Genomic DNA, 54708 nt, shown 5'->3' with positions numbered 1-54708 from the left:
CGCGGAAAAGAATCTCAACCTGTTGCGCCCTTGCCTGGAGGCCTTGTGCAAGGCTTATCCACAACGGCGCATGCGCCTGGTCATCGTGGGTGACGGGCCGCAGCGCGAGCTGCTCGAGCAGCAGTTGCCCGATGCCGTCTTCTGCGGTGCGCAACGCGGCGAAGTGTTGGCCGAACACTACGCCAGCGGCGACCTGTTTCTGTTCCCCAGCCTGACCGAGACCTTCGGCAACGTGGTCCTCGAAGCGCTGGCCTCGGGCCTGGCCGTCGTCGCCTACGACGAGGCCGCGGCCGCCCAGCATATCCGCCACGGCCACAGCGGGGCCCTGGCCATGCCCGGCGACCAAGCGGCGTTCATCGATGCCGCGTGCTGGCTGCTGGAAGAAAGCGAAACCTTGCGCCGGGTCCGCCTCAATGCCCGCCAGCATGCCAGCCGTCAGGGCTGGGCGGCGATCGTCGAACAGTTCGAGGGGCACCTGTACAGCGCCTGTCGGCAGGCGAGCACCCCGGAGCGCCAGGCCACGGCCACGCCTCTGGCGATCAAGCCAGGCTCGACAGCGCCTCGCGGCTGAACGGCAGCACCTCCTGCTCACGGCCGTCGCGGACCTTCTGCGCCCACTGCGGGTCGACCAGCAACGCGCGGCCCACGGCCACCAGGTCGAACTCCTGGTCCTGCAACCGACGCAGCAACCCCTCCAGGCTGGCGGGCTTGGCCACCTTGTCGGTGTCCACCATGAACTGCAGGAACTCGCCCTCCAGGCCGACGCTGCCGACCGTGATCGTGGGCTTGCCGGTGAGTTGGCGGGTCCAGCCGGCCAGGTTCAGCGCCGCCCCTGGGAATTCGGGCTCCCAGAAGCGTCGGGTGGAGCAGTGGAAGATATCCACCCCGGCCTCGGCCAGGGGCGCGAGGAACGCCCCCAGCGCCTCGGGCGTCTCGACCAGGCGGGCACTGTAGTCCTGCTGTTTCCACTGGGAGAAGCGGAAGATGATCGGGAAATCCGGGCCCACTGCCGCACGCACGGCCTGGATCAGCTCGATGGCGAAACGCGAACGACCCGCCAGGTCGCCACCGTATTCGTCACTGCGCTGGTTGCTCGCCGCCCAGAAGAACTGGTCGATCAGGTAGCCATGGGCGCCGTGGATCTCCACGCCGTCCATGCCGATGGCCTGGGCATCGCGGGCGGCCTGGGCGAAGGCGGCGATCACCTCGCGGATATCCTCATGGCTCATCTGCTGGACCAGGACCTTGCCATCCTTGACCTTGCCGCTCGGCCCGTAGCCCGGCACGTTGCCGTCCGGCTCGGTGCCCAGGCGGCGTACGCTGCCGACGTGCCAGAGCTGCGGGACGATGCGCCCACCCTCGGCATGCACCGCGTCGACGACCTTCTTCCAGCCGGCCAGGGCGTCTTCGCCATGAAAGCGCGGGACGTTGGCATAGCCGTTGGCGGCCTTGTGCGCGACCGTGGTGCCTTCGCTGATGATCAGCCCGACACCGGCCGCGGCGCGGCGTCGGTAGTACTCCACCACGCCCTCGTGGGGCACGCCGCCGGGGCAGAAGGTGCGGGTCATCGGGGCCATGACCACACGGGTCGACAATTCGAGGGTGCCGAGGGTGAAGGGCTGGAACAGGGGGTGGGTGGACATGCGGCGCTCCCAGGGATGAAGAAATGCGCCTGAGCTTAGGGCGAGGGGAGTGGCAGGCCCAGCATCATTGATTCGGGTGATTGGCAGGTATGGGCTGGGAACCTGGGGCTGCAAGCAGCCCCAACCTCAATGGCCCGGTGCAAGCCCAAGGCGCCTGCAAGCCACATCATGTGTGATCGCCCCGGTCCCTGTGGGAATCAACCCAGCGCCTTCTCGATCGCCTGCACCACGCTCGGATCGTCTGGTGCGGTGCGCGGTGCGAAGCGGGCCAGGACGCGGCCATCCTTGCCGACCAGAAACTTCTCGAAGTTCCAGGTGATGTCGCCAGGAAACTCCGCCCCCTCGCCCGCCAGCAGGCGGTACAGCGAGTGACGCTGCGGGCCGTTGACCTCCAGCTTGGCGCCCAGGGGGAAGCTCACGCCGTAGTTCAGGCTGCAGAATTCCTGGATCTCCTTCTCGCTGCCCGGCTCCTGGCCGGCAAACTGGTTGCACGGCAGGCCAAGAACGTTGAACCCCCTGTCCTTGAATTTCTGGTACAGGTTCTCCAGGGCCTTGTACTGTGGGGTCAGGCCACACCTGGAGGCGACATTGACCACCAGCACCACCTGGTCCTTGAACGGAGCCAGGGGCAGTTCCCCGCCGTTGAGCGCCTGCAGTGTCAGGTCGTGAAATGCACTCATGATGAACTCCCCTCTCAGGTTCCTGGTTGCCGCAGGGGCGAATCCCGCCCACTAAAAAGGCGCGCGGCCAAACCGTTCACCCTCGTCGAGGGGAGTCCGGCTTGCCCGAGCGCCTGGCGACTTCCTGAGCTTAGCGCAGAAAGATCAGTGGTGATGGCCACCTTCGCCGTGGATGTGGCGGTGGGCGATCTCTTCGTCGCTGGCATCACGCACATCGACCACCTTGACCTTGAAGTTCAGGCGCTGGCCGGCCAGCGGGTGGTTGCCGTCAACGGTGATGTCGTCGCCGTCGATGTCGCGGATGGTGACGATCTGCATCTGGCCGTCCGGCGCCGAGGCGTGGAACTGCATGCCCACTTCCAGTTGGTCGACGCCTTCGAACAGGCTGCGGTTCAGGGTGCTGACCAGTTCGGCCAGGTACTCGCCGTAGGCTTGCTCGGGCTCGACGGTGACGTTCAGCTCATCGCCAGCCTGCTTGCCTTCCAGGGCTTTCTCCAGGCCCGGGATGATGTTGGCGGCACCGTGCAGGTACACCAGCGGCGCACCGCCGGCGGAGCTGTCGATGACCTCCCCGGCGTCGTTGGTCAGGGTATAGTCGATGGAGACAGCCTTGTTGGCGGCGATCAGCATGGGGCAAGACCTTTTGCAAAAGAATGTAGAGCGAACAAGTGTAACCAAGGCACCGCCTGAATGCGAACGCGCGACGGACGAGCAGCGCCCCATCAGTCGGATCATCGGGTTCCACCAGGACGAGGACGGCCACTGGGTGGTCGATCTGTCCTGCGGCCATACCCAGCACCTGCGCCACCAGCCACCGTGGCAGGCACGCCCGTGGGTGCTCGATCGACGCGAACGCGAGCGGCGCATCGGCCAGGCGTTCGCCTGCGGCTGGTGCGCTCAGGGGGCCGATAGCGATACCCTTGGCCGTTGATTCCTTGCACCGCTTATTCCGAGAAGCACGCATGCAGACATTTTTCATCGCGCCGACCGATTTTGGCGTCGGCCTGACTTCCATCAGCCTGGGCCTGGTACGCACCCTTGAACGCGGGGGCCTGAAGGTCGGCTTCTTCAAGCCGATCGCTCAACCTCACCCCGGCGACACCGGCCCGGAGCGCTCCACCGAGCTGGTGGCCCGCACCCACGGCCTCAAGCCGCCCACGCCGCTGAGCCTGGCCTACGTCGAGCGCATGCTCGGCGACGGCCAGCTGGACGAGTTGCTCGAGGAAATCATCCGGCTGTACCAGCAAGCCTGCGTCGGCAACGACGTGGTGGTGGTCGAGGGCATGGTCCCGACTCGCCACGCCAGCTACGCGGCACGGGTCAACCTGCACTTGGCCAAGAGCCTGGACGCCGAGGTGATCCTGGTCTCGGCCCCGGAAAACGAGGTGCTCAGCGAGCTGTCCGGGCGTGTCGAGCTGCAGGCCCAGCTGTTCGGTGGCCCGCGCGACCCGAAGGTGCTGGGGGTGATCCTCAACAAGGTCCGCACCGACGAGAGCATGGCCGACTTCGCCACCCGCCTGCGCGAGCACTCGCCGCTGCTGCGCGGCGACGACTTCCGCCTGCTCGGCTGCATCCCCTACCAGGCCGACCTGAACGCCCCGCGTACCCGTGACGTGGCCGAACTGCTCGGTGCCCAGGTGCTCAATGCCGGTGACTACGAGCAGCGGCGCATGAACACCATCATCATCTGCGCCCGCACCGTGGCCAACACCGTGCCGCTGCTCAAGGCCGGCACCCTGGTGGTGACCCCGGGCGATCGCGACGACATCATCCTTGCCGTGAGCCTGGCGGCGATCAACGGCGTGCCCCTGGCCGGCCTGCTGTTGACCAGCGACAGCAAGCCTGACCCGCGCATCCTCGAGCTGTGCCGAGGCGCCCTGCAGGCCGGCCTGCCGATCCTCTCGGTGAGCACCGGCTCCTATGACACCGCCAACCAGCTCAATTCACTCAACCGCGAGATCCCGGTGGACGACCGCGAGCGTGCCGAGTTCATCACCGACTTCGTCGCCAGCCATCTCGATGCCGCCTGGCTGCACCAGCGCTGCGGCACGCCACGCGAACTGCGCCTGTCACCGGCGGTGTTCCGTTATCAATTGATCCAGCGCGCGCAACAGGCCAACAAGCGCATCGTCCTGCCCGAAGGCGCCGAGCCGCTGCTGGTGCAGGCCGCGGCGATCTGCCAGGCCCGCGGCATCGCCCGCTGCGTGCTGCTGGCCAAGCCCGAGGACGTCGAGGCGGTGGCCCGTGCCCAGGGCATCACCCTGCCGGCCGACCTGGAGGTGCTCGACCCCGAGCTGATCCGTGGACGCTACGTCGAGCCCATGGTCGACCTGCGCAAGAGCAAGAACCTCAACGCCCCCATGGCCGAGCAGCAGCTCGAGGACCCGGTGGTGATCGGCACCATGATGCTGGCCCTGGATGAAGTCGATGGCCTCGTCTCGGGCCTGGTGCATTCCACCGCCAATACCATTCGCCCGGCCCTGCAACTGATCAAGACCGCACCGGGCTGCAGCCTGGTGTCGTCAGTGTTCTTCATGCTGTTCCCCGAGCAGGTGCTGGTGTATGGAGACTGCGTGATGAACCCGCACCCCAGCGCCGCGGAGCTGGCCGAGATCGCCCGGCAGAGCGCCGAGTCGGCCGCCGCCTTCGGCATCGCCCCGCGGGTGGCGATGCTCAGCTATTCCAGCGATTCGGCGGCCAGCGACGAGGAAGTGGAGAAGGTCCGCGAGGCGACCCGCCTGGCCCAGCAGGCCGAGCACGACCTGCTGATCGACGGCCCGCTGCAGTACGACGCCGCGGCCAACCCGCAGATCGCCCGCCAGTTGGCCCCGACAAGCCAGGTGGCCGGGCGTGCGACGGTGTTCGTGTTCCCCGACCTGAACACCGGCAACACCACCCACAAGGCGGTCCAGCGCAGCGCCGACTGCGTCAGCCTCGGGCCGATGCTCCAGGGGCTGCGCAAGCCGGTGAACGACCTGCCGCGCGGGGCGCAGGTGGACGATATCGTGCATACCATCGCCCTGACCGCGATACAGGCCAGCACGGTGCGGTGAAAAAAGGGGCCGCTACGCGCTAATGCTGTTCACTTGAGTCTGATGTGACATCGATTGGGGCTGCCTTGCAGCCCTTCGCGGGCGAGCCCGCTCCCACAGGATCGTGCATTCCTTGAGGTTTGCAGCGTACTTGTGGGAGCGGGCTTGCCCGCGAAGGGCCGCAAGGCGGCCCCAATGGCTTAAGTGAACAGCGTTAGTGCAGGGCCCCCTTTTGCTATCGACGCCTTACGGATACTGCTGAACCTGCCCTTGCTGGTCGTACTGCTGGCCCGGGATCGGCTTGAGGTTGACCTCGACCCGGCGGTTCTGCGCCCGGCCGTTGGCATCGGCGTTGCTGGCGATCGGCTGGTCAGGGCCCATGCCGCGCACCGAGACGCGCGACGGGTCGACGCCCTGGGACGTCAGGTAGGTGCTCACCGCCTGCGCGCGGCGCTGGGACAGGTCCATGTTGTGCTGGCGGCTACCGGTGCTGTCGGTGAAACCGACCACTTCGATGGTGTTCTGGTTGAACTGCTTGAACGAGCTGGCCAGGTTGTTCAACGGTGCATAGAAGCTCGGGGCGATGTTCGCCGAGTCGGTGGCGAAGGTGATGTTGCCCGGCATGATCAGCTTGATCTGGTCACCCTGGCGCTGCACCTCGACGCCGGTGTTGGCCATGCTCTCGCGCAGGGCCGCTTCCTGGCGGTCGGCGTAGTAGCCGTAGCCGGCAGCGGCGGCGCCCACGGCGGCAGCACCGATCAGGGCACCCTTGCCACGGTTGTTGTGGTCGATGGCGGCACCGGCGATGGCGCCGGCCAGCGCGCCCAGGCCGCCGTACTTGGCGGTCTTGCTCATCCCGGTGGAACCCTGCGCCTGCCCCTGGTTGTCGTAGGGGTTCTGGTTGGCGCAACCCGTCATCAGGGCAGCAGCGGTAGCGACGATAATCAGACGACGCATGGTGAACATGGACAAGCTCCTACAGAAATTCGAAAGTGCAGCGGATCGCGGGCGGACCTGTGCCAGCCTTGGATCATGGTCTAACGGAAAAATTCCCTGATCCTCAGGCCCGTACGAATGGATTTTCGCGCATTTCCTCGCCGAGGCGGGTATCCGGGCCATGGCCGGTCACCACGATCGCCTCTTCATCCAGGCGGTACAGCCGCTCCTTGATGGAGCGAACGATAGCCCGCTGGTCGCCACCCCACAAATCGGTACGGCCAACGCCCCGGCGGAACAGGGTGTCGCCGGCGATCAGCAACTTGGCGTCGGCGAACCAGAAACTCATCGAACCCGGCGTGTGCCCAGGCGTATGCAGGGCCACGCCGCAGCCGCAGGCCAACTCCTCGTCATCGTCCAGCCAGCGGTCCGGCGGCGGCACCGGGGTATAGGGCACGCCGAACATCTGGCACTGCATCTGCAGGTTGTCCCACAGCGGCTGGTCGTCCTTGTGCAGGTGCAAGGTCGCGCCGGTCAGCTCCTTGAGCCTGCCCGAGGCGAGGAAGTGATCGAAGTGGGCATGGGTGTGGATGATGCTCACCAGGGTCAGGCCATGGGCCTGCAGGCGCGCGAGGATCTGTTCCGGGTCACCGCCCGGGTCGACGACGATGGCTTTCTTGCTGAGCGGGTCGCCGATCAGGGTGCAATTGCATTGCAGGGGACCGACGGGGAAGGTTTCGCGGATCAGTGGGGTGTCATTGGCAGGCATGGTCAGCTTCGTCAGTCACGCAGTGGGGTTGAACCAACCCCTGTTAATACCCTTGATCGCCTCGGTTGGCCAGCCTGCAATGGCGCTATCGTTGATCGCAGGCAAAACACCCCTGGAAATGACGCCTAGACTCTTATGGTCAACTCGCCACTACAACAATAAGAGGACGTACCTGGATGTTCACTCCCACACTCAAGGCTGTGTGCTGCGCCCTGACGCTCTGCTGCGCCACGCTGGCGCAGGCAGCCGACCCGATCACCATCAAGTTTTCCCATGTCGTCGCCGAGTCCACCCCCAAGGGCCAAGGCGCCTTGGCGTTCAAGAAGTTGGTAGAAGAACGCCTGCCAGGCAAGGTCAAGGTCGACGTCTACCCGAACTCCTCGCTGTTTGGCGACGGCAAGGAGATGGAGGCACTGCTGCTGGGCGACGTGCAGATCATCGCGCCCTCCCTGGCCAAGTTCGAGCAGTACACCAAGCAGGTCCAGCTCTTCGACCTGCCCTTCCTGTTCGACGACATCAATGCCGTCGACCGCTTCCAGATGAGCCCTGCCGGCCAGGGCCTGCTCAAGTCGATGGAGTCGAAGGGCATCACCGGCCTGGCCTACTGGCATAACGGCATGAAGCAACTGTCGGCCAACAAGCCGCTGCACGAACCCAAGGATGCCCGTGGCCTGAAATTCCGCGTCCAGGCTTCCGCAGTGCTCGAGGAACAGTTCAAGGCCGTGCGCGCCAACCCGCGCAAGATGAGCTTCGCCGAGGTCTACCAAGGCTTGCAGACAGGCGTGGTCAATGGCGCGGAGAATCCGTACTCGAATATCTACAGCCAGAAAATGCACGAAGTGCAGAAGTACATCACCGAGTCCAACCACGGCGTACTGGACTACATGCTGATCACCAATACGCAGTTCTGGAATGGATTACCGCCGGATGTGAAACCAGAGCTCGAGAAGATCATCAGCGAAGTCACCGCGCAGGTGAACAAAGAGGCCGAAGCGCTCAACCAGGGCGACAAGCAGCGCATCCTGGACGCCAAGACGACCGAGATCATCACCCTGACGCCGGAGCAACGCGAGGAGTGGCGCCAGGCGATGAGGCCGGTCTGGAAGAAATTCGAAGGTGATATCGGTGCCGACCTGATCGAAGCGGCCCAAGCGGCCAATCAGGCGCAATGAACCCGTTGGCTGGCAGTGCCGAACCCGGCCGCCAGCCATCGTCACGCACCGGAGAGTCCCCCCATGAATGCCTTGAGACGTATCTGGGAGCATTTCGAGGAAGGCTTCATTGTCTTTCTCCTGGCCGCCATGACCTTGGTGACATTCGTCTATGTCATCCTCAACAACCTCTACACCGTGTTCTACAGCCTTGCCGAGCACTGGAGCGCCGGCGCCGACCTGTTCAATGCCGCAGGCGACCATGTCATGGATGCCGCCCAGGCCATGACATGGAGCAATGCGCTGACCAAGGCACTGTTCGCCTGGCTGATCTTCTTCGGGCTGTCCTATGGCGTGCGCACCGCCGGCCACATCGGTGTCGATGCACTGGTGAAGCTGGCCAGCAAACCCCTCCAGCGCTACCTCGGCCTGCTGGCCTGCACGTGCTGCCTGGCCTATGCCGCCTTGCTGAGCATCGCCAGCCTGGAGTGGATCCAGACCCTGCTCAAGGCCAGCATCGGCGCCGAGGACCTGGGGCATTTCGGTGTCATGCAATGGCACATCGGCCTGATCGTGCCAGTGGGGTTCGCCCTGATGTTCATCCGTTTCGCTGAGATCCTGGTGCGAATCTTCAAGGGTCGCCAGACCGGCCTGGGCCTGGCGGACGAGGCAGCGGAGGCAGTGAAGCTGACCGAGCACGAGGACGACAAGCCATGACCATCCTCTTTCTGTTCGTCGCGCTGTTCGCCCTCATGTTCATTGGCGTACCCATCGCCATCTCGCTTGGCCTGGCGGGCTCGCTGACCATCATGCTGTACAGCCAGGACTCGGTGCGCTCGCTGGCGATCAAGCTGTTCGAGACTTCGGAGCACTATACCCTGCTGGCAATCCCGTTCTTCCTGTTGGCGGGTGCCTTCATGACCACCGGTGGCGTGGCCAGGCGCCTGATCGATTTCGCCAACGCGTGCGTGGGCCATGTACGGGGCGGCCTGGCGATCGCCGCGGTGCTGGCCTGTGTGCTGTTCGCCGCGCTCTCCGGCTCGAGCCCCGCCACCGTGGCGGCGGTCGGTTCGATCGCCATCGCGGGTATGGTCCGCTCCGGTTATCCACAAGCCTTCGGTGCAGGGATCATCTGTAACGCCGGTACGCTCGGCATCCTGATCCCGCCCTCGATCGTGATGGTGGTGTACGCCGCCGCCACGGAGACGTCGGTCGGAAAGCTGTTCATGGCAGGGGTGGTGCCTGGCCTGATGCTCGGCCTGATCCTGATGATCGCCATCTACATCATCGCCGTGAAGAAAAACCTCCCCGCCCTGCCGCGCGCTACCCTGCGGGAATGGCTGAGTACGGCGCGCAAGGCGATCTGGGGGTTGCTGCTGATGGTGATCATCCTCGGCGGCATCTATACCGGCATGTTCACCCCTACCGAGGCGGCAGCGGTGGCCGCGGTCTACTCGGCGTTCATCGCCCTGTTCGTCTACCGTGACATGAGCGTGCGAGAAGCCCCGAAGGTGCTGCTCGAGTCCGCCAAGCTGAGCATCATGCTGATGTTCATCATCGCCAACGCCATGCTCTTCGCCCATGTCCTGACCACCGAGCAGCTCCCCCAGCAGATCACCGCCTGGGTTCTCGATGCAGGCCTGACGCCGGTGACCTTCCTGCTGGTGGTGAACCTGGTGCTATTGGTGGCGGGGGCCTTCATGGAACCCTCGGCGATCATCCTGATCCTGGCGCCGATCCTGTTCCCGATCGCCATGCAACTGGGCATCGACCCGATCCACCTGGGCATCATCATGGTGGTCAACCTGGAGATCGGCCTGGTTACCCCACCGGTTGGGCTGAACCTGTTCGTCACCTCAGCGGTGACGGGCATGCCCCTGACGGCGACGGTACGCGCAGCGGCGCCCTGGCTGCTCCTGCTCCTGCTGTTCCTGATCCTGGTCACCTATGTGCCGTGGATCTCGCTGGTGCTGCCCAACGCGCTGGGCATGGGCTGAAGGCTATCGCGTCGGGACGCTATGGCAGGTACAGCCTGAACAACCCACCGCCAAGCGGCCCGCCGTTGGCGATCTCGATCCGCCCCCGCACGCCGTCGCGCTCATGCAGCGCGGCGATGCGTGCGGCGAAGTGCAGCCCCAGGCCGGTGCTGCCTGTGCGCGAGTCGATACCCAGGGCATGCTCCTGCTCAGGCTCGAGCATGCGCGCGGGATACCCTGCGCCGTCATCGTTGATGCTGATCACCAGTTGCTCCCCCTCTTCCTCGATGCTGATCAACAGGGCATGGCTGGCGTAGCGGATGGCATTGGTGAGTACGTTGGACACCGCCGAGGCGACCAGCTCACGGTCGAAGAAGCCCAGCGGGTTATCGCTGTCGACACGCCAGGTGGCAAGGATATCGCGGTGCTCGAGCACCTCCTGGTGGACAGCGAGCTGGGCTTCGATGAAGTCGTCCAACTCGTGGTAGTCCGGGCAGATCGGCAACTGGTTGATCCCCAGCTTGTACAGGCCCAGCAGTTGCACCAGCATGCCGTTCAAATGGCGGAACTCGTGCTCCATCACCCCCTGTTCGCTGCCCCCCCGCAGGGCCTCGGGCAGGCGCGCCAGCCACTGGTCGTGGGCCTGGATCAGGGCCGAGAGCGAGTTTTTCATGTCGTGCACGGTGGAGGCGATCACCGTGGAGAAATCCAGCCCCTGGTCGTTGTGGTTCATGCGCCGAAGACCCGGATATGCAGTTTGCGGTAGCGCTCGTAGCGGCTGTCGCTAGCGGGAATCCCAGCGACACTCTGCAGGCAGTCGCGGCACTCCTGCATGATCGCAGGCGATGGGCTCTGGCCAGCAATGCGCAACAGCGCCTGGGTGGTGTTGAGAGCGATGCTGATGTTCTTCGGTTGCAACGACAATGCCCGGCGGAACATCTCCAGGGCCTCGGTGAGCTGACCGGCCTGGTAGCTGCGCACGCCCTGGCGGTTGAGGTCGACCGCCTCGGTGACGGCACCGAGCACCACCGGGTCGCTGGTAAGCTTGGCGACACTCTGCATGACCTTGGGATCGTCGCCATAGGTTTCCACGCAGCCCTTGAGGATCGTGGTGCCCGCCGACGGCTGGCCGAGCGCCTGCAACTGCTTGGCCACGGTGAGCGCCGCCTCGACGGAGAAGAACTGGTCCATCTTCTCCAGCCGCTGCATGGCCTGGTCGGTAAGCTTGGCGGCCGTCTCCGGGTCACCAGCCTGCTGCAGGCTGGCGGCCTTCATCAAGCGCGCACGGACCTGCAACCCCTGGTCTTCGACATGCTCCTTGGCCACCTCGCTGAGCACCGTGTTGATCTCGACGCGGGTTCGCGCATCCAGGCCATTGCCGATGTTCTTGCTCATCAATGCCTGGACCAGGCCCAGGTTGCTTTCCGGGTTCTTGTAGCGTGAGCTCTGGCCCTGGTTCACCGCGTGGCGATAGGCCTTCGAGGCGCTCTCGAAGTCCTGGTTGTCCAGCGCCAGCTTGCCCAGCGCCGCCTGGCGGCGCACCGCCAGGGGCGAAAGGCGTACCGCCTCTTCGAGCATGTGCTGGGCTCGCCGGGTCTCGCCCTGGGCCACCAGCACTTCGGCCATGCCATCGTACAGCCCCGGCATGATCGGGAATGCCTTGAGCGCCTGTTCGTACACACCCTGGGCCTGAGCATGCTGGCCACGCTTGTGCAGCAGGCTGCCCAGCGCCGAATACGCCCAGGGCTGGGGCCGGCTGGCGAGAATGGCCTTGAGGAACTTCTCCAGCTCGTCGAAACGATTGAGGTTGCGCAAGGCGTCAGCCCGGTAGCGCAGGCACAACGGGGCGAAGCGCGGGTCCTTCCGGCACAGCTCGGCACAGGCCGCCAGCACCTCGGCCGGACGCTCACGGTCCAGGGCCTGCAGGATGGGCTTGAGCAAGGTCTTGCGTTGCACCAGCTTCTCCAGGCGCTGGGCCAGGCCGACGCGGTTGAACGGCTTGGTCAGGTAGGCATCGGGTTCGTGTTCGATGGCGCTGAGGACGATGGACTGGCTGCTCTCGGCAGTGACCATGATGAACACGCACTCATGGCTGACCAGCTTGTCGAGGATCAGGTCCTCGAGCACCTGCTGGCCATTCTTCTTGCCATCGCCCAGGTGAAAGTCCTGGAGGATGAAGTCGTAGCGCTTCTGCGCACACATGCGCAGGGCCTGCTCTCCACTGTCGGCGGTGTCCACATCACGCACGCCCAGCTCACGGAGCATCGAACGGGTCGACGTACGGAAGTCGGTGAAGTCGTCGACGATCAGAAAGCTTTTTTGCCCGTACTGCAGCATCAACACGACCTGTAGTGGAGTGGGTGGAAAATGGCGCGTGGCGATGCGTACCGCCGAACAGCGTATCGGCAGCGGGTGGGGAAAGATGAGCCCGGAATAGACGGCGCCAGCAGCAATGGCTTAATGCCACTATTTTACCGCCCCCACGCTCCGGGAGCTAGGCCAACAGGCCCAGGGACTTGGCCTTGGCCACCGCTTGGGTTCGCCGCTCTACACCGAGCTTGCTGTTGATGTGGCTGGCGTGGGTCTTGACGGTGTGCAAGGAAATGAACAGGCGCTCGCTGATCTGCTGGTTCGAGCATCCTTGGGCAATCAGTTCCAGCACGGCCAGCTCCCGGCCGCTCAGGGCCTCGGCCGCGTCGCTGGCCTGGGGCCGCGGCAGGCGCGCCAGCAGCTCAGCCTGGACCAGGCAGGCCGGGCGCGCGGCCAGTTGTTCGCGCAACCAGTGGGGATGGTCTTCGATCAAGCGCTGGAACGGCTGCAACGCGCCGCCCTGGGCCGCCTCCAGTGCCCTGGGCAGCACGCTGGCGGCTTCTTGCTCGCGCCCCTCGCCCAGCGACAGGGCGGTCCACTGGCACAAGGCACTGACCGCCAGCATCATCCCGCCACTGGCCAGGCCACGCTCGACCAGCGCCTGCAGGCGTTCGGCGGCCGCGTCCGGACGCCCCAGGACACGCTCCAGCAGGGCCTGCTGCAACTCGATGTGCAACGGCAGCAGGGGGTGGAACTCCGGTGCGGCCGCAGGCTGCTCGCCGCCGTAGGTCTGGCCCAGGCGCAACAGCCAGGACTCGGCAAGATCCGTACGCCCCTGGGCCAGCCACAGCTCGCATTTCACCAGGGTGATCATGGCCAGGTAGAAGATCGGCGGCACGTCCCAGATATGCATCAACCGCTCGGCCTCGGCCAGCTCGGCGAAGGCTTCGGCGAAACGGCCTTCACGCCCATCGAGCGAGGCGATCACGCAATGGCCGATCAACACGCTGATGTCGCGACAGGCACGTGCCTCGCTGAGCCCGGCGCGTAGCCGTGCGCGGCCCTGGGCCGGTTGCAGCCGCGCCACCAGCAGGTAGCCCTCGTACAGGGTGAGCCTGGCGCGTACCGCATACAGGCGCTGCGCCGACAGCCCCTGCAAGCGTTGCAGCCCTTGGCGTACCTCGTCCAGGGCACGCAATACCTCGCCCCGGGCATGCAGGACCCGCGCCCGGTCATAGTGGGCCAGGGCTTCGAACAGCGGGTTGCCGACCCGCTGGGCGAGCTCCAGGGCCTCGCGGTTCCAGCCCCGCGCCCGCCAGAAGTCGGCATCGGCGATCGCCAGGTTGGACAGCGTCGACAGGCACACCAGGCGTTGCCCATAGCGCTTGTATGGCAGGCTCTGCAGCGCCTCGCCGCAATAGGCCAGGGTCCGCTGGCGATCGCCACGGCCACGGGCGATGACCCCGCTCAGAGCCAGCCACTGGGCGAGCATGGATTTCTGTGCAGTGGCCGACGGGGCTGGCAGGAAGCGGCTGAGGTAGGCCGCCAGCTCCTCGGCCGCGTCCAGTTGGCAGGCCAACCCCAGTGCCCAGCTGTACAGGACGATCAATCGAGGGGTGCTGATCAGCAGGCTGTCGGGCAGGTCCATCTTCCAGCGCAGCAGCATGCCGACATTCTGCTCGGCCAGCAGTTGCTCCTCCGACAGGCTCTGCACCAGATCGGCCGCCACATCCAGGTGGCCGGCGCGCAATGCCTGCTCCACCGCCTCGTCGAGCAGCCCCTGCACCTGGAACCAGCGGCAGGCGCGCAGGTGCAAGGCCGCCAGGGGTTCGCTGGCCTGCCGGCTGCGCAGCAGGTCGGAGAACAGGTGATGGTAGCGGAACCAGTGGCCATGCTCGTCCAGCGGCACCAGGAACACTTGGTGGGCCTGCAGGTAACGCAGGATGCTGGCGCTGTCCTGGCGCTCGCGCAGGGCGTCGCACAGCTCGGCGCAGAAGCGCTCCTGGCAGGCCGTGTCGTAGAGAAAGGCCTGCACATCCGTGGGCAGGATCTCGATGACTTCCTCGAGCAGGTAGTCACGGATCAGCCCTTCACCGCCGTGCAGGGCCTGGGGCAAGGCATTGTCGTCGCCGGACTCGCTGGCCGCCAGTTGCCAGAAACGCAGCCCGGCGACCCAGCCGTCGCTGCGCTGGATCAGGTTGTCCAGCGCTTGCCCACGCAGGCCGGTGGGCTGGCGGCCGATCACGGCCAGGGCCTCCTCGGGGGTCAGGCGCAGGTCCTGTTCGTTCAGCTCCACCAGTTGACGCGACAGGCGCAACCGCGCCAGGTGCCAGTCCGGCCGCTGGCGGCTGGTGACCAGCAGGACCAGCCCGCCTGGCAGGTGATTGAGGAAGAACTGCAGGCAGCGGTCGAGGACCGGCCCCTGGGCCAGGTGATAGTCATCCAGCACCAGCAAGAGGGGGGTATCGGCTTGCAGGTAGAGGGCGAGCTCGTCGAGCAGGCCATCGAGCCACTCCTCGAAGGCGAACGGCTGGTGGCGTTGGCGCATCTTCAGCAAGCCCATGGCCTGGCCACCCAGGGCCGGACAGAACTGCTGCAGGCCTTCGAGCAGGCGCTCGAGGAAACGGCCGGGGTCGGCATCGCGTTGGCTCAGGCCGAGCCAGAGGCTGCGCCAGTGGCCAGGCAACGCCTGGCAGAACTCGATGGCCAGCGAACTCTTACCGAAACCCGCCGGGGCGTTGACCAGCAGCAGACGGCCACTCAGGCCGGACTGGAGCCGTTGGCACAACCGCGCCCTGGGCACATGGCCATCAGGCAGGGGCGGCCGGAAGAAACGCCCGTCCAGCAGGCCCATGGCCTGACTGGCGAATCCATGCGTACGGGACAGATCTGTCATGGCCGGCTCGTTCTGATTGGAAGAATTTCGGCGGTATGGATGGTTGCGAGACTAGCGGGTAACGCAGCGCATTTGAAGATGATGGGGTGGGTTTGCGCTGAAAAAGACTACGACAAAAAGAAACAGTGCTTACAGTTCTTTGGGATAGGAACTGCTTCGCGTCCCATAGCCGACCAAGGCACATGACGAAAACGCCCCGGCAAGCCGTAATGCTGTTCACTTAAGTCTGATGTGACATCGATTGGGGCTGCCTTGCAGCCCTTCGCGGGCGAGCCCGCTCCCACAGGATCGTGCATTCCTTGAGGTTTGCAGCGTACTTGTGGGAGCGGGCTTGCCCGCGAAGGGCCGCAAGGCGGCCCCAATGGCTTAAGTGAACAGCATTACCGGCAAGCCGGGGCGTTTTCGGGAGATCACACAAGGTTCATCACACCCGCCTCAACGCACCCCCTCCTGGCGCAGCGCAGCTGGCTGGAAGTCGCTCTTGCTGGCACTGAAGCCGAAGTCGTAGGCACGCTTCTCTTCGTTCTTCATGCCCAGCGCCAGGTAGCGCCCCGATTGCAGGTCGTAGATGGCTTCCAGGGTGTACCACGGCACCTGCACGTTGTAGTAGTCCTGCGCATGGGCCTCGGACACGCGCCACAGCTGCCCGCGCCCGTCGTACTGGTCGATCACCGCGGCCTGCCAGGTGTCCTCGTCGATGTAGAAGTCACGCTTGGCATAGATGTGCCGCTGCCCCGGCTTGAGGGTGGCGACCACATGCCACACACGGCGCAGCTCGTAGCGAGACAGGTCCTGGTTGATGTGGCCCGGTTTGAGGATGTCGGCATACTTGAGCTTCGGATCGTCGAGCTTGTAGCTGTTGGAGGCGATGTACATCTCCTTCTTGCCTTCCAGCTTCCAGTCGTAGCGGTCCGGTGCGCCGTTGTACATGTCCAGGTTGTCGGACGTCCGCAGGCCGTCGGCGGCGGTACCTGGCCCGTCGTAGGACACCTGCGGCGCCTGGCGCACGCGGCGCTGGCCGGCGTTGTAGATCCACGCCTTGCGAGGCTCCTTGACCTGGTCCAGGGTCTCGTGGACGAGCAGCACGGTCCCGGCCAGGCGCGCCGGCGCCGTCACCTTCTGCTTGAAGTAGAACAGCACGTTGCCTGGGTTGTTCGGGTCGTAGTCCTTCATCCGGTCGCGGAAGACGAACTGGTCCTGGAAGTACACCAGGCTATAGGAGCCATTCTGCTGCGGCGTGGCCTGGGTCACCAGGCGGGTCACGCTGCCGCCCCGGTAGCGGGTGATGTGGTTCCAGATCACCTCGATGCCGCTCTTGGGAATCGGGAACGGGATGGCGGTACGGAAGTTGTTCAGGCCGTTGCCGCCCTCGACCAGGGTGGTCTTGGTGGCGTTCTCCTTGATGGCGGCGAAGACTTCATCGGGCACCGTCGAGCCGCGATGGGTCTTGTACACCGGGATCTTGTAGGTCTGCGGATAGCGCTTGAACATCGCCACCTGGCCTGGGGACAGCTTGTCCTTGTACTGGTCGACGTTCTGCGCGGTGATGGTGAACAGCGGCTTGTCGCTGGCGTATGGGTCAGACAGGAACCCCTTGGCATCGGCGCTGCCCGCGGTCTTGGACAACGGCTCCCACGGGCCGATGGAACCATCGGCATTGCCCGCCTTCTCCGCCCCCATCGGGGTCAGGGTGGTGCCCAACTTGGCCGCCTCGTCGGCGGAAACCGCAGCCATGACGCTGGTCGCCAGCAGGGACAGGCCCAGCACACCGGCTTGCAGCAGACTTCTGGTCTTGTTCATTCTGTGTCGTCCTGGATCAGTGTTCTTAGAAGTTCACGCCGAAGCTGAGGGCGATGAAATCGCGATCATCCACGGTGGTGTACTTGCCATCGAAGAAGTTGGTGTATGACAGGCTGGCCGTGTAGGTCTGCTGGTACTCGGCATCCAGGCCCAGGCTGATCGCCTTGCGCCCTTCCTCGAAGTTGCCGCCCGGGCCCGGCGAGTAGCCATCGACGTCATGGGACCAGGCCACGCTCGGGCGCAGGTTCACGCCGGCGAAGACATTGTTGTAGTCCCAGATGGCCCGAACGCGGTAACCCCAGGAATCGCTGGTGGTGTAGCCGTCGTTCTCGCAGTAGCGCGACACGTTGTTCTGCGGCCCGGTGCCCACGGTGCTGGCGTTCAACGACTGGCAACGGCCATTGGGCAGCGGCCCTGGGCCGTAGACCGGATCACGCCCGTAGCGAGCCTTGGACGTGCTTTCCAGGCCACCGACGTGGGTCCAGCCGATTTCACCCACCATGGTCAGGCGCTCGGCGCCCATCACCTGGTCGAAGAAGTGCGTGAAGGTGGTTTGCAGCTGGGTGATTTCCTTACGGCGATAGCCCGGCTGGTCCGTGCCCGGCCTACCCTGCAACACCGAAGCGTCAGGGTCGAGCGGCGTCAGGCCCGAATAGAGGATATCGGTCGTGTTCAACTGCACCGGTGCGTTCGGGCGATAGCTGATTTCACCGCTCCACGCCGTGCCGCTGGGCAGCGTGGTGGAGAAGCTCAGACCGTAGAGGCGGATATCTTCCGGGTATTCCACGTAGTAGCTGGAATTGCCCGCGACCACCAGCGGCATCAGCGAAGGCAGTAGCGCACCCAGCGCACCAGCAGGCACGCCCGCACCGATCAAGGCGGCGCCCAGCCTGTTCGGGTCGTAGTACTGGGCATCGGCGCCGCGGCCACTGAAGATCGGCGCACGGCTGTGGTAGTTCATGAAGTAACCGCCGAACTCGGTGTTCAACGGCTCGTACATGTAGCGCAGGGCCACGCCGAACTGGCCGCTGTCCCGTGCATCGCGGTCGGGCCCACGGCGCACGATCACCCCTTCGTCGGGCGAGCCCCAGTTCACGCCCTGCCCCGCCAGCGTGGCCCCCACCGGAGCGGCCAGCGGGCCGAGCCTGCCGGCCAGCGTGGACTGGGTGGCCAGTACCGCCAGGTTGTTGTCGCAACCATCGGCGATCACATCCGGCTGGGAGAAGAAGGTGCCGCAGTTATCGACGACGGTCTGGTCCCATTCCAGTTGGTAGAAGCCCTCGAACGACAGGTTGTCGGAGACGCTCTGGGACAGGTAGAACATGTTGACCGGGATCAGGCCTTCCTTGATCTCGGCACCGGGCCGGCGGAACGCCGAGACGTCGATCGGGTTGACGGCGTTGATGCCGCTGCCGATGAAGGTACTCTCCCCCCAGCTGACCACCTGCTTGCCCAGGCGCACCGTGCCCGGCAGGTCGCCGAGGCTGTAGTTGTGGTAGATGAAGGCATCGAGCAGCTCGGCACCGGAAGACTTGGCGCCTTCCTTGCGGTTGGAGTCGCTGATGTCCTTGAACGGGCGATTTTCGTCCTTGAGCTCGAAGTCGTACCAGTACTTGCCGCGGACGAACACCCCGGTGTCGCCGTACTTGAGTTCGAGGTCGTGGATACCCTTGAAGATCTTCGAGAAGGTTTCACCGCGCTTGAAGTTCAGGTGGCCGTCGTCGGAAGTCTGCGAAAGGCCCCGGCCACCGTTGTTGACCCCGATGAGGTTCTTGTTCGGCTTGGCTGTCGACCAACTGGCCCCGACGGAGAGCGACGAATCGAACTGGCCTTCGATTTCCCCGATGTTGAAGCTGACACCGAATGCGGGACTTGCGAGCGTGGAAGCGAGGCTGACGGCCAAGGGCAGCTTCGCCCGGCGCCAGAACTGGTTTGCAGATGTCATCGACGCTACTCCATGTACTTTTTTTGTTATGGCAGTGAGTCCTTTTCAGAAACGGCCCCGAGACCGGTGCAGCAGGCTTGCGCCCGCGGCGAAGCGGCTTGTGCGCCTCGCCCTCCCCATTCCTGAAAATCCCCTGACCCCGACTATAGCCAGCAGGCACAGGCGCTTGATCCCTCTAAAGTGTGATTTGCGCACCCTGCCAGCGCCCACCCCGCAGGCGCCTGCCTGCCGACAGGAAAGAAGCATGGCGCATATTTGCCGTTTGACAAGGCCGCAGCCGCTCTGGAATGCGGGACGCGCCTGGACGGTCGCGCCCCGCGCAGGTGTTACAGGGTCGACAGGAAGGCGCTGTTACTGGCCTGCCACTGGCTGATATCCACGCGGATACGCTTCTTGTCGAGCTTGCCGACACTGGTCTTGGGAATTTCAGTAACAACGGCGATCTGGCTGGGAATCGCCCACTTGTTGATGTGACCTTGCTCGACGAAAGGCTTGAGATGATCCTTGAGGCTGCGCGCGTCGATGCTCTGCCCCTCGCGCACCACCAGCAAGGCGAATGGCCGCTCGCCCCATTGCGGGTCGGCGACCCCGACCACCGCCACTTCACGCACGGCCGGATGACGGCTGATCAGGTCTTCCAGGTCGAGGGACGAGATCCACTCGCCACCGGTCTTGATCACATCCTTGATGCGATCGCGGATATCGATGTAGCCCATGCCGTCGAGGGTGGCGACGTCACCGGTATGCAGCCAGCCACCCTGCCACAGCTCCTCGCTTTTCTGCGGCTCCTTGAAGTAGCCCATCGACAGCCAGGGCGCACGCAGTACCAGTTCGCCCTGGGTCTCGCCATCGGCGGGGAGGAAGTTGCCCTGTTCGTCGACGATCGCCGCTTCCACCAGCGGCACCGGCACACCGGCCTTGATCCGGTAGGAGATGCGCTCGTCCTCGCTACCGGCCTGCAGTTCGTCGTTCAGGTGCGCGCAGGAAATCAGCGGGCAGGTCTCGGACATGCCGTACGCCGCAGTCAGTTGGATGCCACGGGCCAGGGCCGCTTCGTACAACGCACGGTTGAGCGCACTGCCGCCGATGATGATCTTCCAGCCGGCGAAGTCCTGGCCCTGGGCCGATGGGCAGTTGAGCAGCATCTGCAGGATGGTCGGCACGCAGTGGGAGAAGGTCACCTTCTCCTCGCGCCACAGCTTGACCAGCATGTCCGGCTCGTAGCGCCCCGGGTAGACCTGCTTCATGCCGAGCATGGTCGCGGCATAGGGAATGCCCCAGGCATGCACATGGAACATCGGCGTGATGGGCATGTACACATCGTTGCTGCCAAGCAGGCGCACGCTGTCGATGCTGCCGGTCACCGAGGCCTCGGCCAGGGTGTGCAGCACCAGTTGGCGATGGGTGAAGAACACGCCCTTGGGGTTGCCGGTGGTGCCCGTGGTGTAGAAGGTGGTGGCCACCGAGTTCTCGTCGAAGTCGGGGAAGTCATGGTGTGGGCTGGCGGCGGCGAGCAGTTGCTCGTATTCGCCGACCAGGTCGGGCAGGTCGGCGGTCTTGTCCTGGCCATCGGTCAGCAGCAGGGTCTTTTCCACCGTGGTCAACTGCCCGGCGATGGCCTGGTAGAGGCCGACGAAATCGCTGTTGACCAGCACGAGACGGTCTTCAGCGTGGTTCATGGTGTAGAGGATCTGCTCCGGCGACAGGCGCACATTGATGGTGTGCACCACCGCACCGATCATCGGGATGGCGAACATGCACTCCAGGTAGCGGTGGCTGTCCCAGTCCATCACAGCCACCGTGTCACCGGCCTTGACCCCGGCCTCGGTCAGCACGTTGGCCAGGCGGGCGACCCGCTCGACCAGTTGTGGGTAGGTCAGGCGCAACTGGTCGCGGTAGAGGATCTCGCGAGTCTTCTCGTAGCGGCTGCCAGACATCAGCAGGCGCTTGATCAGCAACGGGAAGGTGTAGGCGCCCTCGGCGGGCTCGATGATACGCGTCTGCAACATGGGGATCCCTTTTCTGCAATGCGGGCCGGACAAGTCAGGGGGTTACTCTAGATCGGTGACGCGTCGGTCAAATCAGCCGAAGGAATGATTTGCGCCGCCCAAGGTATGAGTGGCCGACTTGACACTTCGAGAGCCCGGCTTCAGGTTGGGGCATCAGCATCGCCCCATGACCCCAGCCCTCGGAGCCCCCGGATGCCCAGCCCGCGCCACGCCGTCTTTCTCGACCATCAATCCCTGGACCTCGGCGACCTCGACCTCTCGCCCCTGGCACAACAGTTCGACAGCCTGCAATTGCACGCCGCGACCACATCGGAGCAGGTCGCCGAACGCCTGCAAGGCGCCACGGCGGTGATCAGCAACAAGGTGATGCTCGACGCCTCTGCCCTGGCGGCCAACCCGCAGCTGAAACTGATCCTGATCGCGGCCACCGGCACCAACAATGTCGACCTGCAGGCCGCACGCGCCCAAGGCATCACGGTGTGCAACTGCCAGGGCTACGGCACGCCATCGGTGGCACAGCACACCCTGGCCCTGCTGCTGGCCCTGGCGACCCGCCTGTGCGACTACAACCAGGCCGTGGCCGAGGGACGCTGGGCGACGGCCAGCCAGTTCTGCCTGCTGGACTTCCCCATCGTCGAGCTGCAAGGCAAGACCCTTGGCCTGCTCGGGCACGGCGAACTGGGCGGTGCCGTGGCGCGGCTGGCCGAGGCCTTCGGCATGCGCGTGCTCAGCGGGCAGATCCCCGGGCGCCCGGCCCGTGCAGAGCGCCTGCCCCTGGACGAGCTGCTTCCCCAGGTCGACGCCCTGACCCTGCACTGTCCACTCAACGAACACACCCGGCACATGATCGGCGTCCGCGAACTGGCCCTGCTCAAGCCCGGCGCCCTGGTGGTCAACACCGCCCGTGGCGGCCTGATCGACGAGCAGGCGCTGGCCGATGCCCTGCGCAGCGGTCACCTGGGCGGCGCTGCCACCGATGTGCTGAGCGTCGAGCCGCCAACCAATGGCAACCCGTTGCTCGAACCGGACGTACCACGCCTGATCGTGACCCCGCACAGCGCCTGGGGCGCGGTGGAGTCACGCCAGCGCATCGTCGGCCAGCTGAGCGAGAACGCCCAGGCCTTCTTCGCCGGCCAACCACGGCGAGTGGTCGGCTGACGCCCAGGAGGCTCTGGTACACTGCGCCATTTTTTCAGGAGACGTCGTCCATGGACCCGCGCAGTGAAGTGTTGCTTCGCCAGGCCGAACTGTTCCAGGGCCCGCTGCTGCTCGCCGGGCTGCCCGCCGACGACCTGCTCGGCCAGTTGCCGCAGGCCAACGGCTGGGCCTGGCATGCCGGAGACCAGGCCTTGCTCGATGGCCGTTTCGCCGGCCGCAGCCATTATGGGGTGACGGTGCCGGACGTGCCCTTCGAGGCCGCCGTGCTGTTCCTGCCCAAGTCCCGCGAACTGACGGCCTACCTGCTCAACGCCCTGGCGGCTCGCTTGGCGGGGCGCGAGCTGTACGTGGTGGGCGAGAAACGCGGCGGCATCGAAGGCGCGGCCAAGCAATTGCGAGCCTTCGGCAAGCCCCGCAAGCTCGACAGCGCCCGGCACTGCCAGCTCTGGCAGGTGACCGTGGAAGAGGTGCCACAGGCCCTGCCGCTGGAGAGCCTGGCCGAACGTTTCGAACTGGCCCTGGACGACGGCCCGTTGCAGGTAGTCAGCCTGCCCGGCGTGTTCAGCCATGGCCGGCTGGATCGTGGCACTGCCCTGCTGCTCCAGCACCTGGACGCGCTGCCGGTCGGCCATGTACTGGACTTCGGCTGCGGCGCCGGCGTGCTGGGCGCCACGGTCAAACGCCGCTACCCGCAGAGCCACGTGACCCTGCTCGACGTGGATGCCTTCGCCGTGGCCAGCAGCCGCCTGACCTTGGCGGCCAACGGTCTGGAGGGCGAAGTGATCAGTGGTGACGGCATCGATGCCGCGCCCAAGGGGCTGGCCCTGATCCTGAGCAATCCGCCCTTCCATACCGGTGTCCATACCGATTACCAGGCATCGGAAGATCTCCTGAGAAAATCCAGCGAACACCTGGAAAAAGGCGGCGAAATGCGCCTGGTAGCCAACAGCTTCCTGCGCTACCAGCCGCTCATCGAAGGGGCCCTGGGCAATTGCCGGGTACGCGCCGAGGCAGACGGTTTTCGCATCTACCAGGCAACACGTGGATAAAAACAAGGCTTGCCGAAAAGGATTCTCCTAGGCAGAATCCGCACCGTCCTAGGGGAGTAGTCTCCCGCGAGCCCCCGCTCGCCCGGCACGCGTCAACACACTTGGCCCACAGGCCATGGCGCGTGCGACCCGATCGCCGCACAGACGGCTCGAGGGGTTTGACAAGACCTATGACACGCACACCTTACCCGGGGCGGGGAGGCTGTACGTGTCATAGCCGTGTCGGCCCGCCCCCGTAGGAACCCTGATGTTGGAATCCCTGCTCGTCCCCACCGCGATCGTCGCCCTCGCCGAGATCGGCGACAAGACGCAGTTGCTCGCGCTCATTCTCGCCGCCCGCTTTCGCAAGCCTTGGCCGATCATTGCCGGCATCGTCGCCGCCACCCTGGCCAACCATGCCGCCGCAGGTGCCGTGGGCGCCTGGGTCAGCGGCTTCTTCAGCGAGACCGTGCTGCACTGGATACTCGCCGCCAGTTTTGCCGCCACCGCGCTGTGGACCCTGGTTCCAGACAAGATGGACGATGACGAGAATAGCGCCGCGCGTCGCTTCGGGCCGTTCGTCACCACGCTGATCGCCTTCTTCCTGGCCGAGATCGGCGACAAGACCCAGGTCGCCACGGTCATGCTGGCGGCCCAGTACCCTCATCTGATCATGGTCATCATCGGCACCACCGTGGGCATGCTGATCGCCAACGTGCCGGTGGTGCTGGCGGGCAACTTCGCCGCCGAGAAACTGCCACTGACCCTGATCCGCCGCCTGGCCGCCACGGCGTTCTTCGTCCTCGCCGCAGTGGCGGTATATTCGGCGATGCGGGCCAGTGGCTGGATTGGCTGACCGCTTGCAGCTTATTTCCGGGCGGCCTGGTACAGCGGCATCACCTTGGGAATGGCCGCCTGCAGTGCGGCAATGCGGCTGCTGGACGCCGGGTGGGTGCTCATGAACTCGGGCGGCGCGCCCTCCGAAGCCTTGCTCATCTTGTCCCACAGGGTGATCGCGGCATTCGGGTCATAGCCGGCGCGGGCCGCCAGCTCCAGGCCGATCAGGTCGGCTTCGTTCTCATTCGCGCGGCTGTTGGGCAAGGTCATGGCGTAGTTCACCACGGTGTCGGCCAGGGCCATGCTGTCCTGGCCCAGGCCGAACAATGCACCGGCACCCTGGCGGGCCATTTCCACGCCATAGGCCTTGGACATCGCCTCACGGCCATGCTCGCGCAGGGCGTGGGCGATCTCGTGGCCCATGACCGCAGCGATCTCGGCATCGGTGAGCTGGAGCTTATCGATCAGGCCGGTATAGAAGATGATTTTGCCACCGGGGCCACAGTTGGCATTGAGCTCGTCGCTCTGGATCAGGTTGACCTCCCACTTCCACTGCGCGGCATCCGGGCGGAATTTCGGTGCCTGGGCGATCAGACGGTCGGCGATGGCCTGGACGCGCTTGGCCTTGGCACTGGTCTTGTCCAGCACGCCCTTGCTCGACGCCTCGCTGAGGGTCTGCTGGTACGACTGGGCATACATCTGGTTGACCTCATCGGTCGAGAGCATGCTGAACATGTACTGCTTGCGCTCGACACCCACCGCACCACCGCTGGTGGTGTTCACCGCCTGGCAGCCCGCCAGCAGGATGCTGGCGCCCAGCATGCTGACAACAAACGATCTACGCATGGAAACACTCCCTCTGTACATGCGGCGTATCCTAGGCCGAGACGCCAGCCCCCGCCAGAGCCGCAGGGAAGATTTCTCGCCAGCCCCATGCGTTCTCACGACGGCATCAGGCCGGGGTCAGGCACTCCGGCGCATCGAGCTTCGGATCATTGACGAAAGGCGCCAGCGCCCGCTCGCGCAGGGCGGCCGGCGGGCTGGCCAGCAGCTCGTGCAGGCGCGGCAATGGCGTGTCGGGGTCGAGCCAGGCCGCCTGCCCCGCTTCATCCAGGATCAACGGCCGACGCTGGTTCATCGCCGCCTGGGTCACCACCGCGCAGCTCAGCCACACCTGCTCCTGCACCGGGTAGGCCTCCCACAGCGCAGCGAAGAACAGTGACGAACCCTCCCCCGGCGTCAACCAGTACGGCCGTTTGCGCACGTTGCCACGCCATTCGTAGAAACCATTGGCCGGCATCAGGCAGCGGCGCCGGCGAAACGCCTCACGGAACATCGGCTGCTCGACGAGGGTCTCGGCGCGGGCCTGGGCAGGCGTGCGGGAAAGGTCGGTGAGCCAGGCCGGGGTCAGCCCCCAGCGCGCCCGCGCCAGTTGCAACTGGCCGTCGACCAGGCGCTGGATCAGCACCGAGCCGCCCGGGGCGATGTTCCATTGCGCCCGCTGGTCGGTGGGATACCCCGGCAAGGCGGCAAAGGCCGCAGACCAGCGAAACAAGGCGTAGCGTCCACACATGGCGATAAAAACCTAGCAAATCAGGATTCCGGGGAAACTCTCCGGTTCGTCGCCGGCAAGTGGCTGGGCGGCATTGTACGCATCGATCAGCTGCCGTGCGTAGCCGGCCTGCTCGTCCGCCACCGCCAGGCCCAGCAACCCGTGCATCGGCAACTCGCCGGCAGCACCGACCAGGTCGCGGCCCACCAGGTGCGCATCGACCCCCTCGCTGACGAGCATGCCCAGCAGCAGTTCGGCCTCCATCAGGCTTTCCGGTTCGTAGATCCGTCGCATCAGGCATCGTCCTCGCGTCTGACCTCGAGCATCCATTCGTCACCATGCACCTGCAGAATGAACACGATGGGCTGGCAACAGACCTGGCAGTCCTCGGTATAGACCTGGTCCCCGCCGGAAAGGTCGACGGTGGTCTCCACCGATTCGCCGCAATACGGGCAACGATAGAAGTCGGTTTCCAGCATCGCGGCCTCCGCGGTGACTTGTGCGTATAATTGCCGGTCTGTTTACAGGGCCTGTGTGTGTCCGAGCCGTTTTTTCGGACCCGTCCCTACCTTACTACCCTAGCCGTTTCCAACAAGAGAGCATGATGGGCGAATTCGATGCCATCCGACCGTACGACGACGCTGAGGTCCCTGCCGTTCTGGCACGCCTGCTCAGCGACCCGGCATTCCTCGATATCCTCACCCACTTCCGCTTCCCGCGCATGGCGGGCGCCTTCGGCTGGCTGCTCAAACCGCTGATCGCCCGCCGCCTGCGCAAGGAATTCGCAGGCGTCGAATGCATTTCGACCCTGCAGGACAAAGTCGAGTACTACGTCGACCAGACCATCGAACGCGCCACCGACGGCGTCACCTACTCGGGCGTCGAGCAGCTCAAGTCGGGCGAGGCCTACCTGTTCCTGGCCAACCATCGCGACATCGTGATGGACCCGGCCTTCGTCAACTACGCGGTGTATCACGCCGGCCTGCCGACGCCACGCATCGCCATCGGCGACAACCTGCTGCAAAAGCCCTTCGTCAGCGACATGATGCGGCTGAACAAGAGCTTCATCGTCCACCGCTCGCTGAGCGGTCGCCGGGAAAAGCTGGCGGCCTACCAATTGCTGTCGGCCTACATCAATCACTCGATCCGCAACGACTGCGTGTCGATCTGGATCGCCCAGGCCGAAGGCCGGGCCAAGGACGGCGACGACCGTACCGATTCGGCGATCCTCAAGATGTTCCACATGAGCCGCAAGGACGAGCCGTTCGGCGCGGTGATCCAGGGCCTGAACCTGATCCCGGTGTCGATCAGCTACGAATACGACCCGTGCGACCTGGCCAAGGCCCGCGAGCTGTACATCCGCGCCACCACCGGCGGCTACACCAAGGCGCCTGGCGAGGACGACAACAGCATCGCCCTGGGCATCACCGGCTACAAGGGGCGGGTGCACATCAACTTCGCGCCGCCGGTGACCGAGTATTACGAGGACACCAAGCAACTGGCCCAGGAAATCGACCGGCAGATCCTCGGCGGCTACCGGTTGTTCCCGGTGCACTACCTGGCCTATGGGATGTGGGATGCAGCGGACCCTGCACTGCAGGTGCCGACAGCGCAGAAGCTGTTCCCCGCCGAGGAGCTGGCCCGGGCCAAGGAAGAATGGCAGCGCCGCCTGGATGCCTGCCCGGTGGAGCACCGGCCCTACCTGATCCAGCAGTATGCGACGCCGGTGCGCAACCAGTACCAGGTCAGGTTGCAGAGCCCTGTGGCTTGACACGGTGCTCCCACAGCATGCAAGTGGACCCCACATGATGCGGCTTGCAGGGCCCCTGTGGGAGCCGGCTTGCCGGCGATGGGGCTTGAAACGGCCCCAAATGGCGGGTGAGATTCTTAATCGGCCCCCGCCCCCGCAGGTTTCCCGCTAAATCAAAGGCGTTACGTTTGCCCAGGGAGCGCCTACTCGCGCCCTCAGACCCAGGTGCTGAACCAGGACAACAGCAACGCCATGGCCAGGCAGGAAAAGCCGAGGATGTAGTAGTAGCGTGGCACGCGCTGGTCGAAGGCATCGACCACGCCTTCGTCGGCGGCCAGGCTCTCACGGCTCACGATCTCGCGGCGACGGGCACTGTGCAGCAGCAATCCGCCAGGGCAGGTCATCAACAGCGCCAGCAGGTTGATCAGCTTGGTCGGATGGGCGGCCAGGAACCCCCAGAGCATTTGCAAGGACATCACGCAACCTCGGAATAACGACAGCGAAAGCCGGCATTCTACCCAAGCCCGACTGGCGCGCCCGTTTTTTGCGACCAACTGTCACTAAATTTTGTCTGTAACACGCTCGTCATCCAGGCAAGCCACCCTGTCGGCCTTTTCCCCTCACCGGAGCTTGTCATGCTGCACGCCGAAAACCAGGACCGCCTCTACCTCGTCGCCCAGAGCGAAGAACAGCAGGCACTGATCGACGGCTTCGCCATCAATGTCCAGGATCGCCAGTGGCTGGTCTACTGCGCCCTCGGCGGCCACGCCCACCAGGACCTCCCGGAAATCGACGTGCAGACCGGCATCAGCCTGCTGGATTTCTACACCGAAGCCGCCTGACGCACCCTACACGAAAAAGCCCGCTGTCCAGCCATCCGGACAGCGGGCTTTTTCATAACGAGGGACGAAAGGTTTATTCGCCGAGCACCTGGCCGATGGTCGGGTCCTTGAACAGGCGAGTCAGGGCATCGCTGAGCACGTCGCTCACCAGCTTGGTGTTGGTCTCCTGATTCGGCGCCATGCCGAAGCGCTGGTCCAGGGTCGCGCCGTAGCGGCCGCTGTAGCGACGGTTGGCGTTGGACACATCGGCGCGGAAGGTGGCGCCGATGGTGGCCTCGGTCACGTACAGGTTGTCCTTGGGCGACTGGTACTTCAGCTCGGCCAGGGTCACGGTCAACTGCGGGGCGTTGTAGGCGTTCGGCGTCGGGGTGAAGCCGAGCAGGCGCACCGCCGCCTCGGCCTGGGCCTGCAGCTTGGGTACGATGTCGTTGCCATTGACGCTGATGGTGCTGGTCTCCGGATACATGCCACCGCGGGTCCCCAGGGCCTGGGAGGCACGCCCGTCGACCACCTTGACCACCACCGGCTGGCCATGGCCGACCGGGTTGAGCTGGGCGGTGAGCTTGGGTTGCGGGCTGAGTTGTTGCGGGCTGTGGGCACAACCGACCAGGCTGAGGCTGGCCACCGCGATCAAACCGAACAACAGACGTTGCAACATGCGCGTTTCTCCAGAAAATGCGGCAAAGGCCCACAGTATACCCAGCGGCGGGCGGCAAGCGATAAGCGGCAAGAAAAAGCAGGCACGCCAAAAGGCGCACCCCGCCGCTGTCACAAGGGTTTCATACCCCAGCCCTATCCTTGCCCCAGACCCGACCTGACAGGACGCCCGCCATGGCCTCGCTCTGGACCCTGCTTTTCCATCGCCCACGCCACAACACCTATGCGCGCCTCGACGCCGAGGGCAAGTGCCTGGCCTTCAAGCAGTGCAGCCAGCCACCGCTCGGCAGCGGCTGGGTGCAGGTCAGCGAAGCCCGGCTGGTCTGGCTGGGCCAGTCGCTGCCGGCCAACGCCCGGGTTTGCGCCCGCGCAAGCCATCGCTGGCAGCGACGCACCCTGCCGGCCTGACAAATGCCGCAATAAAAAGCCACGAAGAACGACCTTTCTGCCCGCGACCTCGTTATAATCTCCCCCCGATTATAAGGACGTCTCCTGATCGGGCCCCGCACCCGCCGCTTGACCCCGGCACCTTTACCGCTTCGCCCACAGAGAGCCTTCCACTCAGGTCTTGCATCGGCTGTCGTGCCTGCTGTTTCCCGGCCTTCCGCTTTGCATGAACCTGTGGGTTGCCATCGCGCAGTCCCTTTTGAGGTTCACGTCTCCAAAAGAGCGTGAAAAAACGGGTTTTTCACAACTTCACAAGAGTGTGGCGAGCAAATGAACAGTCTGGCATGTGCAAAAGCGCAAGATACGTCCCGAACAGCTCCGAACAGACGGCAACAGTGCTCATCCTGGATGGGTATCTGAAACCGGTCCATCACGCACGACGGATACCTTGACCATAAGTCGAATTGCCGCACCGGCAGTTCCGGGCGTTCAATAGGCGAACCCCAAGACCGGTTGGCGGTGTCCGCGGAAGTTGCAAGAACTGCGAAGAGTCGGACATGGCGATCCTGGCAACCCCAGGAATCCTATGCTGTCAATTAGGTGCTGTAGATTGTGGAGACGCGTTAATGGCGCAGAACGAATCGGTTGATGTGGTACTGGTAGGCGCGGGCATCATGAGTGCCACCCTGGCCGTACTGCTCAAGGAACTCGACCCGACGCTCAAGCTGGAGGTCGTCGAGGCGATGGACTCCGGTGCCGCGGAAAGTTCCAACCCCTGGAACAACGCCGGGACCGGCCACGCCGGCCTGTGCGAGCTGAACTATACGCCCCAGGCCGCCGATGGCAGCATCGACATCAAGAAGGCCGTGCACATCAATACTCAGTTCGAGGTGTCCCGCCAGTTCTGGGCCTACCTGAGCAAGAAAGGCAGCTTCGGCTCGCCGCGCGGCTTCATCAACCCGGTGCCGCACCTGAGCTATGTCGAGGGTGACAAGGGTGTCGCCTTCCTCAAGAAGCGCTTCGAACTGCTCAAGCAGCACCACGCCTTCGCCGAGATGGAATACACCGAAGACAAGGCCGTGATGAACGAGTGGATGCCGCTGATGATGCCGGGCCGCCCGGCCGACCAGCACATCGCCGCCACCCGCGTGCTCAAGGGCACCGACGTCAACTTCGGCGCCCTGACCAACAAGCTGCTCAAACTGCTGGGCGACAGCCCCGAGACCCAGGTCAAGTACAGCAAGAAGGTCGTCGGCCTGCGCCGTAACGGCAGCGGCTGGACCGTCAGCATCAAGGACGTCAACAGCGGCGGCAGCCGTGAGGTCGACGCCCGCTTCGTGTTCCTCGGCGCCGGTGGCGCGGCCCTGCCGCTGCTGCAGATGTCCGGCATCCCGGAGAGCAAGGGCTTTGGCGGCTTCCCGGTCAGCGGCCAGTGGCTGCGCTGCGACAACCCCGAGATCGTCAAGCTGCACCAGGCCAAGGTCTACAGCCAGGCTGCGGTCGGTGCGCCCCCCATGTCGGTACCACACCTGGACACCCGCGTGGTGGACGGCAAGAAGTCGCTGCTGTTCGGCCCGTATGCCGGCTTCACCACCAAGTTCCTCAAGCACGGCTCGCTGCTCGACCTGCCGCTGTCGGTGCGCATGGGCAACATCGGCCCGATGCTGGCCGTGGCCCGCGACAACATGGACCTGACCAAGTACCTGGTCAGCGAAGTGATGCAGTCGATGGAGCAGCGCCTGGAAGCCCTGCGCCGCTTCTACCCCGAGGCCAAGGCCGAGGACTGGCGCTTGGAAGTGGCCGGCCAGCGCGTGCAGATCATCAAGAAGGATCCGAAGAAAGGCGGCATCCTGCAGTTCGGCACCGAGCTGGTCTCGGCCCAGGACGGCAGCCTGGCCGCCCTGCTCGGTGCCTCGCCGGGCGCCTCGGTGACCGTATCGATCATGCTCGAGCTGATCGAGCGCTGCTTCCCCGAGCAGGCCAAGGGCGCCTGGGCCGCCAAGCTCAAGGAAATCTTCCCGGCCCGCGAGAAGGTGCTCGCCACCGACGCAGCCCTGTACCGCAAGATCAGCGCCTACAACGACGAAGTACTGGAACTGGTCGAGAGCAGCCCGGCCCAGCACTACGCCTGATACCGGCCCATGAAAAAACGCCCCTCGGGGCGTTTTTTCATGCCTGGCGGTCCGGCGTTCAGTCACATCCGGGGCTGCAAAGCCGCCCTGCTGAATGCTGGCTACATCAACCGCGGGCGTTGTCGATGATCGCGATGTACTCGGCAGCGTTACGCTGGTCGGCGATCAGCTCGACGAAGGTCTTGCCGTGCTCGTCCTTGCCGTCCAGGTCCAGGCCGGCCTCGACGAAGAAACCCACGAACCGCTCGAAGTCATCGACACGCAGGCCACGGTAGGCCTTGACCAGCTTGTGCAGCGACGGCGAGGTCACCCCGTCGGCCGGCTCGAACCGCAGGAACGTCTTGACGTACTCGTCGCTGATCTCGTCACCAATCACCTGTTTCTTGTCTTTACGCATCGCCAACTCCCAACTGGACCATCACGGACATTTCGAAGGCCGGCAGTGTACCCCCCACGGCCCACGTGCCTCAACGCGTACGTACGGTACCGGTATGCAGGTCGGCCCAGACATGGCCATTGGGGTAGCTGAGGAACTGCACGTACAACGTCTCGTTGCGCAAAAGGTCCATGATCACCCGGTAATCGGCAAGGGGGTAGTTCAGGGTCAGGGTCCGCTTCTTCGGATCGTAGACCGGCTTCTTCAGGCTCTTGCCGCCTTCGCCGTCGAAGTTGACCAGCACCTGGGCGATGGTCGCGCCCTTGCTCAGCGGCTTGCCTTTGAGGCGTAGCAGCAGCGAGGAGGTGATCGGAATCGGTTGCTGGTCGGACTGGCGCTGGATGCCGGCCACCACCGAATAGTCGGTGACCTGCAGCAGCTGCTGGGCTGTCGGCGCTTCCTGGCGCAGGGACAGGTCGTCAGGCGGGAGGAACTGGCTGTGCAACGGTGCAGCGGACAGCGGCAGGCTCACCGCCAGCAAGAGGGGGAAAATCGCACGCATGTGAGGCTCCTTGGCATGAGGAGGCACTCTAGCATGCCCTGTTGGCTATCGCGGCCCGCCCCCCCCCGCTCGAACCCCTCAGAGGCAGGCCCGTGCAGCCTACAGGCCCTTGACCGCGAAGATGCCGTTGGCGTTGCGCCAGTAACCTTTGTAGTCCATGCCGTAGCCGAAGATGTAGCGATCGATGCAGGGCAGGCCCACATAGTTGGCCTTGAGGTCCGGGCTGGCCTTGCGGTCGTGCTCCTTGTCGATCAGCACGGCGGTGTGCACCGAGCGCGCGCCGGCGTGCTTGCAGAAATCGATGATGGCGCTGAGGGTATGGCCTTCGTCGAGGATGTCGTCGACGATCAGCACGTCGCGATCGATGAACGAGATCTCCGGCTTGGCTTTCCAGAACAGCTCGCCGCCGCTGGTCTGGTTGCGGTAGCGCGAGGCGTGCAGGTAGGAGGCCTCCAGCGGGAACTGCAGGTGGGTCAGCAGCTTGCCGGCGAAGATCAGCCCGCCGTTCATCACGCAGAAGACCACCGGGTTCTTGTCGTGCAGATCCTGGCAGATCTGCTTGCCGACCTTGGCGATGGCCGCCTCGACCTCGGCTTCGTTGTACAGGCAGTCAGCCTCGTGCATGACTTGGCGGATATGCTCGAGATCGGCGGACATGGCGCTCTCCAGGGGCTCGGAATCGGAAAAGCGGGCAAAGGTACGCATCCGCTCGGCACAGATCAAGCATTTATGGACTAACGTGCTGAATGACTGCACGACAGCCAAGGCTGAATAGATTAATCTAGCGCGGTTTTTTTGCCCGCCTCCCGGAGCCCTCCCCCATGCCTACTCGTGAGATCCGCCATCCGCTGATCCGCCACAAGCTCGGCCTGATGCGCCGTGCCGACATCAGCACCAAGAATTTCCGCGAACTCGCCCAGGAAGTCGGCGCCCTCCTGACCTACGAAGCTACCCAGGACCTGCCGCTGGAAACCTACGCAATCGACGGCTGGTGCGGCAAGGTGCAGGTCGAGAAGATCGCCGGCAAGAAGATCACCGTCGTGCCCATCCTGCGCGCCGGCATCGGCATGCTCGACGGCGTGCTCAGCCTGATCCCCGGCGCCAAGGTCAGCGCCGTGGGTGTCGCACGCAACGAAGAAACCCTCGAAGCCCACACCTACCTGGAAAAGCTCGCCCCGGAAATCGACCAGCGCCTGGCGCTGATCATCGACCCGATGCTGGCCACCGGCGGCTCCATGGTCGCCACCATCGACCTGTTGAAGAAGGCCGGTTGCCGCGACATTCGCGCCATGGTCCTGGTGGCTGCGCCGGAAGGTATCGAGGCCGTCGAAAAGGCCCACCCGGACGTGCGGATCTACACCGCATCGATCGACCAGCGCCTGAACGACGATGGCTACATCATCCCCGGCCTGGGCGATGCCGGCGACAAGATCTTCGGCACCAAGCAGAAGGACGCCTGACCATGCAGGACGGCTTCAACGACCCGCTCTGGCGCCAGGTCGTCTCGGGCGCGCAGATGCTCTTCGTGGCATTCGGCGCGCTGGTGCTGATGCCGCTGATCACCGGCCTGGACCCCAACGTGGCGCTGTTCACCGCCGGCCTCGGCACCCTGCTGTTCCAACTGGTCACTGGCCGCCAGGTCCCGGTGTTCCTGGCCTCGAGCTTTGCCTTCATCACCCCGATCATCCTCGCCAAGGGGCAGTTCGGCCTGGCCGCCACCATGGGCGGTGTGATGGCGGCCGGTTTCGTCTACACCTTCATGGGCCTGATGGTGAAGATCAAAGGCACCGGCTTCATCGACCGCATGCTGCCGCCGGTGGTGATCGGCCCGGTGATCATCTCCATTGGCCTGGCCATGGCGCCGATCGCTGCCAACATGGCCATGGGCAAGGCCGGTGACGGCAGCGTACTGGTGCCATACCAGACCGCCATGCTGATTTCCATGCCGGCGCTGCTGACCACGCTGATCGTCGCCGTGTTCGGCAGGGGCATCTTCCGCCTGGTGCCGATCATCGCTGGTGTGCTGGTGGGTTTTGCCCTGTCGTTCGCCTTCGGCGTGGTCGATACCGCCAGGATCGCCGCCGCGCCCTGGCTGGAGCTGCCGAAGTTCACCGCCCCGGAATTCAACTGGCAGGCGATCCTGTTCATCGTCCCGGTGGCCCTGGCCCCGGCGATCGAGCACATCGGCGGGGTGATCGCGGTAGGCAGCGTAACCGGCCGCGACTACCTGAAAAAGCCCGGCCTGCACCGCACCCTGTTCGGCGATGGCCTGGCCACCACCGCAGCCGGCCTGTTCGGCGGGCCGCCCAACACCACCTATGCCGAAGTGACCGGCGCGGTGATGCTGACCAAGAACTACAACCCGAAGATCATGACCTGGGCGGCGATCTTCGCCATCGCCCTGGCGTTCATCGGCAAGTTCGGCGCCTTGCTGCAGAGCATTCCGGTACCGGTGATGGGCGGTATCCTCTGCCTGCTGTTCGGCTCGATCGCCGCGGTGGGCATGAACACCATGATCCGCCACAAGATCGACCTGGCCGAAGCGCGCAACCTGGTGATCGTCTCGGTCACCCTGGTGTTCGGTATCGGCGGCGTGCTGATCGGCAGCGGCGACGGCCCGGACGACTGGGGCCTGAAAGGCATCGCCCTGTGCGCCGTGGTGGCGATTGCCCTGAACCTGATCCTGCCGGGCAACGACAGCTGGAAGCACAAGAAGCTGGACGATCAGTTGCCCTGATCGCCAGGGCAGGCAATGCTGGGGCCGCATCGCGGCCCCAATGGCGGTGGTAAAAGTCTAGGATCGGCAGCCTGGAACTCAGGCAGCCTCGCACATCCCCGCCAACACCCTCGCCCATTCCGGGTGATCGTTCAGGCAAGGCACCAGCACCAACTCCTCCCCCCCCGCCTCGACGAACTGCTCGCTACCACGCAGGCCAATCTCCTCCAGCGTCTCGATGCAATCGGCAACGAAAGCCGGGCACATCACCAGCAACTTCTTCACCCCAGCCTTGCCCAACTCGTCCAGACGCGTCTCGGTATAGGGCTCGATCCACTTGGCGCGGCCCAGGCGCGACTGGAACGACACCGACCACTTGCCATCGGGGATCCCCATCTTCGCCGCGAACGCCTTGGCAGTGGCCAGGCACTGCCCGCGATAGCACACCGCACGCATCTCGGCGCTGGCGTCCTTGCAGCAATCGGGCGCCTGGAAGTCATGCTTGCCGCTCGGGTCGAGCTTCTTCAGGTGGCGCTCGGGCAAGCCGTGGAAACTCAGCAGCAGGTGATCGTAACCCTGCTCCAGGTAAGGCCTGGCGCTGGTCGCCAGGGCGTCGATATAGCAGGGCTGGTCATAGAACGGCTGCAGCACGCGCATCTGCAGCGACAGCTGACGCTCGGCAATGGTCTTTTTCGCAAGCTCCACCACCGTGGTCACGGTGCTGTCGGCGAATTGTGGATAGAGCGGCGCCAGGGTCACCTTGCGCACACCCTGGGCCGCCAAGCGCTCGAGCACCTCGGGCAGGGCCGGCTCGCCATAACGCATGGCGATCTCCACCGGGCCATGGGGCCAATGCTCGGCCATGGCCGCCTGCAGGCGCCGGGTCAACACCACCAGGGGCGAACCCTCGTCCCACCAGATCGAGGCATAGGCATGGGCCGACTGCTCCGGGCGCTTGACCAGGATCAGCGACACCAGCAGACGCCGCACAGGCCAGGGCAGGTCGATCACGTAGGGGTCCATGAGGAACTGGTTGAGGTAACGGCGTACGTCGGCCACAGAAGTGGAGGCCGGTGAACCCAGGTTGACCAGCAGCAGGGCGTGATCGGTCATGCAGCGTCCTATGTCAGAGGCGACTGGACAGGTTGCCCAGGGCCGATTGCAGATCGTTGAAGCGGAACGTGAAGCCCGCCGCCAGCAAGCGCACCGGGCGGGCGCGCTGGCCGCCGAGCAACAGGGTCGACAGCTCGCCCAGGCCGGCCTTGAGCAACGGCGCCGGCACCGGCAGGAAGGCCGGCCGGTGCAAGGCCCGCCCCAGGCGCTTGGCGAATTCGCGGTTGCGCACAGGTTCCGGTGCGCAGGCATTATAAGGACCGCTGGCGTCCTTGTGCTGCAAGAGAAAATCAATCAGGGCGACCTGGTCTTCTATATGAACCCACGGCATCCACTGCCGACCGTCACCCAAGGGCCCGCCCAGCCCCAGCTTGAACGGCAGGCGCAGGCGCGACAAAAAGCCGCCATCGCTGGCCAGTACCAGCCCGGTACGTACCAGTACCACGCGGATACCGAGCGCTTGCGCACGTTGCGCGGTTTCTTCCCAGGCAATGCACAACTGGCTGGCGAAATCCTCCTTCACCGGCGGCGACGCCTCGGTCAGCTCACGCTCGCCACCGTCGCCGTACCAGCCCACGGCTGAGCCAGAGATCAGCACCTCGGGGCGCTGTTCGCGGCTTTCCAACCAGGCCACCAGGCGCTCGGTGAGGGTGATACGGCTGGCCCAGAGCAACGTTCGCCGCGCCGCGGTCCAGGGCCGATCGGCGATAGGCGCGCCGGCGAGATTGATCACCGCGTCCACGGCGTCGTCCGGCGCCAGTTCCTCCAGTTGGGCGATGCCGCGCACACCTGTACCACACAGCTTGGGCACCTGCTCCGGACGTCGGCTCCACACGGTCAGGCGATGGCCCTGGCCGCGCCAGAACTGGCAGAGATGCTGGCCGATCAAGCCAGTACCGCCGGTCAGCAATATATGCATGGCTGTATCCTCGCAGTCTGCGGCCGTGGTCTATTTTTAAGAACAAGGCACTTTTTTGACCGAACGCTCTCGGATAAACATAGGCCAACCTGTCCTATCGAGCGGAATAACCTTATACAAAAGTGGTGCATTGTACAGGTTTGCCTGACAGCGTAGTCTGCTTCCAGCAAGGTTCGAAGAGGCCATCATGACAGTACCTATCGCCATCATCGGAGCCGGGATCGCCGGTCTTTCCGCCGCACAGGCCCTGCAAAAGGCCGGGCAGACCGTCCACCTGTTCGACAAGGGCCATGGCAGCGGCGGACGCATGGCCAGCAAGCGTAGCGAGGCCGGTGCGCTGGACTTGGGTGCCCAGTATTTCACCGCGCGCGACCGGCGCTTCGTCGAGCAGGTCCAGCAATGGGTCGCCGCCGGCTGGGCCGAACAGTGGAAACCCCAGCTGTACAACTACCGCGACGGCGAGCTGACGCCTTCGCCCGACGAACAGACGCGCTGGGTTGGCGTGCCCCGCATGAGCGCCATCACCCGTGGGCTGCTCAAGGACGTCACGGTGAATTTCGGCTGCCGCATCGCCGAAGTCTTTCGCGGCAAGCAGTACTGGCACCTGCAGGACACCGAGGGCTGCAGCCATGGCCCGTTCAGCCGCGTGGTGATCGCCGTGCCCGCGCCGCAGGCCACCCCTTTGCTGGCCAGCACGCCCAAGCTCGCCGCCGTCGCCGCCGGGGTGCAGATGGAACCGACCTGGGCCGTGGCCCTGGCCTTCCAGACCGCCCTCGACACCCCCATGCAAGGCTGCTTCGTGCAGGACAACCCGCTCGACTGGCTGGCCCGCAACCGCAGCAAGCCCGGGCGCGACGAACAGCTCGACACCTGGGTACTGCACGCCACCTCGGGCTGGAGCAAGCATCACCTCGACCTGCCCAAGGAAGATGTCATCGAACAGCTGTGGGGAGAGTTCGCCGAATTGGTCGGCTGCGTGGTCCCTGCGCCGAACTTCGCCCTGGCGCACCGCTGGCTGTATGCGCGCCCGGCGAGCAACCACGAGTGGGGCGCCCTGGCTGACGCCGACCAGGGGTTGTATGCCTGCGGCGACTGGTGCCTGTCTGGCCGCGTCGAGGGCGCTTGGCTCAGTGGCCAGGAAGCTGCACGGCGGTTGCTCGAACACCTTGATTGATGGCACGCAAACCTATACAAGAAAATCATCTTGCGTAAGTTTTTGGCTACATTAATTAGCCTATAACGTTATACACAAAATATTTCAGTACAAGTCTTCTGACAGTATCGGGATACGCCTGGGCGCACACAACGATCCCCATGCAAGGCCTGCGTCTTTGCAGCACTCACAGTGACCCACGAGCCAAGGATGAAACCCAACCTGCAGCTGATCTGGCTGCGCAGTGACCTGCGTATCGCCGACAACACCGCCCTGAGCGCCGCCTGCGCGCACGGGCCCACCCTCGCCGTGTGGCTGGTCAGCCCCGGTCAATGGCAGGCCCATGACGATGCCGCGTGCAAGGTCGACTTCTGGCTGCGTAACCTGCGCGAGCTGCGCCACTCGCTGGAAGCGCTCGGTATCCCGCTGCTGATCCGCCAGGCCAGCCTATGGAGCGAAGCCCCCGGAGCCCTGCTCGGCGTCTGCCGCCAGTACTCTGTCGGGGCCGTGCACTGGAACGAGGAATACGGGGTCAATGAACAGCGACGCGACACGGCGACCCGGGCCCTGCTGGCCAGTGCCGGAATCGCCAGCCATGCTTACCTGGCCCAGACATTGTTTCGCCCCGGCAGCATCACGACCCGCAACGGCCAATGTTTCCAGGTATTCGGCCAGTTCAGGAAGGCCTGCCTGGAGCACCTGCACCACAACCTGCCGAGCCTGGCCGCCCCAGCCCGGCCCCAGGCGCCGCTGGGCATCGCCAGCGACCCCGTGCCCACGCGTATCGAGGGTTTCGACACCCCGACAACGGCATTGATCGCGCACTGGGGGGCCGGGGAGTCCGAAGCACGGCGCCGGCTGTCCCGATTCCTCGATGAAACCGTCGAGGACTACCCACACCTGCGCGACCTGCCGGCCAAGGCCGGTACCAGCCAACTCTCGCCCTACCTGACCGCCGGGGTGATCTCGCCACGGCAATGCCTGCATGCAGCCCTGAACGCCAACGGCGGGGCGTTCGACAGTGGCAGCAGCGGCGTGCAAGCCTGGCTCGACGAGCTGCTATGGCGAGAGTTCTACAAGCACATCCTGGTAGGTTATCCACAGGTCTGTCGGCACCGGGCCTTCCGCGCCCACACCGACGCCCTCCCCTGGCGCGACGCCCCCGATGACTTCGAGGCCTGGGCCGAAGGCCGTACGGGCTTTCCGATCATCGATGCGGCCATGCGCCAGTTGCTGCACACCGGCTGGATGCACAACCGCCTGCGCATGATCGTCGCCATGTTCCTGAGCAAGAACCTGCTGATCGACTGGCGCCACGGCGAGCGCCATTTCATGCGTCACCTGATCGATGGCGACCTGGCCGCCAACAATGGCGGTTGGCAGTGGAGCGCCTCCAGCGGAACCGATGCGGTGCCATACTTCCGCCTGTTCAATCCGATCACTCAATCACAACGTTTCGACCCAGGCGGGAACTTCCTTCGCCAATGGCTGCCGGAGCTTCAGGGTTTGGATGAAAAATTCATTCATGAACCGATGAAATCTGCCGACTTTATTGCTACACGTTTCTACCACAGTCCGATCGTAGATCTCAGCAGCAGTCGCCAGCGGGCATTGGCAGCCTTCAAGGGCCTGTCCGGCTGGCAGGATCAGAGGGTTGAATCTTGAGAAACTTGCGTCGTTTCTGGGTAACAGGGGCAACCAACGGGCTCGGCCTGGCCTTGGTGCAAGGGTTGCTCGAACAGGGCTGCCACGTCGCCACGAGTGGCAAGCCGTGCCGAGAGCTGGATGACCTCGAGGCGCATCATCCAGGACAACTGCTACGCCTGCCCGCCCCCCTGCATGACGCCGCCCAGGCCCACCTCGCCGCGGCGCGCCTGCAGGCGGAGTGGGGCACGCTGGACGGCTTGATCGTCAACGCCGGCAGCTGCGACTACCTGCCGCAGGCGCAGGCGTCCGACGAACTGTTCGAAGCGATCGTCACGAGCAACCTGCTTGCCAGCGAGCACTGCCTGGCCGGTGCCCTGCCCTTGCTGGTCAAGGGCGATGCGCCCCAGGTCATGGCGATCTTCAGCCCCTGCACCACATTGCAACTGCACGACCCCGCCCAGCCGCCAAGCGGGGTCAACAACCTGCCACAGTGGTTCCGCGAACAACGCCAGACCCTACACGCCCTCGGCATCGACCTGGCCATGGTGGCGCCACAGTCGCTGACGACACCGGTAACTCCGGCCCGGGCCATCCCCGAGCAATGGACGCCATACCGCGCTGCCCAGGCACTGCTGCAGCGTCTGCCACAACGGGAACCGGAACTGGTGCTGGAGGCACTGAGCCTGAACAGCCTGTGGCCCCTGCCCCATTGAGAAGCGGTCGGCCACCCTCGACCAGGGTGGCCGCCAGGGTCAAAGCGGCATGCGGTAGTGCAAGGCGTAGCTCTCGACACCGTCGTTGGGTTGCTTGATACCAGCGTTGGAGTAGTGGATGGCACGGATACCGACCTCATGCCCACCGGCGAAACGCAGGCCGACGCCGATGCGGTCCTCGAACTGGAAGGCCGAGCCCAGCTGGTTACTCTCCAGCTCGGTGCTGGAGAACACGGCGACGCCGATACCGGCCTCGATGTAGGGTTTGACCGACTCGCCGGCGAACTCGTAGACGAACACCGGGGCGAATGAAAGGCTGTGATTGCTGGCGGTGTCGTCCCCATCCCAATACGTGTAGGCCCCATCCCAATAGCCTGTCAGCCGCCCTACACTGGTCTGCCACCAGCTGGCATCCCAGTTCGACTGCATCCCCAACCGGTAGACCATGGTGGAGTCACCGCTCTGCCCCACCGAAAACGAAATGTCGGCGGCCTGCGCCAACAACCCCTGCCCCAAAGTCAAAGCGGCAAGCGCCGCCAAGCCAAGCCGTTTCTTCATGAGAGACATCCTTCTTCCTGATGCTGTCGTTGGTGTTCGCCCGTCATCGCAGGCAAATCGGTAGAAATCGGCAGTAGTCCGATAGTTCAGCTTGAAACGCGGCTTCTTGCGTTTAGCTATAGCGGAAAGCTTTGCACACTGTCGGACTTATGCCACAGCACAGGTAGGATCTTTTTCAGAGATTCAGGATCGGTACTGGTCCAGAACGCCGTATCCCGCGCTGGCCCTTCGGCCAGCAGGTCGTGCGCCCCAAGCAGGCGCTGCAACTGCCGCGCCACAGCGGCGCCGGTATCGATGATGGCCACGTCCGCCGGCACCATGCCAGCCAGCAACGGGCGCAGGAAAGGATAGTGGGTGCAGCCAAGGATCAGGGTGTCGCAGCCCGCGGCCAGCAAGGGCTGCACATAGCCTCGCAGCAGCTCGCGCAACCGTGGGCTGCCGAGATCGCCCGCCTCGATGCATTCGACCAGGCCCGGGCAGGGCTGGGTGACCACCCGCACGTCGCTGGCGAAGCGGTCGAGCAAGGCAGCGAACTTGGCGCTTTGCAAGGTGCCGGTGGTGGCCAGCACGCCGACCACGCCGGAGCGGGTCGCCGCCGCCGCCGGCTTGACCGCAGGCTCCATGCCCACCAATGGCCACCCCGGGTACAACTCGCGCAGATCGGCGACAGCCGCCACGGTGGCGGTGTTGCAGGCCAGGACCATGGCCTTGACACCTCGCTCGTGGAAGAACCCGGCGATGCGCCGCAAACGCTCACGGATGTAGTCGGGCGACTTCTCGCCGTAGGGCACATGGCCGCTATCGGCGACATACAACAGCGACTCGTTGGGTAGCAGGCGCTGGATCTCGGCTAGCACCGACAGGCCGCCGACCCCCGAGTCCATCACCCCGACCGGCGCCGAGCGTTCAGCCATGCCGGCCGCCACAGACGGTACAGGCCGGATCGCGCTTGACCCGCAGTTCGCGCATGCGCGTGCCGAGGGCATCGATCAGCAGCAGCCGTCCTACCAGCGGCTCGCCGAAGCCGGCCAAGAGCTTGAGCGCCTCCAGCGCCTGCAGGCTGCCCACCAGCCCCACCAGCGGCCCGAGCACGCCGGCTTCGCTGCAGGTCAGCTCGGCTTCGCTGCCATGGCCATACAGGCAGTGGTAGCAGGGGCTGTCGTCACGGCGCGGGTCGAACACCGACAACTGCCCCTCGAGGCGGATCGCCGCCCCGCTGACCAGCGGCTTGCCTACGCCGACGCAGGCGGCATTGACCGCCTCGCGGGTGGCGAAATTGTCGGAGCAATCCAACACCAGGTCGACCGCCGCCACGGCAGCCGCCAGCGAATCCTCGTCCAGGGCCTGGCGATGGGCGACCAGCCTCACCTCGGGGTTGATCGCCTGCAGGCGCTGGAGCGCCGAATCCACTTTGCTCATGCCGACGCTGGCGCTGTCATGAATGATCTGGCGTTGCAGGTTGGTCAGGTCGACCGTGTCGAAATCGGCCAGGTGCAGTTCACCGACACCCGCCGCCGCCAGGTACAGTGCCACCGGCGAGCCCAGCCCACCGAGGCCGACCACCAGCGCCTTGCCCTGCTTGAGGCGCAATTGGCCGTCGATATCCACCTGGGCCAGCAGGATTTGCCGGCTGTAGCGCAACAGTTCCTGATCACTCAGCATGGCAGGCACCCCAGGGAGATACGTTCATGACCGGCCAGGTCCAGGCGACTGGCCACGCGGGTGAAACCATGGCCAGCCAACAGCTCGCGCACCGCCGCAGCCTGGTCGTAACCGTGTTCGAGCAGCAGCCAGCCGCCAGGCTGCAGGTGCTGCGGCGCCTGGGCGATGATCGCCCGCAGGTCGTCCAGGCCATCCTGCCCCGCCACCAGCGCACTGCTCGGCTCGAAGCGCACGTCACCGGCCGCCAGGTGCGGATCCTCGGCGGCGATGTAGGGCGGGTTACTCAGGATCAGCTCGAAGCGCTCACCCGCCAGGCTGTCGAACCAGTGGCTGGCGCGTACCTGGACATTGCCCAGGCCAAGACGCAGGCGGTTGCGCTCGGCCAGGGCCACGGCCTGCTCGACCCGATCCACCGCCGTCACCTGCCAGGCCGGGCGCTCGCTGGCCAGGGCCAGGGCGATGGCGCCGGTGCCGGTGCCCAGGTCGAGCACCCGTGCCGGCGTAGCGGGCAGCAATTGCAGGGCCACCTCCACCAGCAGCTCGGTCTCCGGACGTGGGATCAGGGTGTGCGGCGCCACTTCCAGGTCGAGCTTCCAGAAGCCCTGTTGCCCCAGGATGTAGGCCACCGGCTCACCGGCTCGGCGGCGCTCCAGGTAGCCGGCGAAAGTCTCGGCCGCCTCGCTGCTGACGATCCGCTCGGGCCAGGTGTGCAGGTAGCTGCGCGACTTGCCCAGGGCAGCCGCCAGCAACAGCTCGGCGTCCAGGCGCGGGGTCGGGGAATCCGGCAACTGCGCGTTGCGCAGCAGGCTGGCGATGATGGTCATTCAGTCTCCCAGGGCGGCCAGTTGATCGGCCTGGTATTCGGCCAGCAAGGGTTCGATCACGGCATCGACGCCACCGGCCAGGACCTCGTCGAGGGAGTACAGGGTCAGGTTGATACGGTGATCGGTGACCCGGCCCTGTGGATAGTTGTAGGTGCGGATGCGCTCGGAGCGGTCGCCCGAGCCGACCAGCAGCTTGCGCTCGCTGGCGATGGCGTTCTGCTGGGCGCTGGTCTGCATGTCGTTGAGCTTGGCCGACAGCCAGGCCATGGCGCGGGCACGGTTCTTGTGCTGGGAGCGTTCTTCCTGGCATTCGACCACGATGCCGGTGGGCAGATGGGTGATGCGGATCGCCGAGTCGGTCTTGTTGACGTGCTGGCCACCGGCGCCCGAGGCGCGGTAGGTGTCGATGCGCAGGTCGGCCGGGTTGATCTCCACCGCCACTTGCTCGTCCGGCTCGGGCAGCACCGCCACGGTGCAGGCCGAGGTATGGATGCGACCCTGGGATTCGGTTTCCGGTACCCGTTGCACACGGTGCGCGCCAGACTCGAACTTGAGCTTGCCATAGACGCTGTCGCCCTCGACCCGGGCGATGATCTCCTTGTAGCCGCCGTGCTCGCCTTCATTCTCGGAGAGGATCTCCAGGCGCCAGCCGCGCTTCTCGGCGTAGCGCGAATACATGCGGAACAGGTCGCCCGAAAAAATCGCCGCCTCGTCGCCGCCGGTGCCGGCACGGATCTCGAGGAACACGTTGCGCCCGTCGTTGGGGTCCTTGGGCAGCAGCATGCGCTGCAGTTGGGACTCCAGGCCGACCAGTTGCTCCTTGGCCTCGCGCACTTCCTCCACGGCCATCTCGCGCAGGTCGGGGTCGCTGTCCTTGAGCAGCGCCTGGGCACCTTCGAGGTCGTCCTGGACCTTGCTCCACTCCTTGTAGGCAGCGATCACCGGTTCGACTTCGGCATATTCGCGGGAATAGGCGCGAAAGCGGGTCTGGTCGGAAATGACTTCGGCATCGCCCAGCAGGGCGGTGAGTTCCTCGAAGCGATCCTGGAGGGTCTCCAGTTTTTTCAGCAGCGACGCTTTCATTGCGGGGTCTTGTCCGTGGAGCCCTCGTTGAGGGCAAAGAGTTCCTGGGCCATGGCCAGCGCATCGACGCGCCCCTCGGCCGAGAGCTTTTTCAGTTGCACGCTGGGTGCGTGCAACAGTTTGTTGGTCAGGCCCCGGGCCAGTTGCGCCAGCACATCTTCCGGGTTGCCGCCGTTGGCCAGCAGGCGCTGGGCCTTCTGCAGTTCTTCGTCGCGCAGGCGCTCGCTCTGTTGGCGGTAGGCCTTGAGCACGTCGACCGCGGCCAGTTCGCGCAGGCGCGCCATGAAGTCCTGGGCGCCCACCGAGACCAGCTCTTCGGCGGCCTGGGCGGCGCCCTGGCGGCTCTTGAGGTTTTCCGCGACCACTTCGTGCAGGTCGTCGACGGTGTACAGGTAGACGTCGTCCAGCTCACCGACCTGTGGCTCGATATCCCGTGGCACGGCGATGTCGACCATGAAGATCGGCTTGTGCCGGCGCTGCTTCAGGGCGCTTTCTACCGCGCCCTTGCCGAGGATCGGCAGTTGGCTGGCGGTGGAGCTGATGACGATATCGCTGTTGGCCAGTTCCTGGGGGATGTCGGACAGCAGCACGGCATGGGCACCGAACTGTTCGGCCAGGGTGCTGGCCCGCTCCAGGGTGCGATTGGCGACGACGATGCGGCGCACGCCTTGCTCGTGCAGGTGGCGGGCGACCAGGGTGATGGTCTCGCCGGCGCCGATCAGCAGGGCTTGGCTGCGGCCCAGGTCGCTGAAGATCTGCTTGGCCAGACTGACTGCGGCGAACGCCACCGACACGGGGTTCTCGCCGATGGCGGTGTCGGTGCGCACTTGCTTGGCGGCGCTGAAGGTGGCCTGGAACAGGCGGCCCAGCAAGGGGCCGATGGTCCCGGCTTCGCGGGCCACGGCGTAGGCCGATTTCATCTGGCCGAGGATCTGCGGCTCGCCGAGCACCAGCGAGTCCAGGCCCGAGGCCACGCGCATCATGTGCTTCACGGCGTCGTGGTCTTCGTGGATGTAGGCGCTGGCGCGCAGCTCGTCGAGGCTCAGTTGGTGATATTCGGCCAGCCATTGCAGCACGGCGTCGGCGGCCAGGTGGTCCTGCTCTATATAGAGTTCGCTACGGTTGCAGGTCGACAGGATCGCCGCCTCGCGGCTGGCGGTCAGTCGGCAGAGCTGCTGCAGGGCATCGACCAGCTGCTCTGGCGTAAACGCCACGCGCTCGCGTACGTCTACCGAGGCAGTCTTATGGTTGATACCAAGTGCAAGAAAGGCCATGCAAGGTCGCTGGTTGTGACGAGAAGCCGATAATTGTCCTACTTCGCAGGATTCAGAACAACCACCGTTCGCTATTGTCGCGATGCGCGCAGGCTATTGCCCTTGCCAGGCCAGCGCCAGACCGCATGCCCCCTACCCCTCTGACAAAAAGCCAAAGTACGCGTCCTTTATTTCGAAAGCCTCGAACAAGCTGGGCATGTGATTGTCCGAACAAACCGCCCCGTGCAATAAACCACGACCATCGCTGGTGGGTTTGCCCTCGCGCTTGTGTCATCATGCTCCGACCGCCTGTATCCAAAGCCTCTTTATGAACAGATCCTACGCATTGCTGCTTGCCCTCGCCCTGCTCCAGGGCTGCCAGAGCCTGGCCCCGCAGAAGACCGAGGGCCTGCCGTCCGTCGCCGAAGCCAGCAAGGACGAGCCAGAAAAGCCCACCGTGTACGGATCGTTCAAGCAGGACACGCTCTACAGCCTGCTGGTGGCAGAGCTGGCCGGCCAGCGCAACCGCTTCGACATCGCCCTGGCCAACTACGTCGACCAGGCCGAGAAGACCCAGGACCCCGCCGTCTCCGAACGCGCCTTCCGCATCGCCGAATACCTCGGCGCCGACGAACCCGCGCTCGACACCGCACTGATCTGGGCCCGCAACGCCCCCGAGAACCTCGACGCCCAACGCGCCGCCGCCATCCAGCTGGCCCGCGCCGAACGCTACGACGACGCCATGACCTACATGGAAAAGGTGCTCCAGGGCCAAGGCGACACCCATTTCGACTTCCTCGCCCTGTCGGCCGCCGAAACCGACCAGAACACCCGCGACGGCCTGCTGCAAAGCTTCGACCGCCTGCTGACCAAGTACCCCGACAACAACCAGCTGGTGTTCGGCAAGGCCCTGCTGTTGAACCAGGACGGCAAGACCGAGCAAGCCCTCGACCTGCTCGAAGCCCACCCACCGCAACACGGCGAAATCGCCCCGGTACTGCTGCGCGCACGCCTGCTGCAGGCCCTGGACCGCGGCCCCGAGGCCCTGCCGCTGCTACGCCGGGCGATCCGCGACAACCCCGACGACAAACGCCTGCGCCTGACCTACGCCCGCACCCTGGTCGAGCAAGACCGCATCGCCGATGCCAAGGGCGAGTTCGCCAGCCTCGTCCAGCAGTATCCCGAGGACGATGAACTGCGCTACTCCCTGGCCCTGGTGTGCCTGGAAAACAAGGACTGGGACGAAGCCGAGGGCTACCTGCAGGAGTTGGTCGAGCGCGACAGCAACGTCGACGCCGCGCACCTGAACCTGGGCCGTATCCACGAGGAACGCAACGCCCCCGAATCGGCCCTGCGCGAGTACGCCCTGGTCGGCCCGGGCCCAGACTACCTGCCGGCACAACTGCGCCAGGCCGACATCCTCATCGCCAACGGCCGCGCCAGCGAAGCCTCGCGCCTGCTGGCCGAAGCCCGCGAAGCGCAGCCGGACTACGCCATCCAGCTCTACCTGATCGAAGCGGAAAGCTACGGCAACAACGGCAAGGACGCCCAGGCCGAGCACGTCCTGGAGCAGGCTATCAAGCGCTATCCGGACGACATCAACCTGCTCTATACCCGCGCCATGCTGGCCGAAAAACGCGGCGACCTGGCACTGCTGGAAAAGGACCTGCGCACCATCATCGAACGCGAGCCGGAAAACGCCATGGCCCTCAATGCGCTCGGCTACACCCTGGCCGACCGCACCACCCGCTATGCCGAGGCCAAGTCGCTGATCGAGAAGGCCCACCAGCTCACCCCCGACGACCCCGCCGTGCTCGACAGCCTGGGCTGGGTCAACTACCGCCTGGGCAACCTGGACGAGGCCGAGCGCCTGCTGCGCCAGGCCTTGGAGCGTTTCCCCGACCATGAAGTGGCCGCCCACCTGGGCGAAGTCCTCTGGGTCAATGGCAAACGCCGCGAAGCCCGCCAGGTCTGGGCCAAGGCCATCGAAGCCCAGCCCGACAGCCCCATCCTGCGCAAGACCCTCCTGCGCCTGACCGGATCCGAGACCCTGTAGACATGTTCCTGCGTCATTGCACCACCTTCATCCTGGTCGCCCTGCTCGCCGGCTGCGCCGGCTTCGGTTCCCGCGAAGCCCTGCAAGGCCAAGGCGACCCGCAGTTGTGGCGAGCCCACAAACAACAACTGACCGCCCTCGACGGCTGGCAGATCAACGGCAAGGTCGGCATCCGCGCGCCTCGGGACTCCGGCAGCGGCACGCTGTTCTGGCTGCAACGCCAGGACTACTACGACATCCGCCTGGCCGGCCCGCTGGGACGTGGCGCCGCCCGCCTCACCGGACGCCCCGGCGGCGTGGTCCTGGAAGTGGCCAACCAAGGCCGCTACGAGGCCCCCAGCCCCGAGGCCCTGCTGGAAGAGCAACTGGGCTGGCAGCTACCGGTCTCGCACCTGGTCTGGTGGGTACGCGGCCTGCCGGCCCCCGACAGCAAGAGCCAGTTGACCCTCGACGGCGACAGCCGCCTGGCCAGCCTCAACCAGGATGGCTGGCAGGTGCAGTACCTGGGCTACACCCAGCAGAACGGCTACTGGCTGCCCGAACGCCTGAAACTGCACGGCGAGCACCTCGACGTCACCCTGGTGGTCAAGGACTGGCAGCCCCGCCAGCTGGGGCACTGAACCATGCACAGGCTCACCCTGCCCGCCCCCGCCAAGCTCAACCTGTGGCTACACATCATCGGCCGCCGTGCCGACGGCTACCATGAGCTGGAAACGGTGTTCCAGTTCCTCGACCATGCCGACCAGCTGAGCTTCGCCCCCCGCGAGGACGGCCGGATCCACCTGCGCACCGCCGTCGAGGGTGTGCCCCACGACAGCAACCTGGTCGTGCGTGCCGCGCGCCAGTTGCAACAGCAATCCGGCTGCCTCCTCGGCGCCGACATCTGGCTCGACAAGGTCCTGCCCATGGGCGGCGGCATCGGCGGCGGCAGTTCGAACGCCGCGACCACCCTCCTGGCGCTGAACCACCTGTGGCAACTGGGCTGGGACGAAGACCGCCTGGCCGCCCTGGGCCTGGCCCTCGGCGCCGATGTGCCGGTGTTCGTCCGCGGCCATGCCGCCTTCGCCCAAGGCGTGGGCGAACAGCTGACACCCGTCGACCCCGAGGAGCCCTGGTACGTCGTGCTGGTGCCGCAAGTGTCTGTCAGCACAGCGGAAATTTTTTCACATCCGCAGTTGACACGTGATTCCCTCCCCCTTAAGATGCGCCCCGTTCCCGAGGGAAACAGTCGAAATGACTGCCAACCGGTGGTAGAGCAGAGTTATCCAGAAGTTCGCAATGCGTTGAATTCGCTGGGTAAATTCACTGAAGCTCGGCTAACCGGGACTGGAAGTTGCGTGTTTGGGGCCTTCCCAAGCAAAGCCGAAGCTGATAAAGTTCTGGCCCTTCTTTCAGAGACCCAAACAGGGTTTGTGGCTAAGGGAAGCAACGTTTCGATGTTGCATCGCAAGCTGCAGAGTCTGATCTAGAAGTCGAGTGCCAGGCACTCGCAGCAACAGATACAGGGGCGTCGCCAAGCGGTAAGGCAGCAGGTTTTGATCCTGCCATGCGTTGGTTCGAATCCAGCCGCCCCTGCCATTTTCCTTATACTCATCCAGGTATACCCTCAGCCTTCAGGTACTGCGCGTGTCCAAGATGATGGTCTTCACGGGGAATGCCAACCCCGATCTGGCTCGGCGTGTCGTACGTCAGCTGCATATTCCACTGGGTGATGTTTCTGTCGGCAAGTTCTCCGACGGCGAAATCAGTGCTGAGATCAATGAAAATGTCCGCGGTAAGGACGTCTTCATCATCCAGCCGACCTGTGCCCCTACCAACGACAACCTGATGGAACTGGTAGTGATGGCCGACGCCTTCCGCCGCTCCTCAGCTTCCCGAATCACCGCCGTGATTCCCTACTTCGGATACGCCCGCCAGGACCGCCGTCCGCGTTCGGCACGTGTAGCCATCAGCGCCAAAGTCGTCGCTGACATGCTCACTGTCGTGGGTATCGACCGTGTGCTCACCGTCGACCTGCACGCTGACCAGATCCAGGGCTTCTTCGATATCCCCGTCGACAACATCTACGGCTCGCCCGTACTGGTCGACGACATCGAAGACCAGCGTTTCGAGAACCTGATGATCGTCTCCCCGGACATCGGTGGCGTCGTGCGCGCACGTGCCGTCGCCAAGTCCCTGGGCGTCGACCTGGGTATCATCGACAAGCGCCGTGAAAAGGCCAATCACTCCGAAGTGATGCACATCATCGGCGACGTCGAAGGACGCACCTGCATCCTGGTAGACGACATGGTCGACACCGCCGGCACCCTGTGCAACGCGGCCAAGGCCCTGAAAGACCACGGCGCTGCCAAGGTCTACGCCTACTGCACGCACCCGGTACTGTCCGGTCGTGCGATCGAGAACATCGAGAAGTCCGTGCTGGACGAGCTGGTGGTGACCAACACCATCCCGCTGTCCGCCGCTGCTCAGGCCTGTGACCGTATCCGCCAGTTGGATATCGCACCGGTCGTCGCTGAGGCGGTACGCCGCATCAGCAACGAAGAATCGATCAGCGCGATGTTCCGCTAAGCGGAACGCACGCTGACGAAAAGCGCCCCGCCCCAACACAGGTTGTTGGGGCGGGGCTTTTTTGCCCACCCCGCCTGACGCTGGTCGCAAGCGTCATCCGGGAGGCTTATTTGGAGAAAGAAAATGACCGATTTCATCCTGAACGCCCAAGCGCGTACTGACCTGGGGAAAGGTGCGAGCCGCCGCCTGCGTCATGCCGCCAGCATCCCTGCCGTTGTCTACGGTGGTAACAAGGACGCCGAGTCCCTGACCATCCTGACCAAGGAAATCACCAAGCTGTTCGACAACGAAGCGGCCTTCAGCCACGTCATCGAACTGAACGTCGACGGCGCCAAGCAGAACGTCATCGTCAAGGCCCTGCAGCGCCACCCGGCCAAAGGCTTCATCATGCACGCCGACTTCGTTCGCGTCGTCGCTGGCCAGAAGCTGACCGCCAAGGTTCCGGTTCACTTCATCAACGAAGAAGCCCCGACCAAGAAAGGCGGCGAGATCTCCCACGTAGAGAACGAGATCGAAGTTTCCTGCGAAGCCAAGGACCTGCCTGAGTTCATCGAAGTCGACCTGGCCAACGCTGAAGTCGGTACCATCATCCACCTGTCGGACCTCAAGGCTCCGAAAGGCGTCGAGTTCGTGGCCCTGGCCCACGGTGACGACAAGGCCATCGCCAACGTCCACGCACCGCGCGTTGCCCCTGAAGCTGCAGAAGGCGCTGCCGAGTAATCACTCGCGCGCCGGTGTTGACCGGGTTACGGCGCCCGCGCCGTAACCCACCAACTCCAAGGAAGAGCTCCTGACGTGACCGCCATCCAGTTGATCGTCGGCCTGGGTAACCCCGGCCCCGAATACGAACAGACCCGGCATAACGCAGGGGCTCTTTTCGTTGAACGCCTCGCCAGCGCCCAGCGCGTCTCCCTGACCGCTGACCGCAAGTATTTCGGCCTGACGGCTAGATTCAGCCATCAGGGCCACGATGTTCGTCTGTTGATCCCCACCACCTACATGAACCGCAGCGGCCAGTCCGTGGCGGCATTGGCCAATTTCTTCCGGATCCCACCGGTGGCCATCCTGGTGGCCCACGACGAACTCGACCTGCCCCCGGGCGTCGCCAAGCTCAAGAAAGGCGGCGGTCATGGTGGGCACAACGGCCTGCGCGACATCATCGCGCAGCTCGGCAACCAGAACGACTTCCATCGCCTGCGGCTGGGTATCGGCCACCCGGGCGACGCCAAACTGGTCTCCAACTTCGTCCTGGGCCGCGCACCGCGCGCCGAGCAGGAGAAGCTCGACGCCAGCATCGATTTTGCCCTCGGCGTGCTGCCGGACGTCCTCGCTGGCGACTTCGCCAAGGCGATGCGCGAGCTGCACAGCCAGAAGGCCTGATTTCCTAGAGAGGGGAATTCCCATGGGTTTCAATTGCGGCATCGTCGGCCTGCCCAACGTCGGCAAGTCCACCCTGTTCAACGCCCTGACCAAGTCTGGTATCGCGGCGGAGAACTTCCCCTTCTGCACCATCGAGCCGAACAGCGGCATCGTGCCGATGCCCGACCCGCGCCTGAACGCCCTGGCCGAGATCGTCAAGCCTGAGCGCGTGCTGCCCACCACCATGGAATTCGTCGACATCGCCGGCCTGGTCGCTGGCGCCTCGAAGGGCGAAGGCCTGGGCAACAAGTTCCTCGCCAACATCCGCGAGACCGACGCCATCGCCCACGTGGTGCGCTGCTTCGAAGACGAGAACGTGATCCACGTCTCCAACAGCGTCGACCCCAAGCGTGACATCGAGATCATCGACCTGGAGCTGATCTTCGCCGACCTCGACAGCTGCGAGAAGCAACTGCAGAAGGTCGCCCGCAACGCCAAGGGCGGCGACAAGGAAGCCCTGGCGCAGAAGGCCATCCTCGAGAAGCTCATCCCCCACTTCACCGAAGGCAAGCCGGCGCGCAGCCTGATGAAGCACATGAGCGACGAGGAAAAGGCCGTGATCCGCGGCTTCCACCTGCTGACCAGCAAGCCGGTGATGTACATCGCCAACGTCGCCGAGGATGGCTTCGAGAACAACCCGCACCTGGACGTGGTCAAGGCCATCGCCGAGGAAGAAGGCGCGGTCGTGGTGCCGGTGTGCAACAAGATCGAAGCCGAGATCGCCGAGCTGGACGACGGCGAGGAGAAGGACATGTTCCTCGAGGCCCTGGGCCTGGAAGAGCCCGGCCTGAACCGCGTGATCCGCGCCGGCTACGCCCTGCTCAACCTGCAGACCTACTTCACCGCCGGGGTGAAGGAAGTCCGCGCCTGGACCGTCCGTGTCGGCGCCACCGCACCGCAAGCCGCCGCCGTGATCCACACCGACTTCGAGAAAGGCTTCATCCGCGCCGAAGTGGTGGCCTACGACGACTTCATCCAGTACAAGGGAGAAGGCGGTGCCAAGGAAGCCGGCAAGTGGCGCTTGGAAGGCAAGGACTACATCGTCAAGGATGGCGACGTGATGCACTTCCGTTTCAACGTCTAAGCGGCAGTCTTAACGAACTGAAAACCCCTTGAGGACAACGGTCCCAAGGGGTTTTTCTTTTCTGGCAAACCGCTTCGCCCGCGATCACTTCGCCCCGTTCAAGGCATTGAAGCTGGTCATCAGGTTACGGTAGTCCGGGATGTGGTTGGAGAACAGCGTGCCCAGCCCTTCGATGTCGTTGCGCCAGTCGCGGTGCAACTCGCAGGCCACGCCGAACCAGGTCATCAGTTGTGCCCCGGCAGCTTCCATGCGGCGCCAGGCCGAGTCACGGGTCAGTTCATTGAAGGTGCCGGAGGCGTCGGTGACGACGAATACCTCGAAGCCCTCCTCCAGGGCCGACAAAGCCGGGAAGGCCACGCACACCTCGGTCACCACGCCAGCGATGATCAGTTGCTTCTTGCCGGTCGCCTTCACCGCCTTGACGAAGTCCTCGTTGTCCCAGGCATTGATGTTGCCAGGACGGGCGATGTAGGGCGCATCGGGGAACTGCTCCTTGAGCTCGGGCACCAACGGGCCGTTGGGGCCGCTCTCAAAGCTGGTGGTGAGGATGGTCGGCAGCTTGAAGTACTTGGCCAGGTCCGACAGGGCCAGCACGTTGTTCTTGAACCGATCGGGTTCGATGTCCCGTACCAGAGAGAGCAGACCGGTCTGGTGATCGACCAGCAGAACGGCAGCATCATTCTTGTCCAGACGTTTGTATTGGAAGCCCATGGGGGTTCTCCTTGCTTGGTTTTCGGGGGGGGCAGGTAAGTGCGGAGTCCAACAGCTCATTGTTGGTCACCACCGCCTGCGCTTTCATGTAGCTTTCGATCAACAGTTGCTAATGCGAGAACACGCGACGTACTGGGCGTGTGGCGCGGCTTCGTGGAACTCGGGGATCAGCGGGCCGTTGGGACGCTGCGGAACGGAGGCGGTGGTGATCAACGACCGTCTGGAACAGGCCGCTCTGCTGATCGATCAGCAGCATCGCCGCCTGGCTGGGATCGATCCGGGGAACTTGGCCATTGAAGTTGGCGGCTTGGTTGAAAGTGCTCATCGTTCTCTCCTCGTTTCGAGAACCGGCCATCCTGGCCAATGCGGTAGGACCGCGGACCCACGAATCCAGCGTGGGGATTATCAGAGTAGGCAACGCCAGCCAGACGGGATGACCGTCAGTCGGCCGGAGCAGCTCGGTGCGGTCGGTTGGCGAGGTGATTGGCTGATGGATCTTCTTCACCACCGACCTCCTGAACACGACGGAAGTAACGGTAGTGCCCTGGGCAGGGACTCGGTAGATCCAATATTCGGGCCTCAGCGTTCCATTGCGCGAACGCTGGGTAGAGGGCCAGCAGGATAGGAGCGGAATCGTTCCAATAAAGGACAGTTAAGCGGTGCCTAATCGTGGGGCTGCTTTGCAGCCCATCGCGGGCAAGCCCGCTCTCATCAAACAAAATGCAACCCGCTGTTTTTTAAGCACCTTAGGCTGCCACCAATTGATACCCCAGCTTTCGGGCTTTGCGCAGCAAAGCCCGG

General features: G+C 64.7%; 54 protein-coding genes, 1 tRNA gene, 1 pseudogene and 1 riboswitch (1 of these 57 only partly in view). Of the genes and pseudogenes, 26 read left to right on the top strand and 30 right to left on the bottom strand.

The window, feature by feature from the left end; all coding sequences use genetic code 11:
• Positions 1-571, top strand: partial view of a glycosyltransferase family 4 protein gene (locus tag NJF35_RS00280; RefSeq protein WP_225788551.1) — the 3' end only. The gene continues 647 nt to the left of window position 1, outside the view; the window shows 571 of its 1218 coding nt (coding positions 648-1218); its start codon lies beyond the left edge, outside the window; its stop codon occupies positions 569-571.
• Here the strand turns inward: NJF35_RS00280 and NJF35_RS00275 are convergent.
• The 3 genes from NJF35_RS00275 to NJF35_RS00265 all read right to left on the bottom strand — a co-directional run bounded on the left by NJF35_RS00275 (position 540) and on the right by NJF35_RS00265 (position 2953).
• Positions 540-1643 (bottom strand): NADH:flavin oxidoreductase, encoded by a 1104-nt coding sequence (locus tag NJF35_RS00275; RefSeq protein WP_253081402.1) that lies wholly within the window; start codon positions 1641-1643, stop codon positions 540-542. The two genes, NJF35_RS00280 and NJF35_RS00275, sit on opposite strands and share 32 nt — an antisense overlap.
• A gap of 197 nt (positions 1644-1840) precedes the next feature.
• Positions 1841-2323 carry a glutathione peroxidase gene (locus NJF35_RS00270; protein WP_225788549.1) on the bottom strand — a complete coding sequence of 161 codons (483 nt, stop codon included), beginning with the start codon at positions 2321-2323 and terminating at the stop codon, positions 1841-1843.
• Between the two features lie 144 nt (positions 2324-2467).
• On the bottom strand, positions 2468-2953 hold the full coding sequence (locus NJF35_RS00265; RefSeq protein WP_225788548.1) for a peptidylprolyl isomerase: 486 nt from the start codon (positions 2951-2953) through the stop codon (positions 2468-2470).
• Between NJF35_RS00265 and NJF35_RS00260 the strand changes: the two genes are divergently transcribed.
• Both NJF35_RS00260 and pta read left to right on the top strand, forming a co-directional pair.
• Positions 2952-3254, top strand: a complete 303-nt coding sequence (locus tag NJF35_RS00260) for a DUF3565 domain-containing protein (RefSeq protein ID WP_225788662.1) — start codon at positions 2952-2954, stop codon at positions 3252-3254. The two genes, NJF35_RS00265 and NJF35_RS00260, sit on opposite strands and share 2 nt — an antisense overlap.
• 31 nt (positions 3255-3285) lie before the next feature.
• Positions 3286-5376, top strand: a complete 2091-nt coding sequence (gene pta / locus NJF35_RS00255; RefSeq protein WP_253090564.1) for a phosphate acetyltransferase — start codon at positions 3286-3288, stop codon at positions 5374-5376.
• Between the two features lie 225 nt (positions 5377-5601).
• On the opposite strand, the gene NJF35_RS00250 is transcribed toward pta, so the two are convergent.
• Positions 5602-6321, bottom strand: a complete 720-nt coding sequence (locus tag NJF35_RS00250) for an OmpA family protein (protein ID WP_225788546.1) — start codon at positions 6319-6321, stop codon at positions 5602-5604.
• Between the two features lie 94 nt (positions 6322-6415).
• Positions 6416-7060, bottom strand: a complete 645-nt coding sequence (locus NJF35_RS00245; protein WP_253081755.1) for an MBL fold metallo-hydrolase — start codon at positions 7058-7060, stop codon at positions 6416-6418.
• A 176-nt stretch (positions 7061-7236) separates the two neighbouring features.
• Here NJF35_RS00245 and dctP point away from each other — a divergent pair, with 176 nt between their 5' ends.
• From dctP to dctM, 3 genes are all read left to right on the top strand, one after another.
• Entirely contained in the window at positions 7237-8232 is a 996-nt protein-coding gene (gene dctP / locus NJF35_RS00240) for a C4-dicarboxylate TRAP substrate-binding protein DctP (RefSeq protein ID WP_225788544.1), read from the top strand.
• Between the two features lie 63 nt (positions 8233-8295).
• Positions 8296-8928 carry a TRAP transporter small permease gene (locus NJF35_RS00235; RefSeq protein ID WP_225788543.1) on the top strand — a complete coding sequence of 211 codons (633 nt, stop codon included), beginning with the start codon at positions 8296-8298 and terminating at the stop codon, positions 8926-8928.
• Positions 8925-10208 carry a C4-dicarboxylate TRAP transporter large permease protein DctM gene (dctM, locus tag NJF35_RS00230; protein ID WP_225788542.1) on the top strand — a complete coding sequence of 428 codons (1284 nt, stop codon included), beginning with the start codon at positions 8925-8927 and terminating at the stop codon, positions 10206-10208. Before NJF35_RS00235 ends, dctM begins: the two co-directional genes overlap by 4 nt.
• A gap of 19 nt (positions 10209-10227) precedes the next feature.
• Here dctM and NJF35_RS00225 read toward each other — a convergent pair whose 3' ends face one another.
• The 6 genes from NJF35_RS00225 to NJF35_RS00200 all read right to left on the bottom strand — a co-directional run bounded on the left by NJF35_RS00225 (position 10228) and on the right by NJF35_RS00200 (position 21147).
• A complete protein-coding gene (locus NJF35_RS00225) occupies positions 10228-10920 on the bottom strand; it encodes a sensor histidine kinase (protein ID WP_253081753.1) in 693 nt (230 codons plus the stop codon).
• Positions 10917-12524, bottom strand: a complete 1608-nt coding sequence (locus NJF35_RS00220) for a tetratricopeptide repeat-containing response regulator (protein ID WP_225788540.1) — start codon at positions 12522-12524, stop codon at positions 10917-10919. Before NJF35_RS00220 ends, NJF35_RS00225 begins: the two co-directional genes overlap by 4 nt.
• A gap of 157 nt (positions 12525-12681) precedes the next feature.
• Positions 12682-15393, bottom strand: a complete 2712-nt coding sequence (locus tag NJF35_RS00215; RefSeq protein WP_253090563.1) for a LuxR C-terminal-related transcriptional regulator — start codon at positions 15391-15393, stop codon at positions 12682-12684.
• Between the two features lie 435 nt (positions 15394-15828).
• Positions 15829-17193: a DUF1329 domain-containing protein gene (locus tag NJF35_RS00210; RefSeq protein WP_225788538.1), complete on the bottom strand. Its 1365-nt coding sequence runs from the start codon at positions 17191-17193 to the stop codon at positions 15829-15831.
• 25 nt (positions 17194-17218) lie between these two features.
• Positions 17219-19138, bottom strand: a complete 1920-nt coding sequence (locus NJF35_RS00205) for a DUF1302 domain-containing protein (RefSeq protein ID WP_225788537.1) — start codon at positions 19136-19138, stop codon at positions 17219-17221.
• 326 nt (positions 19139-19464) lie between these two features.
• Positions 19465-21147: a fatty acid--CoA ligase gene (locus NJF35_RS00200; RefSeq protein WP_253090562.1), complete on the bottom strand. Its 1683-nt coding sequence runs from the start codon at positions 21145-21147 to the stop codon at positions 19465-19467.
• A gap of 192 nt (positions 21148-21339) precedes the next feature.
• On the opposite strand from NJF35_RS00200, the gene NJF35_RS00195 reads away from it, so the two are divergent.
• From NJF35_RS00195 to NJF35_RS00185, 3 genes are all read left to right on the top strand, one after another.
• Entirely contained in the window at positions 21340-22305 is a 966-nt protein-coding gene (locus NJF35_RS00195; RefSeq protein WP_225788535.1) for a 2-hydroxyacid dehydrogenase, read from the top strand.
• A gap of 50 nt (positions 22306-22355) precedes the next feature.
• A complete protein-coding gene (locus NJF35_RS00190; RefSeq protein ID WP_253090561.1) occupies positions 22356-23354 on the top strand; it encodes a class I SAM-dependent methyltransferase in 999 nt (332 codons plus the stop codon).
• Positions 23355-23393: 39 nt separating this feature from the next.
• Positions 23394-23580, top strand: a riboswitch (yybP-ykoY riboswitch).
• Positions 23581-23604: 24 nt separating this feature from the next.
• Entirely contained in the window at positions 23605-24189 is a 585-nt protein-coding gene (locus NJF35_RS00185) for a TMEM165/GDT1 family protein (protein ID WP_225788661.1), read from the top strand.
• An 11-nt stretch (positions 24190-24200) separates the two neighbouring features.
• Here the strand turns inward: NJF35_RS00185 and NJF35_RS00180 are convergent, their stop codons facing one another.
• The 4 genes from NJF35_RS00180 to NJF35_RS00165 form a co-directional block, all read right to left on the bottom strand.
• Entirely contained in the window at positions 24201-25016 is an 816-nt protein-coding gene (locus tag NJF35_RS00180) for a M48 family metallopeptidase (RefSeq protein ID WP_225788533.1), read from the bottom strand.
• A 106-nt stretch (positions 25017-25122) separates the two neighbouring features.
• Positions 25123-25743 (bottom strand): SOS response-associated peptidase, encoded by a 621-nt coding sequence (locus tag NJF35_RS00175; RefSeq protein ID WP_225788532.1) that lies wholly within the window; start codon positions 25741-25743, stop codon positions 25123-25125.
• 12 nt (positions 25744-25755) lie between these two features.
• Positions 25756-26016: a putative signal transducing protein gene (locus NJF35_RS00170; RefSeq protein ID WP_225788531.1), complete on the bottom strand. Its 261-nt coding sequence runs from the start codon at positions 26014-26016 to the stop codon at positions 25756-25758.
• On the bottom strand, positions 26016-26201 hold the full coding sequence (locus NJF35_RS00165) for a CPXCG motif-containing cysteine-rich protein (protein ID WP_225788530.1): 186 nt from the start codon (positions 26199-26201) through the stop codon (positions 26016-26018). Before NJF35_RS00165 ends, NJF35_RS00170 begins: the two co-directional genes overlap by 1 nt.
• Positions 26202-26323: 122 nt before the next feature.
• On the opposite strand from NJF35_RS00165, the gene NJF35_RS00160 reads away from it, so the two are divergent.
• On the top strand, positions 26324-27493 hold the full coding sequence (locus NJF35_RS00160; protein WP_253090560.1) for a 1-acyl-sn-glycerol-3-phosphate acyltransferase: 1170 nt from the start codon (positions 26324-26326) through the stop codon (positions 27491-27493).
• A gap of 194 nt (positions 27494-27687) precedes the next feature.
• Here NJF35_RS00160 and NJF35_RS00155 read toward each other — a convergent pair whose 3' ends face one another.
• Positions 27688-27948 (bottom strand): hypothetical protein, encoded by a 261-nt coding sequence (locus NJF35_RS00155; protein WP_225788528.1) that lies wholly within the window; start codon positions 27946-27948, stop codon positions 27688-27690.
• A gap of 159 nt (positions 27949-28107) precedes the next feature.
• Here NJF35_RS00155 and NJF35_RS00150 point away from each other — a divergent pair, with 159 nt between their 5' ends.
• Entirely contained in the window at positions 28108-28314 is a 207-nt protein-coding gene (locus NJF35_RS00150; protein ID WP_225788527.1) for a hypothetical protein, read from the top strand.
• Positions 28315-28387: 73 nt separating this feature from the next.
• On the opposite strand, the gene NJF35_RS00145 is transcribed toward NJF35_RS00150, so the two are convergent.
• A complete protein-coding gene (locus NJF35_RS00145) occupies positions 28388-28972 on the bottom strand; it encodes a YajG family lipoprotein (protein ID WP_225788526.1) in 585 nt (194 codons plus the stop codon).
• A 173-nt stretch (positions 28973-29145) separates the two neighbouring features.
• Between NJF35_RS00145 and NJF35_RS00140 the strand changes: the two genes are divergently transcribed.
• Entirely contained in the window at positions 29146-29379 is a 234-nt protein-coding gene (locus NJF35_RS00140) for a hypothetical protein (RefSeq protein WP_225788525.1), read from the top strand.
• A 605-nt stretch (positions 29380-29984) separates the two neighbouring features.
• Positions 29985-31490, top strand: a complete 1506-nt coding sequence (gene mqo, locus NJF35_RS00135; protein WP_225788524.1) for a malate dehydrogenase (quinone) — start codon at positions 29985-29987, stop codon at positions 31488-31490.
• A 106-nt stretch (positions 31491-31596) separates the two neighbouring features.
• Here the strand turns inward: mqo and NJF35_RS00130 are convergent, their stop codons facing one another.
• The 3 genes from NJF35_RS00130 to NJF35_RS00120 all read right to left on the bottom strand — a co-directional run bounded on the left by NJF35_RS00130 (position 31597) and on the right by NJF35_RS00120 (position 33085).
• Positions 31597-31887, bottom strand: a complete 291-nt coding sequence (locus tag NJF35_RS00130) for a PA4642 family protein (RefSeq protein WP_225788523.1) — start codon at positions 31885-31887, stop codon at positions 31597-31599.
• A 70-nt stretch (positions 31888-31957) separates the two neighbouring features.
• Positions 31958-32428 (bottom strand): hypothetical protein, encoded by a 471-nt coding sequence (locus NJF35_RS00125; RefSeq protein WP_225788522.1) that lies wholly within the window; start codon positions 32426-32428, stop codon positions 31958-31960.
• Positions 32429-32527: 99 nt separating this feature from the next.
• Positions 32528-33085, bottom strand: coding sequence for a hypoxanthine-guanine phosphoribosyltransferase (locus tag NJF35_RS00120; RefSeq protein ID WP_225788521.1), 558 nt, complete (start codon positions 33083-33085; stop codon positions 32528-32530).
• Positions 33086-33249: 164 nt separating this feature from the next.
• Here NJF35_RS00120 and upp point away from each other — a divergent pair, with 164 nt between their 5' ends.
• Together upp and NJF35_RS00110 are read left to right on the top strand one after the other, a co-directional pair.
• On the top strand, positions 33250-33888 hold the full coding sequence (gene upp, locus NJF35_RS00115; protein ID WP_225788520.1) for a uracil phosphoribosyltransferase: 639 nt from the start codon (positions 33250-33252) through the stop codon (positions 33886-33888).
• Positions 33889-33890: 2 nt separating this feature from the next.
• Positions 33891-35165: a uracil-xanthine permease family protein gene (locus NJF35_RS00110; RefSeq protein WP_225788519.1), complete on the top strand. Its 1275-nt coding sequence runs from the start codon at positions 33891-33893 to the stop codon at positions 35163-35165.
• A 78-nt stretch (positions 35166-35243) separates the two neighbouring features.
• On the opposite strand, the gene hemH is transcribed toward NJF35_RS00110, so the two are convergent.
• Positions 35244-36257, bottom strand: coding sequence for a ferrochelatase (gene hemH / locus NJF35_RS00105; RefSeq protein WP_253090559.1), 1014 nt, complete (start codon positions 36255-36257; stop codon positions 35244-35246).
• A 13-nt stretch (positions 36258-36270) separates the two neighbouring features.
• Complete coding sequence (locus NJF35_RS00100) at positions 36271-37176, bottom strand: TIGR01777 family oxidoreductase (protein WP_253081216.1); 906 nt, start codon at positions 37174-37176, stop codon at positions 36271-36273.
• A 187-nt stretch (positions 37177-37363) separates the two neighbouring features.
• On the opposite strand from NJF35_RS00100, the gene NJF35_RS00095 reads away from it, so the two are divergent.
• From NJF35_RS00095 to NJF35_RS00085, 3 genes are all read left to right on the top strand, one after another.
• Positions 37364-38350, top strand: a complete 987-nt coding sequence (locus tag NJF35_RS00095; protein WP_225788516.1) for an NAD(P)/FAD-dependent oxidoreductase — start codon at positions 37364-37366, stop codon at positions 38348-38350.
• 201 nt (positions 38351-38551) lie between these two features.
• Positions 38552-39994, top strand: a complete 1443-nt coding sequence (gene phrB / locus NJF35_RS00090; protein WP_253090645.1) for a deoxyribodipyrimidine photo-lyase — start codon at positions 38552-38554, stop codon at positions 39992-39994.
• Positions 39991-40689: an SDR family NAD(P)-dependent oxidoreductase gene (locus NJF35_RS00085; RefSeq protein ID WP_225788515.1), complete on the top strand. Its 699-nt coding sequence runs from the start codon at positions 39991-39993 to the stop codon at positions 40687-40689. The genes phrB and NJF35_RS00085 overlap by 4 nt, the downstream gene beginning before the upstream one ends.
• Before the next feature lie 39 nt (positions 40690-40728).
• Here NJF35_RS00085 and NJF35_RS00080 read toward each other — a convergent pair whose 3' ends face one another.
• From NJF35_RS00080 to hemA, 6 genes are all read right to left on the bottom strand, one after another.
• Positions 40729-41247 carry an acyloxyacyl hydrolase gene (locus NJF35_RS00080; RefSeq protein WP_225788514.1) on the bottom strand — a complete coding sequence of 173 codons (519 nt, stop codon included), beginning with the start codon at positions 41245-41247 and terminating at the stop codon, positions 40729-40731.
• A 116-nt stretch (positions 41248-41363) separates the two neighbouring features.
• Positions 41364-42161 (bottom strand): glutamate racemase, encoded by a 798-nt coding sequence (gene murI, locus NJF35_RS00075; protein ID WP_225788513.1) that lies wholly within the window; start codon positions 42159-42161, stop codon positions 41364-41366.
• A complete protein-coding gene (locus NJF35_RS00070; protein ID WP_225788512.1) occupies positions 42154-42909 on the bottom strand; it encodes a molybdopterin-synthase adenylyltransferase MoeB in 756 nt (251 codons plus the stop codon). The genes murI and NJF35_RS00070 overlap by 8 nt, the downstream gene beginning before the upstream one ends.
• A complete protein-coding gene (gene prmC / locus NJF35_RS00065) occupies positions 42903-43733 on the bottom strand; it encodes a peptide chain release factor N(5)-glutamine methyltransferase (protein WP_225788511.1) in 831 nt (276 codons plus the stop codon). The genes NJF35_RS00070 and prmC overlap by 7 nt, the downstream gene beginning before the upstream one ends.
• Entirely contained in the window at positions 43734-44816 is a 1083-nt protein-coding gene (gene prfA, locus NJF35_RS00060; protein WP_225788510.1) for a peptide chain release factor 1, read from the bottom strand.
• Entirely contained in the window at positions 44813-46090 is a 1278-nt protein-coding gene (gene hemA, locus NJF35_RS00055; protein WP_225788509.1) for a glutamyl-tRNA reductase, read from the bottom strand. Before hemA ends, prfA begins: the two co-directional genes overlap by 4 nt.
• Before the next feature lie 307 nt (positions 46091-46397).
• Between hemA and NJF35_RS00050 the strand changes: the two genes are divergently transcribed.
• The 8 genes from NJF35_RS00050 to ychF all read left to right on the top strand — a co-directional run bounded on the left by NJF35_RS00050 (position 46398) and on the right by ychF (position 53196).
• The gene (locus tag NJF35_RS00050; protein ID WP_225788508.1) at positions 46398-48125 is read left to right on the top strand and encodes a tetratricopeptide repeat protein; all 1728 of its coding nucleotides are present in this window, start codon (positions 46398-46400) and stop codon (positions 48123-48125) included.
• Positions 48126-48127: 2 nt separating this feature from the next.
• On the top strand, positions 48128-48745 hold the full coding sequence (gene lolB, locus NJF35_RS00045) for a lipoprotein insertase outer membrane protein LolB (RefSeq protein WP_225788507.1): 618 nt from the start codon (positions 48128-48130) through the stop codon (positions 48743-48745).
• Positions 48746-48748: 3 nt separating this feature from the next.
• On the top strand, positions 48749-49594 hold the full coding sequence (gene ispE / locus NJF35_RS00040) for a 4-(cytidine 5'-diphospho)-2-C-methyl-D-erythritol kinase (protein ID WP_225788506.1): 846 nt from the start codon (positions 48749-48751) through the stop codon (positions 49592-49594).
• Between the two features lie 34 nt (positions 49595-49628).
• Positions 49629-49703, top strand: a tRNA-Gln gene (locus tag NJF35_RS00035).
• Between the two features lie 48 nt (positions 49704-49751).
• Positions 49752-50693: a ribose-phosphate pyrophosphokinase gene (locus tag NJF35_RS00030; RefSeq protein ID WP_043214915.1), complete on the top strand. Its 942-nt coding sequence runs from the start codon at positions 49752-49754 to the stop codon at positions 50691-50693.
• Positions 50694-50816: 123 nt separating this feature from the next.
• Positions 50817-51413 (top strand): 50S ribosomal protein L25/general stress protein Ctc, encoded by a 597-nt coding sequence (locus NJF35_RS00025; RefSeq protein ID WP_225788505.1) that lies wholly within the window; start codon positions 50817-50819, stop codon positions 51411-51413.
• Positions 51414-51488: 75 nt separating this feature from the next.
• A complete protein-coding gene (gene pth / locus NJF35_RS00020; protein WP_253090558.1) occupies positions 51489-52073 on the top strand; it encodes an aminoacyl-tRNA hydrolase in 585 nt (194 codons plus the stop codon).
• A gap of 22 nt (positions 52074-52095) precedes the next feature.
• Positions 52096-53196, top strand: a complete 1101-nt coding sequence (ychF, locus tag NJF35_RS00015; RefSeq protein ID WP_225788503.1) for a redox-regulated ATPase YchF — start codon at positions 52096-52098, stop codon at positions 53194-53196.
• 84 nt (positions 53197-53280) lie between these two features.
• Here ychF and ycaC read toward each other — a convergent pair whose 3' ends face one another.
• Both ycaC and NJF35_RS00005 read right to left on the bottom strand, forming a co-directional pair.
• Positions 53281-53907 (bottom strand): isochorismate family cysteine hydrolase YcaC, encoded by a 627-nt coding sequence (ycaC, locus tag NJF35_RS00010; RefSeq protein ID WP_253090557.1) that lies wholly within the window; start codon positions 53905-53907, stop codon positions 53281-53283.
• A gap of 123 nt (positions 53908-54030) precedes the next feature.
• Positions 54031-54232, bottom strand: a pseudogene (locus NJF35_RS00005) (hydrolase); the annotation flags it as partial.
• Positions 54233-54708 lie beyond the last annotated feature (476 nt).

The sequence above is a fragment of the Pseudomonas guariconensis genome, assembly GCF_024127895.1.
GTDB lineage: Bacteria > Pseudomonadota > Gammaproteobacteria > Pseudomonadales > Pseudomonadaceae > Aquipseudomonas > Aquipseudomonas guariconensis_B.
The sequence above is the reverse complement of the archived record's forward strand: the minus strand, read 5'-3'. Positions and strand labels throughout refer to the sequence as shown.

What these genes read in the sequence shown, in the direction of transcription:
- NJF35_RS00180 (WP_225788533.1), bottom strand. Translation starts at nt 25,016, where the DNA reads ATGCGTAGATCGTTTGTTGTCAGCATGCTGGGCGCCAGCATCCTGCTG.
- NJF35_RS00025 (WP_225788505.1), top strand. Translation starts at nt 50,817, where the DNA reads ATGACCGATTTCATCCTGAACGCCCAAGCGCGTACTGACCTGGGGAAA.
- prmC (WP_225788511.1), bottom strand. Translation starts at nt 43,733, where the DNA reads ATGACCATCATCGCCAGCCTGCTGCGCAACGCGCAGTTGCCGGATTCC.
- NJF35_RS00100 (WP_253081216.1), bottom strand. Translation starts at nt 37,176, where the DNA reads ATGCATATATTGCTGACCGGCGGTACTGGCTTGATCGGCCAGCATCTC.
- NJF35_RS00125 (WP_225788522.1), bottom strand. Translation starts at nt 32,428, where the DNA reads ATGCGTGCGATTTTCCCCCTCTTGCTGGCGGTGAGCCTGCCGCTGTCC.
- NJF35_RS00140 (WP_225788525.1), top strand. Translation starts at nt 29,146, where the DNA reads ATGGCCTCGCTCTGGACCCTGCTTTTCCATCGCCCACGCCACAACACC.
- NJF35_RS00160 (WP_253090560.1), top strand. Translation starts at nt 26,324, where the DNA reads ATGATGGGCGAATTCGATGCCATCCGACCGTACGACGACGCTGAGGTC.
- NJF35_RS00195 (WP_225788535.1), top strand. Translation starts at nt 21,340, where the DNA reads ATGCCCAGCCCGCGCCACGCCGTCTTTCTCGACCATCAATCCCTGGAC.
- prfA (WP_225788510.1), bottom strand. Translation starts at nt 44,816, where the DNA reads ATGAAAGCGTCGCTGCTGAAAAAACTGGAGACCCTCCAGGATCGCTTC.
- NJF35_RS00120 (WP_225788521.1), bottom strand. Translation starts at nt 33,085, where the DNA reads ATGTCCGCCGATCTCGAGCATATCCGCCAAGTCATGCACGAGGCTGAC.
- lolB (WP_225788507.1), top strand. Translation starts at nt 48,128, where the DNA reads ATGTTCCTGCGTCATTGCACCACCTTCATCCTGGTCGCCCTGCTCGCC.
- NJF35_RS00190 (WP_253090561.1), top strand. Translation starts at nt 22,356, where the DNA reads ATGGACCCGCGCAGTGAAGTGTTGCTTCGCCAGGCCGAACTGTTCCAG.
- NJF35_RS00080 (WP_225788514.1), bottom strand. Translation starts at nt 41,247, where the DNA reads ATGAAGAAACGGCTTGGCTTGGCGGCGCTTGCCGCTTTGACTTTGGGG.
- ychF (WP_225788503.1), top strand. Translation starts at nt 52,096, where the DNA reads ATGGGTTTCAATTGCGGCATCGTCGGCCTGCCCAACGTCGGCAAGTCC.
- NJF35_RS00275 (WP_253081402.1), bottom strand. Translation starts at nt 1,643, where the DNA reads ATGTCCACCCACCCCCTGTTCCAGCCCTTCACCCTCGGCACCCTCGAA.
- hemH (WP_253090559.1), bottom strand. Translation starts at nt 36,257, where the DNA reads ATGACCGATCACGCCCTGCTGCTGGTCAACCTGGGTTCACCGGCCTCC.
- ycaC (WP_253090557.1), bottom strand. Translation starts at nt 53,907, where the DNA reads ATGGGCTTCCAATACAAACGTCTGGACAAGAATGATGCTGCCGTTCTG.
- NJF35_RS00130 (WP_225788523.1), bottom strand. Translation starts at nt 31,887, where the DNA reads ATGCGTAAAGACAAGAAACAGGTGATTGGTGACGAGATCAGCGACGAG.
- dctM (WP_225788542.1), top strand. Translation starts at nt 8,925, where the DNA reads ATGACCATCCTCTTTCTGTTCGTCGCGCTGTTCGCCCTCATGTTCATT.
- NJF35_RS00235 (WP_225788543.1), top strand. Translation starts at nt 8,296, where the DNA reads ATGAATGCCTTGAGACGTATCTGGGAGCATTTCGAGGAAGGCTTCATT.
- NJF35_RS00220 (WP_225788540.1), bottom strand. Translation starts at nt 12,524, where the DNA reads ATGCTGCAGTACGGGCAAAAAAGCTTTCTGATCGTCGACGACTTCACC.
- NJF35_RS00250 (WP_225788546.1), bottom strand. Translation starts at nt 6,321, where the DNA reads ATGTTCACCATGCGTCGTCTGATTATCGTCGCTACCGCTGCTGCCCTG.
- NJF35_RS00165 (WP_225788530.1), bottom strand. Translation starts at nt 26,201, where the DNA reads ATGCTGGAAACCGACTTCTATCGTTGCCCGTATTGCGGCGAATCGGTG.
- NJF35_RS00175 (WP_225788532.1), bottom strand. Translation starts at nt 25,743, where the DNA reads ATGTGTGGACGCTACGCCTTGTTTCGCTGGTCTGCGGCCTTTGCCGCC.
- mqo (WP_225788524.1), top strand. Translation starts at nt 29,985, where the DNA reads ATGGCGCAGAACGAATCGGTTGATGTGGTACTGGTAGGCGCGGGCATC.
- NJF35_RS00265 (WP_225788548.1), bottom strand. Translation starts at nt 2,953, where the DNA reads ATGCTGATCGCCGCCAACAAGGCTGTCTCCATCGACTATACCCTGACC.
- hemA (WP_225788509.1), bottom strand. Translation starts at nt 46,090, where the DNA reads ATGGCCTTTCTTGCACTTGGTATCAACCATAAGACTGCCTCGGTAGAC.
- NJF35_RS00070 (WP_225788512.1), bottom strand. Translation starts at nt 42,909, where the DNA reads ATGCTGAGTGATCAGGAACTGTTGCGCTACAGCCGGCAAATCCTGCTG.
- NJF35_RS00170 (WP_225788531.1), bottom strand. Translation starts at nt 26,016, where the DNA reads ATGCGACGGATCTACGAACCGGAAAGCCTGATGGAGGCCGAACTGCTG.
- NJF35_RS00200 (WP_253090562.1), bottom strand. Translation starts at nt 21,147, where the DNA reads ATGTTGCAGACGCGTATCATCGAGCCCGCCGAGGGCGCCTACACCTTC.
- NJF35_RS00095 (WP_225788516.1), top strand. Translation starts at nt 37,364, where the DNA reads ATGACAGTACCTATCGCCATCATCGGAGCCGGGATCGCCGGTCTTTCC.
- NJF35_RS00260 (WP_225788662.1), top strand. Translation starts at nt 2,952, where the DNA reads ATGGGGCAAGACCTTTTGCAAAAGAATGTAGAGCGAACAAGTGTAACC.
- NJF35_RS00145 (WP_225788526.1), bottom strand. Translation starts at nt 28,972, where the DNA reads ATGTTGCAACGTCTGTTGTTCGGTTTGATCGCGGTGGCCAGCCTCAGC.
- dctP (WP_225788544.1), top strand. Translation starts at nt 7,237, where the DNA reads ATGTTCACTCCCACACTCAAGGCTGTGTGCTGCGCCCTGACGCTCTGC.
- pta (WP_253090564.1), top strand. Translation starts at nt 3,286, where the DNA reads ATGCAGACATTTTTCATCGCGCCGACCGATTTTGGCGTCGGCCTGACT.
- NJF35_RS00270 (WP_225788549.1), bottom strand. Translation starts at nt 2,323, where the DNA reads ATGAGTGCATTTCACGACCTGACACTGCAGGCGCTCAACGGCGGGGAA.
- murI (WP_225788513.1), bottom strand. Translation starts at nt 42,161, where the DNA reads ATGGCTGAACGCTCGGCGCCGGTCGGGGTGATGGACTCGGGGGTCGGC.
- NJF35_RS00205 (WP_225788537.1), bottom strand. Translation starts at nt 19,138, where the DNA reads ATGACATCTGCAAACCAGTTCTGGCGCCGGGCGAAGCTGCCCTTGGCC.
- NJF35_RS00245 (WP_253081755.1), bottom strand. Translation starts at nt 7,060, where the DNA reads ATGCCTGCCAATGACACCCCACTGATCCGCGAAACCTTCCCCGTCGGT.
- upp (WP_225788520.1), top strand. Translation starts at nt 33,250, where the DNA reads ATGCCTACTCGTGAGATCCGCCATCCGCTGATCCGCCACAAGCTCGGC.
- NJF35_RS00225 (WP_253081753.1), bottom strand. Translation starts at nt 10,920, where the DNA reads ATGAACCACAACGACCAGGGGCTGGATTTCTCCACGGTGATCGCCTCC.
- NJF35_RS00155 (WP_225788528.1), bottom strand. Translation starts at nt 27,948, where the DNA reads ATGTCCTTGCAAATGCTCTGGGGGTTCCTGGCCGCCCATCCGACCAAG.
- NJF35_RS00210 (WP_225788538.1), bottom strand. Translation starts at nt 17,193, where the DNA reads ATGAACAAGACCAGAAGTCTGCTGCAAGCCGGTGTGCTGGGCCTGTCC.
- NJF35_RS00110 (WP_225788519.1), top strand. Translation starts at nt 33,891, where the DNA reads ATGCAGGACGGCTTCAACGACCCGCTCTGGCGCCAGGTCGTCTCGGGC.
- NJF35_RS00150 (WP_225788527.1), top strand. Translation starts at nt 28,108, where the DNA reads ATGCTGCACGCCGAAAACCAGGACCGCCTCTACCTCGTCGCCCAGAGC.
- ispE (WP_225788506.1), top strand. Translation starts at nt 48,749, where the DNA reads ATGCACAGGCTCACCCTGCCCGCCCCCGCCAAGCTCAACCTGTGGCTA.
- NJF35_RS00050 (WP_225788508.1), top strand. Translation starts at nt 46,398, where the DNA reads ATGAACAGATCCTACGCATTGCTGCTTGCCCTCGCCCTGCTCCAGGGC.
- NJF35_RS00215 (WP_253090563.1), bottom strand. Translation starts at nt 15,393, where the DNA reads ATGACAGATCTGTCCCGTACGCATGGATTCGCCAGTCAGGCCATGGGC.